This is a genomic window from Mesorhizobium sp. M2E.F.Ca.ET.209.01.1.1, assembly GCF_004010375.2.
GTDB lineage: Bacteria > Pseudomonadota > Alphaproteobacteria > Rhizobiales > Rhizobiaceae > Mesorhizobium.
The window spans coordinates 1-56,588 of the sequence record NZ_SADP02000024.1 but is presented as its reverse complement, the minus strand read 5'-3'; the positions used below and the strand labels follow the sequence as shown (position 1 = coordinate 56,588).

Here is a 56,588-nt window from a genome sequence, read left to right as displayed (position 1 = left end):
CGCAGCGCTCGTCACCGCGCTTATCCTGCTCGTGGCAGCATTTGACTATCTGGTGTTCACCAACACCGACGTGCTGGCGAAGCGAATGAAGCCGGCCAGTATGATCGTCTCGGAAGTCGTCTTCGGCATTCTCCTGACCGCGGTTGCTGTCCAACTGGTGGTCAGCGGATTGGTCAGTCTCGGGATCATCACCGCGAGCGGCGCACACTGATTTCGTGCTGGCCTACTAAAAAGCCGCCAGCCGTCCAGATGGCTGCGTCGATGGGAAAAGTCGCCGCCATCATCTGGGCGCGGCCCTAAGGCCCCCCTGAGCAGCACCGATTTCGACCTTTTGCAGTTCCCGGACGGTTGCCGGCGGGACAGCAAGCCGTCCCAGCAGGTTCTGAGAGTTTTGCCAGTGAGTTGGAGCACGAGTCAGTTCGTCGTCGCATCTCCCTTCAGTATCGTCTCCAGGTCGTCAGGCGGCGGTTTGCTCGTTTTCCCCTCGACTGTCGCAATTGGCGCGCTGACCGTTGTTGCCGCGGCGCTGCCGATCGTGTCTACCGTGCCGGCAACGACCAAGCCCAGTTGGTCGCCAAGGCTTGCCCTCGAGTCCGTCAGGGTTTGGCCGGAAGCCAGCTGTGCCCCGAGCAGTTGGACAATTTCAGGACTTTCCGCAAACTTGCTATGGTTCAAGCGATCTTCTGTCTGCACGTCGGTCAAATCGAGAACCGTTATACCGGCTGCCTGCAACTTCGATTTGTAAGGCTCCTTTGAGGGATCGACCTGCCCCACTCTGTCGACATTGCCAGCAACCAGACGCGAAACGGCAAGTGCCCGATCGTCCCGCGAGACGGTGATGGTGAACTTCGGCTTTTTGGGTCCAAGCTCGGTCCACTGCCGACCAAAGACATCCACATCGAGATCGGGAGATGCCAGGATGACATTCCTGATCTTGGGCGAAACCCGCCCATCCTCAAGCGCCATCTGCCTCAACGATTCCATCGCGAGCCAGGTGCCCATCGAGTGTGCCATGACGGTGACGTCCGTCACGTCGCGGTCATCGGCCAAGGCCTTCAACGTCCGCTCGAATGCGGTGCGCGAGAAATTGGTGCTCTCCTTGTCGTAGTTGTAGCCGAGCACACTGGCGCGCGACGGCCATGTAAAGAGGATCGGCACGACCTTCGCCCGCGAGTCATGGATGAACTGCGCGAAGCGAAAGACCGAGTCCTCATACCGGTTGTTGAAGCCATGCACGAAGACCAGAACGCGGCCATTCGAATTGTGAGCATGCAGCCATTTGTGAGCTTCCGGAATCGACAGGTTTTTCGCAGCAAGGACGGCAAAGTCCTTCCGGGGATCGGGCGGCAGCTTTTTCGGCCATTCGACCGTGCCGGGCTTGCGGTTCGGCGGGATTGAGATCGTCAGGTCGGTCAAGGACAGTGCCGGACTGCGCTCGCCGGTGAACAACGTCGCCGGGTCGCCGGAAGGCTTGCGGCTGGTCGCCACCAACATCGTGACATCGGAGGCTGAAGGCGAAACTAGGTTCGCGGGGATGGGCGCCAGAACGCCTTCGGGTCCCGTTGCGCATCCATCCAGCACAAGCAGGAACAGAGCTAATATAGCCCCGTTGATCTGTAGATGCAGCGAGTTAGAGCGCACTTTTATTTCTCTTTACTCATCGCCTCGGACCCGCGCATGAGATGTTGGTGGCCAATCGTACGGTCAAGCCCGTCGGGCGGGACGCGTGACCGCAATGGCGATTGTCGAAACAGCCACGATAAGGCCAATTGCAATCTCTTAGCCACCTGCCTGCGCAATTGTCCTTACGTACAATATCCCATTTACAAGTCAGATCAGTAATTTGCTGCTAGCTCATCCAGAGAAGGAATGCGGCGAACGATTGTCGTTGATCGCCAGTGATCGTTTGCTCGTGGGTGCTCGACCTGCCGAATGAGGCGGTTCGGCCGCCGAAGTGCCGGTCTCGTTAGCGGCTAACCGGGGAGCAGTTCTTTGTTGAAACAAAGCGATGGAATGGGGACTGCACCTGTCAACCGAAAATTGCCGGAGTGCCCGATGAGCAATGGGCTGTACACTCGAATTGGTGTTTTGCTGTCGGCCGTCGTTCCGATTTTCTTTTGGGTGCTCCTTGGAACTTCCTGGGCTCAGGCCCAGCAGCATGCGGTCGACCTGCCGCCCGAGAAGGCGAGGCAGTTCCTTCAGCTGCTGGGCGACCCGGAGGTCAAGGTATGGCTCGAAGGAAAGATACCGCCAGCCGCCGAGGCCCCCCCTGCCTCTTCGCCGATCGACGCGATATCGAGCTGGCAGGAAGCCGTTCGCGCGCGTCTCGTCGCGCTCACCGACGCCATTCCTCGCATCCCGCAGGAGCTAGCTAACGCCGCCGGCGTAGTCTCGCGCGACGTGAACTCAGGCAGGCCCGGCCTGGTGATCCTGATCCTGGCAGTGCTGATTACCGTAGGCTTTGGCGCCGAGTGGCTGGTCCGCCGGGCTTTGGCGCTGGGCGGTTCAGATCGAAAAGTTGATCCAGGACAAGCGGCCCTTTCCAAGGTCGCTGCCTTGCTGACATTTACTATGGCCGGCATCGGCTCCTTCCTCGCGTTCGAATGGCCGCCTTTGCTGCGCCGCGTCGTGCTGACCTTGCTGCTCGCCTTCATCGCCGTTCGTGTCGTTCGCGCAAGTGCCAGGTTGCTGTTTGGGCTTGCCGGTGCGGACAGCAGAACGTCGGGTGAGACGCAGACGACAATCCCTGTCGCAAGCGGGACTGCGCAGCGTTTCTGGCTTCGGCGCGTGAGTCTCATCGCCGGCTTTCTGCTGTTTGGCTGGGCCGTGGTCAGCCTCATGCCCAGCATCGGTTTCTCAATCGACGTTGCGCGGGTGGTTGCCCTGTCTTGCGGCCTGGGCATGCTGGCCGTCGCCATCGGAATCGTCTGGCGGCGGCCGGGCGGGACAGCTTCCGCTGTCAGGCAATCGCTGCTGACGATCTATCTGATCGCGCTTTGGCTGGCCTGGGTGGCAGGACTGCTCGGCGTGCTATGGCTCGGCCTCTATGCGCTGCTGTTGCCAGCGGCGGTGCGAGGGGTTGGCAACGTCGCACAGGCCTTCGCCGGCAGAGCGCAGCGCAGTGGCGCCCTCGGCATCATGCTGAACGTGCTGATCGTCAGGGGTGCCAGGGCAGCGGTTATTGGCGCTGCGGTCGCATGGCTCGCCTATATCTGGCGCATAAGGGCTGCAGCCCTTGCCGGCAGTGAAGCCGGCGCGCTCGTGATTTCGGGCCTGCTCAACAGCATCATCGTCCTCCTGGTTGCGGATCTTCTTTGGCAGCTGGCGAAAGCGTTGATCGCTTATCGGATGGAGCTCCCACCAAAGGAAGGATCCTCTGCCGACGAGCTTGCCCGCAGCGGCCGGCTGCGTACGCTGCTGCCGATATTCCGCAACGTGCTCGCCGTCTTCATCGCGACCGTCGTCTTGCTGACAATCCTTTCCGGACTCGGCGTTCAGATCGCACCTTTGATCGCCGGCGCGGGCATTTTTGGCGTGGCCATCGGCTTTGGTTCGCAGACACTTGTCAAGGACGTGCTGAGCGGCGTTTTTTACATGCTGGACGATGCCTTCCGTGTCGGCGAGTACATCCAGAGCGGCAGCTACAAGGGCACTGTCGAATCGTTCAGCCTGCGGTCAGTCAGGCTGAGGCATCACCGCGGCCCAGTTTACACCGTGCCGTTCGGAGAGCTCGGCGCCATCCAGAACATGAGCCGTGACTGGGTGATGGACAAAATGGCTCTCAGCATCACCTATGATTCTGACGTCGACCTCGCCCGCAGGCTCATCAAGAAGATCGGTCAGGAGCTGGCTGCGGATCCCGAGTTCGCCGCCGATACGATCGAGCCGCTCAAAATGCAAGGGGTCGACAGCTTTGGCGACTCCGGGATCGACCTCAGGATGAAGCTGATGACCAAGCCGGGAGGTCAGTTCGGCATCAAGCGGCGAGCGTTCATGATGATCAAGAAGGCATTCGACGAGAACGGCATTAAGCTCGCCGTTCCCACCGTGCATGTGGCAGGTGGCGGCGACAACGCGGCCGCCGCGCAGCAACTACTCAAGATGAAGCAGGTTGCGAGCTAACGTCAAACCCGGCGCGTTGACGGCCCCCAGTTAGTTCCGCGGCCCGACTCCGTGGAGAGCCATTGGCGATTGAATGGTACCTGCGACAGACACAGGGCGCGGATCAGCACGAGCTGCACTGCCAATATTACGGCGGTTTGGCAAGGGAAACTCCGGCCAGAGCCTAACTCTGATTTAGTCGAATTTAAGTAAGCTAGCGACGGAAGGACTAGATCAATGCCTCAAGCTCGGGCCGGTACAACAGGGCAAATGGTAGGCATGAGCGACAGCGATGAACGGCCAAAGTTGCACCAGTATGCCGGTGGCGCCACAATCATCCATGATAAACAAGATTTCTCTCTGGTTCTCGGCGGCCCGCTTTTCCAACTTCTGTGGCGCGCGCACTTGTCTGACGGCGGACTTGGTCTCCTCCGCCGCCGCGTCCTGTTTCTGTCGCTTGGATCGTGGCTCCCACTCCTGCTGCTGACGGCGCTGGAGGGCAATCTAGTCGGATCAGCTGTTGCGGTGCCGTTCTGGAAAGACCTTGCGGTTCACGTACGTTTTCTCGTCGCCATCCCCCTTCTCGTCCTGGCGGAGCTTGTGGTCCATCAGCGGCTGGTTGGCATTGGGCGGACGTTTGTGGATCGCAACCTCATTCAGGAACTTGACCTTCCGCGATTCTTCGGGGCGATTTCTTCGGCATTTCGCCTGCGCAATTCGGTTCTCGCAGAATGTCTGCTCTTGGTGCTGGTTTACGGCTTCGGAGTCTTCTTTGTTTGGCACCGATACACGACACTCAATGCCCCGACTTGGTATGCGGTTCCGACAGACGGGAGCTCTCGCCTATTCGTAGCGGGCTACTGGTATCGCTATATTAGTCTTCCGATCTTTCAATTCCTGTTGATCCGGTGGTACTTCCGTCTGTTCATCTGGGGACGATTTCTTTGGCAAGTCTCCGATATCCATCTGGACCTTATTCCGACTCACCCTGATCGTGTCGGTGGCCTGGGCTTCTTGTCGAATACCGTTTATGCGTTCACTTTACTAGTGGTGGCGCATGGAGCACTGCTGTCGGGACAGATAGCTGATCACATCTTCTTCTCCGCAGATTCGCTGCTCGATTTCAAGCTGGAGATTGCTATAGTCGGCGGCTTTCTTGTCTGCGTGATCTTTGGCCCGCTTCTCACATTTTTGAATCAGTTGGCTGCTGCCAAACGGACTGGCCTCAGCGAATATGCAACGCTCGCGCGGCTATATGTAAGCGAATTCGACAGAAAATGGTTGCGTGGCGGCGCGCGATCCGATGAGCCTTTGTTGGGGAGCGCCGATATACAGTCACTTGCAGATCTTGGGAACAGTTTCGAGGTGGTGAAGGGTATGCGTTCGGTGCCAATCACCAAAGACGCAATTCTGCAGTTGGGAGTTGCATTTCTGTTACCCCTCACGCCTTTAGCGCTGACCATAATGCCTCTTGACCAGTTGCTCAAACAACTGGTCGGACTGTTGCTGTAGTGGGACCGATTTCTTGATGATAAGACCGTAGCTCGCGGTCTTGTGCTGAACGCACGGAGTGGTGAGCTTTTCGGAGGATGCGAAATGCCAAGACCTAGCTTGAGATTCACCGGCGCTGCCGGGATTGCCGTTGCCTTGATGTTTGCAGGGCTCGTCGAGACCGTCACGCCCTTCGCTCCTTTGGTCAGCGATGCGCAGGCGCGAGTCGGTCGTCCGCTCACGCCCGGGAGCGTCGCGGGGGTTGCGAGGCGCACCACGCGCCGAACGATCCGCCGTTCGACCGTCTACGTGACCCGGCCTCCGACGGCGTGTGTGAAGACTTCGATCAATGGGACCGTACTGTGGCACTGTGGCAGCACCTCTTATCAGTCCTATGGCGGACGGTACGTGGTTGTGCACGTACATTGAGGAGTTCGACAGTTCGGGAGCTGCACTTGATGGCGCTTCCCATCGCTGCTGCGCAGTTAGAGGAATACGCGAGTGGGTGCGGCCGGCCCGTCCGGCCCTGATGAATATAGTCCTCGGAGACAGGCGGACATCATAACATCAGACGCGCGCATATCTCGATGACCCTCCAGCGCATTATGCTGCATCGAAAGTCGTGACGTCCGCTTCAGAAAATCGCCAAGCCGGTCCTTGCTTGGCTTGTGGCCCAGAAGGCAGGATCGTCCCCATTCCGGGCACCACCAAGGCTGAGCGATTGCAGTAGAATATCACGGCGGCTCTTACGGAGCTGAGCTCCGAGATAGATCGACGATGCCTTGGATCACGTCGAAGTTCGGGGCGAGAGCTATCTGCCACAGACACCACTCGCCTCACTTTTGGCGCAGTGCGAACGGCGCGAAGGGTCGCCCCAGCCGCGCAACACGACGGATTCCCGGTTGGCGCTGCGGATCGTGAGGCAATGGCTGCTTTCGGGAGACGACAGAGTTTACTGCAGGGGCTGGAATGGGGCGCAAACCGGCCGCTCGCTCGCTACGGCGCTGTTTAGGGCGCGCTCGCGAGCGGCTACTCGCGGATCTATTCTGAATGACTGCTGTTCGCTTTGACTGTTTCCGGCTCCATTCCTAGGCGTTGGTATGCGCCCAAGAACACTTCCGAAGCATCAGCGCCGTTCAATGGCATCTATCTAGCGGGCGATCAGACCGGAGCGCCTGCCAATTCCTCCGGATTTATGGGCCGCCGATTTAGGGCTTGCCGCTCGTCTTAGAGCCTAGACCAGCTTCGACAAGTCGGCGGAAAGCCTCGGATCTGGTGGGAAGATCGGTCTGATTTCGGCGCCATTCGTCAACGCGGGCAAGCAAGTCACTCGTAAGGCGCAGTTCGAAGCGCTCAGTTTTGTTATCAATAGCATCGGGCGTGTTTGACAATGACTATGTCCGTAATGTACGGTATGTACGTAAATTGTGGTTGCGCTTTGCGGCCGAACAACGTGCACGAACACGTCGCTCGGCCTGACCACAACCCAAGCTGTTTGGAGCTCGGATCATGGTTGATTCCGACAATACCACGACTTTGCCTTTCGTCATCGGCCAGCAACGCGATGAGCTTGAGAGGCCAGAGCCCCAGGCCACAGATTCCGCTTTGAGACTATGGAGCGAGTGGCAACGAGCTCGGTATGCCTCATTGCTGCTGTGCCGAATTCAGCAGCGGATGGAGGCGCGAATGATCGCCAATACCGGAATTCAGGTATTGACCGCGGTCGAGCGGACGCCGTGGCAACTACCAGTGTCTGCTGCGGGTTTAGCCTCTAATCATCTCATAGCTTGCGAAGCCGAGGTCTTTGCGATGACCGAAGCTCTTAATGTTCAGGATTCTGTCCCTGACATTGCTGCTACGTCGCTCATCGGCGTCATCGCCAAGTTAGAAATGATCGTCGGCGCTGATCGAGATATTGGTGACCCAACCGACTTCCCGTGGCCGCACATAGCTTCAGTGCTGCGTGACCTAAAGGCGATCGCGGGAGATTTGCCGGCTGGTAGCCGGACCCGGGAAAGGACGCGGAGTGATGTCGCGAGGCATTGGAAGTCCGCGGTCAAGCTGGTCACGGCGCTGAAAGAGGAAGGCGCGGCCGAGTACCGTGGCGATTTAGCGGTCTTCTGAAACGCCGAAAGCGCACGGCGCAAGCCATTGCACGCCACGGCCCTACCACATGAACTTCGTGCTTCCCTTCGCCGTCTGGAGGACTCTGATGGCGGGTCGATCCACCATTGGGAGCGACCGCGATGCCAGAAGAAACAAGGACTGGGCCGCAGGCTCTGATTCCGGCGAACGACAACGGCGACCTTCTCGGCCGCGAGGGGCGCCCTGAAAACGGGCCAGCTGCCAGGCTGGATCGAGTGGTGCTGGACATCGCCCGCCTGATCGGCCGACAACTGGCGCGGCAGACATTCGAGGCGGGGCAGGTGGCTAACGACAATCGGTCGGGCCACCGGGAGGGAGAGGTCAGGGAGCCGGATGGCAAAGCCCCTCGGAACAAGAAAGAGGATCTACCGCCATGACCCGTGTCGCGCTCTATGCCCGCTATTCTTCCGACAGCCAGCGGGATTCCTCCATCGAGGACCAGTTGAGGCTCTGCCGCGAGCAGGCGGCGCGTGAGGGCTGGAGTGTGGCAGGATCGTATGAGGATGCGGCGATCTCCGGCGCCAGCACCGTGCTGCGGCCGGGTATCCAGCAACTGGTGCGCGATGCCCAGCGCGGCCGCTTCGAGGTGGTTCTGGCCGAGGCACTCGACCGCATCAGCCGCGACCAGGCTGATGTCGCCACCCTCTTCAAGCATCTCAAGTTCGCCAGCGTTGCCATCGTCACTCTAGCCGAGGGCGAGATCAGCGAACTGCATGTTGGCCTCAAGGGCACGATGAATGCCCTGTTCAAGGACCTTGCCCTTAAGACCCATCGCGGCCTGCGGGGGAGGGTGGAGAAGGGTAAGGCCGGGGGCGGGCTGTGCTACGGCTACCGGGTGGTGAAGAAGCTCGACGAAGGCGAACCCGTCCGGGGTGAACGCGAGATCGTGCCGGAGGAAGCGACCATCGTGCGCCGCATCTTCCGCGAGTTCGCCGCCGGCAAGAGCCCGAAGGCGATCGCCGTCGACCTCAACAAGGAAGGCGTTCCAGGCCCGCTTGGCCGACACTGGGGAGATACCAGCGTGCGCGGGCATGTCATCCGAGGGACCGGCGTCATCAACAATGAGCTCTATACCGGTGTGCTGGTCTGGAACCGCCTGCACTTCGTCAAGGATCCTGCCACCGGCAAGCGAGTCTCCAGGGCCAACCCGCCAGCCAAATGGATCCGCGCCGAGGTGCCGCATCTCAGGATCGTTGAGGACGAATTGTGGCAGGCCGTGAAGGAGAGACAGAAATCGATCGCCAGTCAGTTCGAGGCGGTGGCGATCGCCACCCGCATGGCCCGGGCCAGGAAGCTGCACACTATGAAGCGGCCGGTCTCCCTCCTATCCGGCCTGCTCATCTGCGGCTGCTGTGGCGGACGCTACGGGCTGTTCACACGCGAGCGTTATGCCTGCCTCAATCACCAGCGCCGGGGCATCTGCGACAATGGCCGCACCATCACCCGCGAGAAGATCGAACGGCGGGTCCTCGCAGGCCTGAAGGAAAGGCTCGTCTCGGCCGATGCCGTGGCCGAAGCGATCAGAGCCTACGCCCAGGAGACCAACCGCCTCAATCAGGAGCATCGCGCGCAAGGCGAACAGGACCGCAAGGCGCTCGACAAGATCGAGCGCGCGATCGCCGGTATCATGGCCGCGATCGAGGATGGCCTCTACCAACCTTCGATGAAAGCGAGAATGGAAGACCTGGAAAGGCAGAAGGCGGATGTCACCGCGCGTCTGGCGGTGGCGCCCGCTGACGTGCCCGACCTGCATCCCAACATCGCCACTCTCTACCGCAAGCGCGTCGAGCAACTCACGCAAACGCTCGACGACCACGAGGACGGTCGCCAAGCTGCAGGGGCATTGCGATCATTGATCGGAGAGATTGTCCTCGTTCCCGGCGACAAGCGCGGCGAGGTTCATGCCGAGCTACGCGGCGAGCTGTTCGGCATCCTCGAACTCGCCAAACCCGATCCAAATGACCAGCCCGTAGATGTTATGACAAAAGGGGTTGCGGGTCCCCGCAACCAAATTAAAACGCCCGCCTCGCGCGGGCGTTTGCATATCCGCCTGACGCGCCGGGTTCGCCGGCCTCAAACGCTCTCGAGATAAGTCTCGATCTCGAAGTCGCTGACATTCAGCGCGAAAGTGTTCAGCTCCTGGCGCTTGCAGGCGACAAAGGCGTCGCGCAGCATGTCCGGGAAGATCTCGGCCACGCGGGGACCGGCCTCGAAAGCGGCAATGGCCGAGGCCCAGTCCGGCGGCAGCTTGGCGAGCGTCAGCCCCTGGCCTTCGCCGCCGGTTGGCTCGCCGGGCGAGAGCTGGCGCTCGATGCCGATCAACGCCGCGCCAAGGATCGCCGCCAGCACCAGATAGGGATTGGCATCGGCGCCGGAGACGCGATGCTCGATGCGGCGCGCGGCCGACGGGCCGCCCGGAATGCGGATCGCCACCATGCGGTTCTCGTAACCCCAGGCGACGGCGGTCGGCGCATAGGATCTCGGCCGCAGCCGGCGGTAGGAGTTGAAGTGCGGAGCGAACACCAGGGTGCTTTGCGCCATCGCGGCAAGCAGGCCGCCGACAGCGTGGCGCATGGTGTCGGAGCCCTGGTCGGAGCCGTCGTCGAAAATGTTGCGGCCGTCCTTGTCGAGCACGCTGAAATGGACATGAAAACCGTTGCCGGCGCGCTCGCCGTAGGGCTTGGCCATGAAGCAGGCGGCGAAGCCATGCTTGCGGGCGATGCCCTTGACGGTGCGCTTGAACAGCACCGCGTCGTCGGCGGCGCGCAAGGCGTCGGGCACATGGTTCAAATTGATCTCGAATTGGCCGACGCCGTTCTCGGCGATCGCGGTGTCGACCGGAATGTCCTGCATGCGGCAGGCTTCGTAGATGTCGTGGATGAAGGCCTCGAAATCGTCGACCTCATCGATCGAGAGCGCCGCGTCGGAATCGAGCCGCCTGCCGGTGACCGGCGAGACGGGGCCGACAGGCCGCTGCGAGGTCGGATCGACGAGGTAGAATTCGAGCTCGGTCGCGGTAACGGGCGTCAGGCCAAGGGCCGCGTAGCGGTCGAGGATGCGGGCCAGCGCGCGGCGCGGATCGCCGAGATAGGGGGAGCCGCTGTCGTCGGCCAGCCAGAGCGGCAGAAGCGCGGTCGGGTGGGCCGTCCAGTTGACCGGCAATATGCCGCGCCCGGTCCAGTGGCAAAGCCCGTCGGCGTCGCCGGTCGAGAACACTTGGGCGTTGCCTTCGATGTCCTCCCCCCAGATGTCGAGGCCGATGGCCGAATAGGGCATGCGCAGCTTGCCTTCGAGCGCCTTGCGCGCCTGCTCGACCGGAATGCGCTTGCCGCGCATGATGCCGTTCAGGTCGCACACCGCCGCCCTCAGGCTCTGGATGTCCTTCCTGCTTTCAAGCCAGTTCAAAACGTCCGTGATTGCATCGCTCAATTTCCAGCCCCTTTTTAGGTGCTGTAGCCCTTGCCAGGCTACGATATCCAATTTTCAGCTTGTGAGTTTATGAAGGCCATATCGGCTGACGCCGAATGGCTTTTCTTCATTTTTTCAATTTACTAGCTGGGATATCGGGCGGCAATTTCAGGTCCGTTTTCGCGATCTGCGATCGCAACATAGCGATACAGCCAGCGAAAGCCAAGCCGGATTCGGCGTGCGTTGGCTAGTGGCGCATCTCCGGAAACTTCACCTGGCCGAGGATGTGCTTGGCGCCCTCGTCGATGTCGCGCACGATCGCCCGACGCGCCCGCTCGCCGTCGCCGGCCTCGATCGCCGCCACGACCTCCTCATGGTAGTCGATGCCCAGAATGCCGGCGAGATCATCCTCGAAGCCAATATGCAGGTTCCGCAGGAAAGGCCCAACCTGCATCCAGACCGTCTCGATGAGGAAGATCATCTGTTCGTTGCCGCAATGGCGATAGATCGAGAATTTGAAGTCGTGGTTCTTGCGCAGATAGTTCTCGATTCCGCCATTGCGGGCGGCCTCAGTGAGCTCGGCGCAGTGGCGCCGGATCGCGCGCAGATTGTTGCCGTTGATGCGTTTTGTCGCGAGCTCGGTCGCGGTGCCCTCCAGGATGGTGCGCACCGCGGTCAATTGCGCAAACCGATCGGCGGATATCAGAGGCACCTCGACGCTGCCGTTCGGCATCGGGCTCAGCGCCCGCAGCGCCTGCAGCCGGGTGAACGCGCTGCGCACCGGCATGTCGCTGGTGCCGAGCTCCTTGGCGAGCTTGCGCGAGGTCAGCTTCTGGCCGGGCTGCAACTGTCCCGACATAAGGGCCCGAACGAGCTCCAGATAGACTTTCTCATGCAGTGGAACGGTATCGACGGCGGTCAGTCCGATTCGCGATTTGTCGGCCATTGGCTCTGCGTTGCTTCGTCGTCCTGAAAGCTGCCTCGTCGCTCTATCCGCCGCGGGGACAGGTTCCGATGGCATTGGGGCGCACGATAGACGGTTAACGCGCGCCGCCGCAAGGGAGCGCGCGTTCGCCTCCCCAACCGCGTCATTGCGACTGAGGCTTATCGAACCCCGATGCCCGCCAAAAGACCGCCGTCTATCCTGTAGTCCGCCCCGGTGCAAAAGCTTGCCTTGGACGAGCACAGGAACGCGATCAGCTCCGCCACTTCTTCCGGCTCGCCGATGCGGCCGAGCGGATGCGCTTCGCCGAAGCGTTTGAAGGCCGCCTCGACATCCGCATCGGGATCGTCGGCGCGGGCGGCGCGTTCGAGGATCGGGGTGCGGACGGACCCCGGGCTGACGGAGTTCACGCGGATGCCTTTTCGGGCGTAGTCGAGCGCCAGCGAGCGCGTTAGCGTGTGGATCGCGCCCTTGGTGGTGGCGTAGGCGGCGACATTCTCCTGGCAGGCACTGCCTTGCACCGAGGCAACGTTGACGATGGCGCCGCCGCCGCGCTTGATCATTTCGGGGATGCCGAAACGGGCGGTGAGGTAGATCGACCCGACATTGACCGACATTGCCCGATTCCAGGTCTCGAAATCCGTCGTCGTGGCCGTGCCGTAAGGATGCACGGCCGCCGAATTGACGATGACGTCCAGCCCGCCGAATTTTTCGACGCCCTCGGCGATTGCCTTCTCGACCTGGTCGGGCACCGCAACGTCCGTGGCCAGCACGAGCGCGGCCGCACCCGCGCGGTTGAGCTCGGCCTGCAGCATCGCATTGGCGGCCTGGTCGATGCCGAGCGCGATGATCGCGGCGCCGCCCTCGGCAAGACGGCGCGCGGTTGCCTCGGCGATGCCGGTTGTTCCCGTCACCAGGGCGACCTTGCCGTCGAAATCGTTCATGGACAAAACTCCTGCAATGACGGACGAAAGTGCCAGTCTGTGGTTCGTCGCAAGGGGACGAAATCCACTGATTTGACGGCCATTGTCATCCGACAATATGGTCGATCGCAACCGCGCTGAAATAGGATCGGTCCGCGCGGCTTTACGTCTTTGTTTTGATGCATGGCGGCCATTCAGAACCGACATGATCAAAACGCATGCTTTGAGAGGAAGTCATGGAACAATGCTGGCGCTGGTATGGCCCGAACGACCCGGTCACGCTTGACCACATCAAGCAGGCCGGGGCGACGGGCATCGTGACGGCGCTGCACAACATCTATGACGGCAGCGCCTGGCCGCTCGACGCCATCCTTGAACGCAAGCGCTTCATCGAGGCGGCGGGCCTGACCTGGTCAGTGGTGGAGAGCATCCCCGTCCACAACTCGATCAAGACCGGAACGCCGGAACGGGAGCGCTACGCCGGCTGGTACAGGGACACGATCCGGGCGCTGGCCAAGGCCGGCATCTCGACGATCTGCTACAATTTTATGCCGGTGGTTGACTGGACGCGCACCGATCTCATGTACCGGCTGCCGACCACGGGCTACGCCTTGCGTTTCGATGCGCTCGACTTCGCCGCCTACGACGTCTTCGTGCTGAAGCGGCCGAATGCCGAGGCGAGCTACAGCCCGGCGCGGCTCCAGGAAGCGCAAGCGCGGCTGAAGACGCTAAGCTCCGAAGATATCGACAGAATAGAACGCAACCTGATCGCCGGCCTGCCAGCCACCGAACGCACCTATAATCGCGAGACGATGCGCGACGCGCTCGCCGACTACGCGGTGATCGGCCCGACCGAACTGCGCGCCAACCTCGCCTGGTTCCTGAAGGAGATCATCCCGGCCGCCGAAGAAGTCGGCGCACGCATGTGCATCCATCCCGACGATCCGCCCTTCTCGCTCTACGGCCTGCCACGCGTCGTCTCCACCGCCGATGACGCCCGCTTCATCGCAGGAACGGTCGACAGCCTGTCGAACGGGCTGACCTTCTGCACCGGCTCCTACGGTGTGCGCGCCGACAACGACCTCGTCGCGATGATCGAGGAGTTCGGACCGAAGATCCATTTCGCGCATCTGCGCAACGTTACCCGCGAGGCGGATGGCTCGTTCTACGAGGCCGAGCATCTGGAGGGTTCGACCGACATGGCCGCGGTCATCCTGGCGCTGATGAAGGAAGAGGCGCGGCGGCGCAAGGAAGGGCGCTCCGACTGGCGCATCCCGATGCGGCCGGACCATGGCCATCTGCTCGCCGACGATATCGGCAAGACCAGGATCAATCCCGGTTATTCACTGATCGGCAGGCTGAAAGGCCTTGCCGAGCTGCGCGGCATCATGCGCGCCGTGGAGCGGTTCGAGTTGGCCTGAGAGGCGGACGCCGAAGCGTTTGGCGTGGCAGCCTGACCCGACGAGGTCGCCGCTGAACCGGGCCGCCGCTCAGTTGGAGGGAACGCTCTCCAATCGGCGTTGAATCTCGTTCGTCCTGGCGATGTAGCTGCGCCAGCCGCCATAGGCCGAGATGTCCGTCGCCGCCGCCAGGCCGGCGGTCTCGGCCAGGAAACCCTTCGCCGAGGTGCCGTCGTCGAGTTCGATGGTGCCGATGCCGAGCGGCGGCGGGATGGCGGCCACGAAACGGCCGAAGGCGTCGGCGCCAAGGCGCCAGACCTCGATCTCGATGGCCGCGCCGCCGGGGCCGACCCGCACGAGTCCGGGCTTGGGCGGGGTCTGGCCCGCAAGCTCATAGAGCTTGTAGGACGGCGTCGTTCGCGCCGATCTGCAGAAACGGGCGCCGGCCTCCTTCAATTGGCCGTTGAGCGGCATTCCCGAAAGATGCGCGCCGACCACCACCAGCTCGATCATGCCATCCTCGGCCGATGCGTCGACGGCCTGCGCGCCCGATTGCCGCCATCCGGTCGCACCGAGAGTGAGGCCGCTCGCGGCATGGAGATCGCGCGCCACCGCCGCGACGAGGCCGTCGCGTCCTGCGGCGGCAAGCAGGGTAACGCTCATCGGCAGGCCGTCGTCGCGCGTCCCTGTCGGCACGGCGATGCCGCACATGTCGAGCAGATTGACGAAATTGGTGTAGGTGCCCAGCCGGCTGTTGGTGACGATCGGATCGGCAAGCACGGCATCGACGCTGTAGTGCGTCGGCGCCGTCGGCAGGCAGAAGAGGTCGACGGAGGCGATGACCGGGGCAAGCCGCGCCTTGTAGGCCTGCAAGGCATAGAACCCGCGGAAAGCGTCGGCGGCCGACAGGTTCCTGGCGCCGCCGATGATCTTGCGCGTCACCGGATGGAGGGCCGCTTCATTCGCTTCGAAGAAATCGCGGATCGCCGCATAGCGCTCCGCCACCCAGGCGCCTTCATAGAGAAGGTCGGCGGTGGCGTAGAAGTCGCCGAACGGTATCTCGACAAGCCTGGCGCCGAGCGCCTCCAAGGCGGCGAGAGCAGCCTCGAAGCCGGCCAGCATCGAAGCGTCGCCGAAGAACTTCAGGTCGGCCTTTGCCGGGATCCCGATGGTCAGCACCGGTGGACGGGCGGCGAGCGGCTGGACAGCGACGACGCGCGAATAGGGATCGGCGGCATCCTGCGCCGCAGCGGCCGAGAACACGGCATAGGCATCGTCGACCGTGAGGGCGAACACCGAGACGCAGTCGAGCGTCCGGCAGGCCGGCACGACGCCGGTCGTGGACAGCGCGCCGACCGTCGGCTTCAGCCCGACAATGTTGTTGAGGCCGGCCGGGATGCGCCCCGAGCCGGCGGTGTCGGTGCCGAGCGCAAAGGAGACAATGCCGCGCGCCGTCGCGGCGGCCGAGCCCGACGAAGAGCCGCCCGGGACGAGCTTGGAATCGATCGCATTTCTTGGGATCGGCCAGGGTGTGCGCACGCCGACAAGGCCGGTGGCGAACTGGTCGAGATTGGTCTTGCCGACGACAAAAGCGCCCGCGGCCTTGAGCTTCGCCACGACGGTAGCGTCTTTGTCCGGCGTGTAGGCATATTCGGCGCAGGCCGCCGTGGTCGGCATGTCAGCGACGTCGATATTGTCCTTGACGGCGAAAGGGATGCCCCAGAGCGGCTTCGCCACAGGGTCAAACGAGCCGAGCGCCTCGGCCTCGGCTAGCATCTCGGCCCTGGTCGCAAGGTGGATGAAGATGCCGGGGTCGCCGGCCGCCTCGATGCGGGCAAGAACCGTATCGATCACCTCGGCGATGCCAAGCCCGCTTTGGTAAGCCGTATGCAGGCTGGCGATGTCGAAGCGGATGTCGTTCATTTCGTCTCCCCCAGAATGATCACCGGCAGGTCCCACTGGATCAGCACCACGCAGCCGTCCTTCGTCCACACCGAATGCTCGGTGCCGACCGGATTGAGGATGACGCTGCCCGTAGGATAGTCGCCGTTCTCGTCGCTCTGGGTGCCGTCCAGCACGACGATGGTTTCCAGCCCGGCATGGCGGTGGCGCGGCACGCCGGCGCCCGGCTGATATTTGAGGACAGCGACCGACGGTTCGACCGGGCCGCCCTTGAGCAGCCAGTGCGCGGTGACTCCGTCGCGGAAAGGCTCGAACGCCAGATCGCGCCAGCCGCCGTCGACGAGGCCGGCAAAGGCAAGATTAGGCATTCGCAATTCCCTCGAGCACCTGATCGGTCGTCGCCGTCCAGCCGACGATCGCGCCCTGCGCCCTGATCATGGCGAGCGCGGCCGCCTTGAATTCGGGAAAGTAGCTTTCCGTCGCATCCTCGGCGACCAGGCATTCGTAGCCGCGGTCGTTGGCCTCGCGCATCGTCGTCTGCACACAGACCTCGGTCGTCACGCCGGCAAAGACCAGTTGCCGGGCCCCGAGCCGCTTGAGGTCGTCGCCGAGGCCGGTCGCGTAGAAGGCGCCCTTGCCGGGCTTCTCGATGACGATCTCGCCCGGCAAGGGCGCGAGCTCGTCAAGGATCGCGGTGCCGGGTTCGCCGGCGATCAGCACACGGCCCATCGGACCGGCGTCGCCGATGCGGATCGACGGGTTGCCGCGATCGCGTTTGGCGGGGGGCAGGTCCGAAAGGTCGGGCCTGTGGCACTCCATGGTATGGATCACCGGCAGGCCCGCGGCGCGGAATCCCTCGATCAGCCGCTTCACCGTCGGCACGATCGCCGTGACCCGGCTGACGTCGTTGCCGAGGCTGGCGCCGAAGCCGCCGGGCTCGGCGAAGTCCCGCTGCATGTCGATGACGATGAGCGCCGTCGTCTCGGGCTTGAACGCAAAGGCGAAAGGCTGCGCTGCGATTTCCGCCATCAGTGATGCCCCGCCATGTGCTCGCCGATGGTCTGCACGCTGGCCTGCGCGATCGGCGTCTCATAGACCAGCGCGCCGTCGGACATGACGAGGATGCGGTCGGAGAGCTCCAGCAGTTCGTCGAGGTCTTCGGACATTAGGAGCACCGCGGCCCCCGCATTGCGCGCCTTCATGATGCGGGCGCGGATTTCGGCGACGGCGGAAAAATCGAGGCCGAAGCAGGGGTTGGAGACGATCAAAAGGTCGACCTCGCCCGTCAGTTCGCGGGCGAGCACGGCGCGCTGCACGTTGCCGCCCGACAGCGAGGCGATCGGCGAGGAGAGCGATGCCGTCTTGACCTTGAATTGCTCGACCAGGCGGGCGCTGAAGGATTTGATGGCGCCGGCGCTGATCCAACTCACCGGCTTGCCGTTGCCGTCCACGTCGAAGGTGCGGAAGGCGATGTTCTCGGCGACCGTCATCTGCGGCGCGCAGGCATTCTTCAGCGGCTCCTCCGGGATCAGGCGGACATTCAACGCGCGCGCCTCGGCACGCGTCGCCGCATAGGCGGCGCCGCGCACCACGACTTCCCCCTGATCACGGGCGCGCTGGCCGGCCAGCACCTCCAGGAACTCCTTCTGGCCGTTGCCGGAGATGCCGGCGATGCCGACGATCTCGCCTGAGCGGACGCCGAGATCGGCGATGTCGATCGATTTGAGGCCGGTGCGGTCCGGCGCCTTCAGCGCCTTCACCTTGAGCACGATCTCGGCGTCCGGCTTCGGCGCCGCGCGGCTGTCGAGCGCTGCGATCGGCTGGTCGCCGATCATCATCGCGGCCATGGCCTTGTGGGTGAGATCGGAGACCTTGCCGGTTCCGGTGAGCCTGCCCTTGCGCAGCACCGTGATGTCGTCGGCGAATGCGGTGACCTCGTGGAACTTGTGCGAGATCATCAGCACCGTGAGGTCGCCGGCCTTGGTCATGCCGCGCACCAGGCCAAGCACTTCCTGCGCCTCGCCCGGGGTGAGCACGGATGTCGGCTCGTCCAGCACCAGGAAATTGCGGCCGAGATAAAGCTGCTTGATGATCTCCAGCTTCTGCTTCTCGCCAGCGGCGAGCTCAGCCACCTTGACGTCGAGCGGCACTTTGAACGGCATGCCGCTCATGAAGGCGGCAAGCTCGCCGCGTTCCTTGCGCCAGTCGATAACGCCCGGCACTTTTTCGCGCGAGATGACCAGGTTCTCGGCGCCCGTCAGCGAAGGTACCAGCGTGAAATGCTGGTAGACCATGCCGAGGCCGAGCGCCGAGGCATCCCTGGGGCTGGCGATCGCGACCTGGCGTCCATCGACAAGTATGTCGCCCGATGTCGGGTGGTAGAAACCCATCATGCATTTGACCAGCGTCGACTTGCCGGCGCCGTTCTCACCGAGCAGGGCATGGAAGGAGCCTGCCGGCACCTTGATGGAGACGTCGTCCAGTGCCGTGAAGGCGCCGAAGCGCATGGTCATGCCGATGGTCTCGACGCCGATCGCCTTTCTATGCGTTCCGCTCATCGCCGCTCCCTCACGGCAGCTGCGCGACGAGCGCGGCCGAATTCGACACCGCGCCGAACACGCCGCCCTGCATCTTGATCATCTTGATCGCCGCCAGGTGGTTGCCGTAGTCGGTCGCCCCGCAGCAATCCTCCAGCATCACGCATTCGAAGCCGCGGTCGTTGGCCTCGCGCATGGTGGTGTGCACGCAGACATCGGTGGTGATGCCGGTGAGCACGATGTTTTCGATGCCGCGCTGGTTGAGGATCAGCTCCAGGTCGGTGGCGCAGAAGGAACCCTTGCCCGGCTTGTCGATGATCGGCTCGCCCGCGGCCGGATAGAGGTCGGGGATGATGTCCCAGCCCGGCTCGCCGCGCACCAGTATGCGCCCGCACGGGCCGGGATCGCCGATGCCGGCATTGATGCGGCGCGAGCGCCAGCGCTTGTTGGCCGGCAGGTCGGCAAGGTCGGGGCGATGGCCCTCGCGGGTGTGGATGATGGTGTAGCCCTTGGCCCGCATGGCTGACAGGACCGCCTTGATCGGCTCGATCGGCGCGCGGACCAGCGACAGGTCATAGCCCATATGGTCGACATAGCCGCCAGGTCCGCAGAAATCCGTCTGCATGTCGATGATGATCAGCGCCGTGTTGTCGGGCCTCAGATCGCCGTTGTAGGGCCAGGGATAGGGATCGGCGTCGATGTAGCGCTGGGTGATCTCGGCTCTGGCGTTCATGGCGAAAACTCCGGTCTTTCGAGCGGTTTGTGGTGCGCGGTTATTTGGTGATCGACAGTTCGCCGGGCGCGCCGGCGAGCGTGCGGCTCGGCGACGAGGTGGCGATCATGATGATGAGGGTGAGGATGTAGGGCGCGGCGTAGAAGAGGTAGTAGCCTTGCGTGACGCCGACCGACTGCAGCGCCGGGCCGAGCGCGCCGGCGCCGCCGAACAGGAGTGCCGCCGCAAAACAGCCGAGCGGATTCCAGCGCGCGAAGATGACCAGCGCCACCGCCATCAGCCCCTGGCCTGACGAGATGCGTTCGGTCCAGCTGCCTGGATAGTAGAGCGACAGGTAGGCGCCGCCGATGCCCGCAAGCGCGCCGCCGACGCCGGTGGCGAGCAGCCGCACCGTGTTGGGGTTTAGACCCATCGCGCGCGCCGCGTCGGCGCTGTCGCCGACCACGCGCACGATCAGGCCGACGCGCGTGTTGCGGAAGGCCCACCAGAGGAAGACGGCAAGTGCGGCACCGATCAGGAACAGCACGTTGACGTTGAGCGCCGCCTGCACCTGCGGGATGTCGGACCAGGCACCGAAGGGGATCGCCGGCAGGTCGGGCGCGGATGGCTGGATGAAGGGCTTGCCGAAGAAGAAGGCGAGGCCGGTGCCGAACAGCATCAGGGCGATGCCGATGGCGATGTCGTTGACCTTCGGGAACTTGCAGATCCAGCCGTGGAAGAGGCCGAAGCAGAGGCCGGCGAGCGCCGCGGCCAGAAGGCCGAGCCATGGCGAGCCGGTCATCACAGCCACCGCGTAGGCGCTCATGGCGCCGAACACCAGCGTGCCTTCGAGGCCGAGATTGATGCGGCCGGAGCGCTCGGTGATGGCTTCGCCGAGTGAGACGAAGATGAAGGGTGTGGAGACACGGATGGCGCCGCCCAGCATGGCGAGCGGCACGCCCCACAGGCCGATGTCGGTCGTTTCCATCAGGTGCTCCTCTGCCAGAGGTCCGGGTTGAAGAGCTTGAAGCGGCCGTAGAAGGTCTCGCTGAACAGGATGACGATGAAAAGCATGCCTTGCAGCACGAGCACGGTCGCGTCGGGCAGGTCCATGCGGCGCTGGATCAGGCCGCCGGATGCATCGATGCCGCCGAGCAGGATGGCGACGGGAATGATGGCAAGCGGGTTGTGGCGGGCGAGGAAAGCGACGAGGATGCCGGTATAGCCATAGCCCGCGGCGAGCGAGCCGTTGGCGCTGCCCTGCACGGCCCCAACCTCGATCATGCCGGCAAGGCCGGCGAAACCGCCCGCCAGCGCGGTGAAGCCGACGATCAGCGGTCCGACGGCCAATCCCTGGACTTGCGCGGCCCTGACATTGCCGCCAGCGATGCGGGCGGCAAAGCCCCAGCGGGTCTTCTCGATCAGCAGCCAGGAGAGCACGCAGGCGAGAATGCCGACCACCAGGCCCCAATGTACCTCCATGCCCGGGATGTTGCCGATGCGGTAGATGTCGGCCAGCGGCTGCGTCGAGGGTTTGTTCAGCGAGGCCGGGTCACGCAGCGGCCCTTCCACGAGATGGTTCATCAGGGCGATGGCGATATAGGCCATCAGCAGGCTGGAGATGGTCTCGTTGACGGCCCGATAATGGCGCAGCGCGCCGACGACACCTATCCAGATGCCGCCGGCGGCTGCGCCCCCCACGCCCATGAGAAGGATAACGAGAAAAGACGGAGCGCCGTTCAGCGCCACGCCGATGGCCGCCGCTGCGACGCCGCCCAGCACGATCGCGCCTTCGCCGCCGATGACGACCAGGCCAAGGCGCGCCGGCAGCGCCACGCAGAGCGCCGCAAGCAGGAGCGGCGCGCCGCGCGACAGCGAGTTCTGGATCGAGAACCAGGAGCCGAAGCCGCCCCGCCACATCGTCTCGTAGAGCTGCACCGGCGACTTGCCGACGGCCAGGATGAACACGCTGAACAGCACCATGCCGACGACGAGCGCCGCGAGCGGAATGACGAAGGCCTCCGCCCGCCTGGCGATCCATTCGAGCGCCGCCCGGTATCCCCTGGCATCGAGGATGGTCCGCACGTCCGGGCTGCTCACAGTGTCCGCCATATCCCCGTCTCTCCTCGGCTCGCGCTTGAAGCGTGCTTCAAGCTCTTGTTCGGATGCGTGTCGTCATCCCAAAACCGCTGCGCAGTTTTGGGCGACACGCAATGCCTCAAGCCGTCGAGCCGACGACGCCCTCGACGAGATAGTCCATGCTTTCGAGCTCGATGGCGGTCTCGACGAAGGCTTGGCCCTCGGTTGCGACGACGGCGCCCTTGTTGCTCTTCAACGGTCCCTTGATGACGGAGAAGCCGCCCTTCATCATTTCGGCCAGCGTGGCGTCGAACTGCTTGCGTGCCGCTTCGCCGACGGCGGGGCCGAGCGGGCTCATCTTGACGAAGCCGTCGGCCAGTCCGCCGCGCGTGAAATTGGGCAGTGGCTTGCCGGCGATGAGGTCGTCGACGAACATCTTGTAGACCTTGGCCCAGTTCCATTCCGCGCCGGTCAGGTATTTTTCCGGCGCCAGCGGGCTCTGGTTGGCGTGGTAGCCGCAGATGAAGGCGCCGCGTCCGGCGGCCGTCTCGACCACCACCTTGGGGCTGTCGACATGGCAGGTGACGACATCGGCGCCCTGGTCGATCAGCGCATTGGTGGCCTCGGCCTCCTTCACCGCCAGCGACCATTCGCCGGTGAAGATCACCTGGCAAGTGATCGCCGGATCGACCGACCGCGCGCCGAGCAGGAAGGAGTTGATGTTGAGCAGAACCTGCGGGATCGGCTTGGCGGCGACGAAGCCGAGCTTCTTCGACTTGGTGGTGTGGCCGGCGACGACGCCGTTCAGGTACTGGCCCATGCCGATATAGCCGAAATAGGAGCCGGCGTTCATCGGATGCTTGTCCTTGTTCCACATGCCGCCGCAATGGCGGAACTGCACGTCGGGGAACTTGGCGCACATGGCCAGCATATGCGGATCGAAATAGCCGAAGGAGGTCGGGAAGATCAGCGAGGCGCCGTCGAGATTGATCATCGATTCCATCGTCTTCTGGACGTCGACCGTCTCGGGGACGTTCTCTTCCTCGACGATGGAGATGCCCTCGACGCCCTTCAGCGCCGCAGCTCCCTCGGCATGCGCCTGGTTGTAGCCGTAGTCGTCCTTCGGGCCGACATAGATGAAGCCGACGGTCGCGGCGGCGGCGCGCGCCGCGCGGATCGGAAAGGCCGCCGAGGCCAGACCGAACGCCGCTCCGGCAGCGGAGGTCTTGAGCAGGTCGCGGCGGCTAAGCATGAATTTCCCGGTCATATCGAATGCTCCCCTTTCTTGGACCCTGGCGGGGTCGGTTAACGCCTCGTCAAGAAAGTGCATGCAATCGCTGTGCCAGTTCCTTTTTCAGATTTTCTGTAATAAAATCAATGGATGAATTTAGAAAGCCTGCATAAACCGCAGGCAAGTGCATGCACTTTTTGCCTGAAAAACGATCAATTTGACATTGAGGTCAAAATCTAGGCATACAGGGATGCGGCCTTGAGTCGAAACAGCCCGTGGGCCGTCCACCTTGCGGGCCGTCCGCAATAAACTGGGCGGGAGGAGACGTGTCGGGAAAGCGCGGCTTGGTCAGGTCGGGCACGACCGTGGATCAGATGGTGAGGGCGATCGCGGACCGCATCGTCACCGGCTATCTGCGTCCCGGCGAAAAGCTCGACGAGGGCTCGCTCGCCGCCCGCTTCGACGTCTCGCGCACGCCGGTCCGGGAGGCGCTCGGCCAGTTGAGCGCCATTGGACTGGTCGAGAGGCGGCCCAACCGGGGCGCCATCGTCGCCGTGGTCACGCAGGAGCATCTGGCCTCGATGTTCGAGAGCATGGCCGAGCTGGAGGCGATCTGCGCGCGCTTCTCGGCCGAGCGCATGACCGGCGCCGAGCGCCGCTCGCTGGAGATGGAGCATCAGGCGTCGGCACGCATGGTGCAGCTCGGCGCCGAGGAGGACTACGAGTATTTCAACACCGAATTCCACAGCAGGCTTTATCGCGGCGCCCACAACACGCATATCCACGATCTGACGGTGGCGACCCGCAGCCGGCTGGCGCCGTTCCGGCGCGCGCAATTCATGCTGCCGGGCCGGCTGGCCAAGTCCTGGCAGGAGCATGATGTGATCGTCACCGCGATCATGCGTGGCGACGCAGCGGCCGCGGGCAAGGCGGCGCGGGACCACGTTTCGATCGTCAGCGAGGCAAGTGCGGTGTTCGCGACCGTCGATCCGATGGAGTCGAGGCTCAGCCGATCCGCGCGTCGATGATCTCGACGAAGCGCGCGAAGAGACCCGCCTGCGACTTGATCTTCAGCTTGCGATAGATGGACGCGCCGGCGCCACTTGCGCCGGACGCGACGATCGGTCAAACCATAGGCCAGGTTCCTCGATGAGGCTTGTCATGCAGGTTGCAAAAACGCTCTTCCGCACCCGGCCGGGTTCCATTCCGGCCGCGAGGAAGCGCGTCTCGACAGGCTGTCACTGATCATGCGCTGCTGCCGCCACGAGAACCTGCAGCGCGCGGAGGAGACCAAGGTCGGCTCGCATGTCGTTCGCGACGGCTGGACCGAAGGGGTGCAGGACGCGCTGACCCCGGCCCATCGGCCGGCCATCAGGCGGGCGTCCGTCCTCGGATAACGCAGCTTAGATAACGCCCTATCGGAACGGACATGCCCGCCGAAGCGATCTCTCCTTCGTACGGACATGACCAATGCCTGACAATCTGAACATCTCATTCCCCGGCGCGGACACACAAAGCTGGCTGAAGACGCACGCGATCAACGAAGTCGAATGCTTCGTGCCGGACGTCAACGGCGTGCTGCGCGGCAAGACCTTGCCGGTAGCCAAATTCCTCAAGTCGCTCGACGATCGCGCGCTCTATTTGCCGAGCAGCGCCTTCCTGGTGGCGATCGACGGCCGCTATTCCGGCTCCATCGACGAGGGCTTTGCCTATTCCGATCCGGACATGCGCATGGTGCCGGATGTTTCCAGCCTGTGCCTTGCGCCCGGCAGCGCCGGCAGAGCCTATGTTTTCGCCGACACGTTCCACATGGACGACCGGCCGTGGATGGCCTCGCCGCGCCATGTGCTGAGGGCGGTGCTCGACCTCTATGAGCAGCGCGGCTGGCGCGCGGTGGTGGCGCCGGAACTCGAATTCTATCTCACGGCGCCGAATCCCGATCCGGATCGTCCGATCACCGCGCCGGTGGGGCGCAACGGCCGGCCGGAAAGCGTGCAGCATCCTTACGACATGCAGGCGATGGAGGAATTTGAACCGGTGATCCAGCGCATCTACGCGCATTCGGCGGCCGCGGGCCTGCCGCTGGAGACGCTGATCCATGAATCCGGCACGGCGCAGCTCGAGATCAACTTCCTGCATGGCGATCCGCTGGCGCTCGCCGATAAGGTACTGCTGTTCAAGCGCCTGGCGCGGCAGGCGGCGCAGGCGAACGGCATGCACGCCACTTTCATGGCCAAGCCGATCGCCGCGCAGGCCGGCAGCTCGATGCATCTGCACATGTCGATCGTCGACCGGAAGGGCGAGCCCCTTTTTGCCGGCCAGGACGGCGAGGACAGCGAGATGTTCGCGCATTTCATCGGCGGGCTGCAGAAATACATCCCCGAAATCATGCCGCTGTTTGCGCCCAACGTGAATTCCTATCGGCGCATCCGGCCGAACCACAGCGCGCCGGCCAATATCGAATGGTCGCATGACAACCGCTCCTGCGGCCTGCGCGTCCCGCTGGGCGGGCGCGCCGCCCGCCGCATCGAAAACCGGCTGCCCGGCGCTGACGCCAATCCCTACCTTGCCATGGCCGGCTCGCTGATCGCCGGCTATCTCGGCATCGAGGAGAAGCTGGCTCGCTCGCCGGAAGCCTTCGGCAATGCCTATAAAAGCAAGAGCACCCTGCCGAAGACGATGGAGGAAGCGCTCGATCGTTTCGCCGCCTGCGAGCCCGTGCGGGCGCTGCTCGGCGAGGATTTCTTCCAGACCTATCTGCGCGTGAAGAGCGTTGAGCTAGACCTGTTCCAGAGCGTCGTGACGTCCTGGGAACGCGACCACCTGCTGCTCAAGGTGTGATCATGGCCTCGCGTTCAACGGGTTTCAATTCCGGTCTCGATATCGGCAAATCCTACTATGTCGCCACCGCCAATCCGGCACCCGACCATCCGGCACTTGCCGGCGATGTCGAGGCCGATCTGGTGGTGGTGGGCGGCGGCTGCACCGGTCTTTCGGCGGCGCTGCATGCGGCCGAGCGCGGCCTGAAGGTGGCGCTGCTCGAAGGCGGCAAGATCGGCTGGGGCGCCTCGGGCCGCAATGGCGGCCAGATGATCCCGGGTTTGCGCAAGGGCGCCAAGGGCCTGGTCAAGTCCTTCGGGCCGGAGCGGGCCAAGGCTCTGTTCGACCTCGCCTTCGAGGCGCGCGGCCTGGTGCTCGACATCATCGAGCGCCACGGCATCGAATGCGATTTGCGCCTGAACGGTCACCTGGTCGGCGCCGTCAACGGCTCCGACATGCGCGACTTCGAGGAGGAGGCCGAATGCCTCGCCAAGGTGATGAAGTTCACCGATGTCGAGATTCTGTCGGCGGCCGAGGCGCGGCAGATGGTCGACACGCCATATCAGGGTGCGGTCTACGAAAGGCTCGGCGGCCACATGCATCCGCTCAACTACACGCTGGGGCTTGCGCGCGCGGCTGTCGCCTCGGGTGTCGTCATCCATGAGAACTCGGTCGCGGTGCGGCTGGAGCGCGAGCCGTTCATCCGGGTGTTCACCGACAAGGGATCGGTGCGCGCCAGGCATGTGGTGCTGGCCGGCGATGCGTTGCTGAAAGGATTGGAGCCGCGCGTCAACAGCCGCATCATGCCTGTCGGCAACTACATCGTCGCCACCGAGCCATTGGGCGAGCGCAACGTCATCCCGGCCAATGTCGCGGTCTCGGACACGCTGTTCGTGGTCAACTACTACCGCATGTCGGCCGACGGCCGTCTGCTGTTCGGCGGCGGCGAGCGCTACACGCCGTCGCCGCCGGCCGACATTGCCGGCTTCGTGCGGCCGCATATGGAAAAGACCTTTCCGCAAATCAAGGGCTGCCGCATCGACCACGCCTGGGGCGGGCTGGTGTCGGTGACCACGTCGCGCCTGCCGCATGTCGGGCACTATGGCGAGGTCTATTTCGCGCATGGCTATTCCGGCAAGGGCGTCATCCTGTCGACGCTCTCGGGTAAGCTCCTGGCGGAAGCGATCACGGGCGATGCCTCGCGGCTCGACCTGTTCTCGACACTGACGCCGCTGCCGTTTCCCGGCGGCACGGCGCTGCGCGGCCCGCTCTATGTGCTCGGCATGCTGTGGTATGCGATGCGCGATCGGCTCAGACACTGAGGGGCTATTGATATTCAGGTGAGGCCGGCCTGCAAATGGCGGTCTTCTGCGCTTCCGGTGCTCACCTGAATCCCACAGACCCCGGGCTGGCTTTCCTGCCTCTGCCGTGGCTAATGTTTGGCGGCGCCGGGGCCGAGTCTTCGGTGTTGCAGCTAGGGAAGACCGATGAACATCGAGCCGGGCCGACTGACCAAGAAAGAGCGCCATGAGCTGATCCTGTCGGAGGTCCGGCGCTCCGCCTCGATCCGCATCTCGAAGCTTGCACGGCGTATCGGCGTGGCCGGCGAGACCATCCGTCGAGATCTGATAGAGCTCGGCGAGGCGGGGCTCATCAACCGCACCTATGGCGGCGCCACAATTTCGCTGGTGACCTCGGAACCGGTGATCGCCGAACGCGGCCTCATCTTGGTCGAGGAGCGGGCCCGCATCGGGCGTGGCGCGGCCGGACTGATCGAGAAAGGCTCGATCGTGATGATCGACGGCGGGTCGACCACCTACGAGGTGGCGCGAAGCCTCTCGCAGCACGGCCGGGACCTGACGATCATCACGAACTCCATCGGCGTCGCCTCTGTGGCCGGCGCCAATCCCGGCTTCCGCGTCATCCTTTGTCCCGGCACCTATGACAGCCGCGAGGCGGCCGTGCTCGGCGAGGACACGGTCGAATTCGTGCGCCGCTACAATGCCGACGTCGCCATCATCGGCGCTTCGGCGCTGAACGCCGAAGGGCCGAGCGACATGATCTCGGGCGCGGCGGCGGTGAAGCGGACGATGATGAGGCGGTCGCTGTCGACGATGCTGGTCGTCACCAACGACAAGTTCGGCCGCAGCGGCCTGGAGCGCGTCTGCGCGCTGAGCGAGATCTCGGACATCGTCACCGACAGCGAGCCGGCAGCCGAACTGCGCGCCGCGATCGACGAGGCAGGCGGCGAGCTTCACGTCTTTGCCGAATAGGTAATCGACTAAGCATCCCGATTGGTGAGCGCGATGTGGCAGCAGCCGGAGCCGTGGCCCGGCGTCCAGGTGGTGTTGGCGAAACCCACGCCGGTGGCCTCGAACAGGCCGCGGTCGAAGGCGCCGGCGATGCGGCAGAGCGTGGCGAGTTTCTCCTCGCCGACACCGGCCTCGACCCAGGCGTCCTTCAGCGGGCAACGCTTGACCTTGAAGGCGATATGGTCCGGCCCGCGCTCGACATGGGTCGGATACATGCGGCCGCCGTCCGGGCTGACCGCCAGGAACGCCTCGCCGATCGCCGGCGCGTCGTTGGGGCCGAAACCGGCGAAGGCAGCCGCCGCGACTTCCCGGCCGCGCTTTTCGATAGTGCGCACCATCACAGCTTCGGCCTTCGCGGCGCCGAGCTCGGCGGTCAGTTCGTCGAGGAAGAGGCGGTAGAGGTCGGCCCGGTTGCGGAAGGCGGAATCGAGCTCTCGCGACAGTTTTTCGGCTCGGGCAGCTTCGGGATCGGTCATGGTGCGTCCTGATTTTGTTGTTTGACCATAATCTCGACCGCAAATCGGTTGCCATTTTGCGGGATCATGCTCGGTTCCTGATCAGTCTTGGCGTCGCCGCAACCAGCGCCTTGCCGATCGCTGATTGCGGGTTGGCGATGACGGCGCGGGCATCGCCGCTTTCGGCGATCCGGCCGGCATCGAGGAGGACGACGCGGTGGGCGACGGCGCGGATGACGCCTAGGTCGTGGGAAATGAACAGGTAAGCGATCCGTTCCTGCCTTTGCAGGTCGATCAGCAGTTCGAGGATCTGACCGCGCACCGAAACATCGAGCGCCGACACGGCTTCGTCGAGCACGATCAGCGACGGTTTTGTTGCGATGGCGCGGGCGATCGCCACGCGTTGGCGCTGTCCGCCGGAAATCTCGTGGATGGCGCGCGCGGCAAGGCCGGCGTTGAGGCCGACGCGCTCCAGCAGCGCCGCGATACGCCGCGGACGCTCGGCGCGCGAAGCGATGTTATGGATGCGCAAAGGGTCGTCGAGCACGCGCGCCACGGTGGCGCGCGGATTGAAGGCGGCGAGCGGATCCTGGAACACCATCTGCAGGCGGGCGCGGCGGGCGCGCAGCGCGGCGCCCGACAGCGCGAGGAAGTCGGCGCCTCCGAAGCCGATGCGGCCGGCGTCGGGCTCGATCAGCCTGAGCACCAGCCTTGCGATCGTCGACTTGCCGCTGCCGGAGGGGCCGGCGAGCGCCAGCGTCTCCGCCGGGTTGATTTCGAAGGATACGTCATCGACCGCCGCGAAAGGCTTGCCGCCGCGATGGTAGCGTTTGGTGAGATTGGAGACGGTAAGCAAGCTCATGCCGAAACGCCTTGCCGGTCAAGCAATGGCTCGGCGTCGAGGCCGAGATGAGCGTCGAGCAGGGAGCGCGTATAGGCATGGCGCGGTGCGTTGAGGATCTGGTCAGTCTCGCCAAGCTCGATCAATTCGCCATGGCGCAGCACCGCGATGCGATCGGCAAGCGTGGCGGCAAGCGCGATGTCATGGCTGATGACGATGAGCGTCATGCCGTCCTCGGCCACCAGCCGGCGGATCAGGGCGACGATCTCGGCCTGAACGATGGTGTCGAGCGCGCTGGTCGCTTCGTCGGCGATCAGAAGTTTTGGTGCGGCGGCGATTGCGGCGGCGATGGCCACGCGCTGCTTCTGGCCGCCGGAGAGCTGGTGCGGGTAGGCGTGGAGGGCGGCGTCCGGGTCGGGCAGGCGGACGCGTTCGAGAAGGGTTTTGGCTTTGGCGTAGGCTTCGCGCCAAGTGAGGCGGAGATGGGTGTGCGCGACCTCCGCTATCTGCCTGCCGACAGGCATCACGGGGTCGAGGCTGGAGGAGGGGTCCTGGAAGACGAAGCCGATGTCGCGGCCGAGGCGGGGGATGGTATCGCGAGGACGAGAAGGTTGGCGTTCTACGGCGCCCCCCTCTGTCCTGCCGGACATCTCCCCCACTTGGGGGGAGATAAGCAGTTCCGCTGTCGGATCTCCCCCTGCAACGTTGGAGATCGGCGAAGGCGGCGATGAGGGCTCAATCTCCCCCCTTGTGGGGGAGATGTCCGGCAGGACAGAGGGGGGCGCGAAGGAATGAGACGTTTGCGATTTCGCTATCGACCAATCGATGGTCCCCCCAATCTCCACACCCCTCGTCAGCAACCCCGCAACCGCCAGTGCCAAGGTGCTCTTGCCGGAACCGCTTTCGCCGATGATCGCCAGGCGCTCTCCAGCCTCCACATCCAGGCCGACGCCCTTGAGTGCCTGCACCGCGACGCCGTCCCGCCGATATCGCACCGACAAATCCCGGATCGAAAGCAGCGCCGTCACGACAGGCTCCTGCGTACGGCAGTGCTCTCCACCACGCCCTCCCCGGCGAGGTAGACGCCGAGAACGGTCAGCACGAGCGACACCCCAGGAATGATCGATAGAAACGGCGCGGTGCGTAGCACCGTGCGTCCCTCGGCGATCATGCCGCCCCAGGTAACGCGGTTGGGGTCGCCGAGGCCGAGGAAGGAAAGCGCTGCCTCGGTCAGGATTGCCGCCGCGACGATCACGGAAGACAGCGCCAGCACTGGTGGCAGTGCATTGGGCAGCACCTCGCGAAAAGCGATCTCCAGCGGATGCATGCCGATGACGCGGGCGCCGGCAACGTAGTCGCGCTCGCGGATCGATAGCACTTCCGCGCGGGCGACGCGCGCCGGGCCGGTCCAGGCGCTGAGCGCGATCGCCGCGACGACGATGCCGAGCGAGGGGCCGACGATGCTGACGAAGGCGAGCGCCAGTAGGAAGCTCGGCACGGTCTGGAAGGCGTCGGTGACGCGCATCAGCACTTCGTCGATAAGGCCGCCGGCGAAGCTGGCCAGAGTACCGATAACGGCACCGATCAAGAGCGCCGCGGCGGCGGCTGCCAGCCCGACGGCAAGCGAGGTGCGGGCGCCGTGGAATAGCTCGGCCAGCACGTCGCGGCCGAGCCGGTCGGTGCCGAGCGGCAGCGACCAGTCCTGGAAGGGCGGCAGCAGCGCCGGGCCGGCGATCGCTTGCGGGTCGCCGGGAAAGAGCAGCGGCGCGGCAAGCGCCATCGCAATCAGCAAGGCAAGGATCGTTGCGCCGGCAATCGCCTCCGGTGTACGGAAGAAGCGACGTAGGCAGTTCATGCGTTCGCCTCGCCGGCGCCCACGCGCGGATCGAGGAAAGCGTAGGCGAGATCGACCAGAAGGTTGATGACGATGACCAGGACGGCGCTGATCAGGATGATGCCGAGCAGCAGCGGCGTGTCGCGTCCGGCGACGGCTTCCTGCGCCAGACGGCCGAGACCGGGCACGGCGAAGACGCTTTCGATGACGACGCTGCCGCCCAGCATCTGCGCCGACTGCAAGCCGAGCATGGTGACCAGAGGCAGAAGCGCGTTGCGGGCGACATGGGCGAGCACGATGCGGCGGCGCGGCAGGCCCCTGGCGCGGGCGGCCAGGACAAAATCCTGCCGCCAGGCCTCGGCCATGCCGGCGCGCATCATGCGCAGATAGAGCGCGAGATAGATGAAGCCGAGCGCCGACACCGGCAGCACGAGATGGGTGGTGATATCGGCGGCGCGGGCCAACCCGGTTCTGCCGGAGGCGATGGTCTCGATGCCGCCGATCGGCAGCCAGCGCAAATCGACGGCGAAGACGACGATGAGTACGAGGCCGAGCCAGAAGCCAGGCACGGCATAGAGCGCTAGCGAGCCGATCGACAGGAAGCGGTCGCGGAAGCTGCCGGGCCTTGCGCCGGCATAGATGCCGAGCGCCGAGCCGAGGCCGAAGGAAAGCGCGGTGGCGCTGCCCATCAGGATCAGCGTGGTCGGCAGGCGTTCAAGGATGATTTCGCGGATCGGCCGCGAGAAGGTGACCGACTGGCCGAGATCGAGATGCAGCAATGCCCAGAGGTAATTGGCGAGGCGGGTGAGCTCCGACTGGTCGAGGCCCCAGCGATGGCGCAGCAATTCGATCATGCCGGCATCGCCGCCGGTCGAGACGATATAGGAGTCGACCGCATCGCCGGGCGCGGCCTCGAGAAGGAGGAAGCTGCCGATGACGACGATGAGGAGCACGAAGACGCTGCCGACGAGGCGGCGGCGCAGGAGGCGGAGGGCGCGGGTCATACGCGCCTCGGTGGGTTGGCCGTAGGCTGGCTATAGGAAAAGCCGAGCCCAGGACGGAACGCGACCTTCGGCCAAATTCCGATTTCTTCGCGAATTTTCATCCGCGCGAATGTGTCACGATTCCAAATAAGTGTCCGCCCAGTTCGACACCGCCCAGCGCGGGTTGTTGGCGATGTTGCCGACGGTATCGCGCGCGACCGAAATGAAACTCCATTCGGCAACGTTGATCAGCGGCAGGTCGGCCGCGACCTTTTTCTGGAACTCCTTGTACAGCTCTGTGCGAGCGGCGGTGTCGAGCGTCTCCGAGGCCTTGGCGATCAGGGCGTCGAGCTCGGCGTTCTTGTAGCCGCCCTGGTTGGAGAAGGGCACGCCATCGGGAATGCCGCTCTGCACCAGGATGGTGGTCGAGATCGCCGGGTCGCCGCGGAACACCGGCGGGCCGACGGCGAGGTCGAAGGCATGGTCGGTGTAGACGGCCTTGATGTGGGCCGCCGAGTCGTTGTTGACGATTTCGGCGTCAATGCCGATCGCCGCCAGCGCCTGGCGCAGATAATCGCCGAACTGCTTCGTTTCGTTGAAATAGGGCGCCGGCAAAAGCTTCAGCGCAAAGCGCTTGCCGTCGTCGGCGCGCTTGTAGCCGGCTTCATCCAGCAGCGCGTTGGCCTTGGCGACGTCGAAAGGATAGGTCGGCACGTCGGCGGTGTAGAATTGCGGGTCGTTCTTCGGCACCGGGCCGGTGGCGGTCGCGGCATAGCCAAGGAAGACCGTCTTGACGACGAAATCCTTGTCGATGGCATGGGCGATCGCCTGCCGCACTTTCAGATCGGCCAGTTCCTTGCGACGGTGGTTGATCTCGACGACGAGCTGATAGGTCAGCCCCTCGTAACCCTTGGTGATGACCTTCAGTCCCGGCACCTTGGAGATCCGGTCGAGATCGGCGAGCGGCACGGCGGAGAAGGCGGCGAGCTGGATCTCTTCCGCCTCCAACGCAGCCGCGGCGGACGTGCGGTCCGGCAGCACCTGGTAGACGATCTCGTCCAGACAAGGCTCGTCCTTGCCCCAGTAGGCGTCGTTCCTCGTCAGCCGGTAATATTGCCCGGCCTTGTATTCCGCGAATTTGAACGGACCGGTGCCGACCGGCGCGTTGTTGGCCGGGTTGTCCTCGATCTTGCCCACCTCATAAAGGTGTTTCGGCACGACGCTCGACAGCGCCGGCAGCGCATTGCGGATCAGCTGGAACGGCGTCGGCTTGGCGAATTTGAAGATTGCCGTCAGCTCGTCCGGCGTGTCGACGGCGAAAAGGTCCTTGAATACGGTGCGGCCGAGATTCTGCAGCGGTTTCCAGATCTGCAGCGCCGAGAAGGCGACGTCGGCGGAGGTGAAGGGCTTGCCGTCGTGCCATTTGACGCCGTCGCGCAATTTGAAGGTCACCGACAGGCCGTCGGCAGCACCCTCCCAGGAAAGCGCGAGCCGCGGCTGAAGCCCGTCCTTGCCGTCGAAGGAGGCTTCGGCCAGCGTCTCGACGATCTTGCTGGAGATGAAGAAGACGCCGTTGGAGGCGACGATCGCCGGGTTGAGGTTGCGCGGTTCGGAATCGGCGGCCAGCACCAGGCGGCCACCCTTCTTCGGCGTCTGCGCAAAGCCGATGGTCGGCAACGCCGTCGAAGCCAGCAGCAGCGCCGAGCCGGCCAGCAGGCCGCGGCGTGAAATCGTCAATTCGGGCATCGTTCAAACTCCCCTCTTCGCACCGTGGCAGGTGCGCCAATGCGGTGATTATGGTCCTTGGCAAAGGTTTCGCCAGAGACGGATTTGGCGCATCATGGCTTGGCTTTGAAATTTCCGTCCGCTGGACCATCCGGGCAGAAGGCGTTCCGATCCCCTAATCTGGTAGGACCAGATTGTAGTGAAGCGGGATCGGGATTTGGGACATAAACCGCCTTTAGCGCGAAAGTGATCGATTCTGGCTGGACCAGAGCCGCCAAAATGATGCAGATTTGACTGAAAGCCATAAATCATAATGTTCGGCGCTTCTGCGGCCGATGAAAACAGGGAGAGGCAGATGAACATCGCTCCGGGCAAGACCGAGGTCAGCAGCATTCCATTCGATCAGGCGCGGGTGGACCGGCTGATGGAAGAGGCCGGCATCGATGTGCTGTTCGCCACCTCCAAGCACAACACGCAATATCTTCTCGGCGGCTACAAATTCATCTTCTTCGCGGCGATGGATGCGATCGGCCACAGCCGCTATCTGCCGATCGTGCTTTACGAGAAGGGCGGACCGGAGCATGCGGCCTATATCGGCAACAAGATGGAAGGCGGCGAGCACCAGAACCATCCGTTCTGGACGCGGACCTTGCACGCCGCCTGCTGGGGTACGCTCGATGCCGCCAATCTGGCGGTCGAGCATCTGCGCCAGATCGGCAAGTCGGCGGCGCGCATCGGCATCGAGCCGGGCTTCCTGCCGTCGGATGCCTATGCGCTGGTCCGCAAGGCGTTGCCGGACGCCAAGCTGATCGATGCGACCGGCATGCTTGAGAGCATGCGCGCCATCAAGACCGAGGCGGAGCTGGAACAGCTGCGCATCGCCTCCGAACTGATCACCGACTCGATGCTGGCGACGATCGCTTGGGCGCGCGAAGGAACAACAAAGACCGATATCATCGAGCGGCTCAGGCGCGAGGAGACCAATCGCGGCGCGCATTTCGAATATTGCCTGCTGACGCTGGGCTCCAGCCACAACCGCGCTTCGTCCAGCCAGGCGTGGAAGAAGGGCGAGGTGCTCTCGATCGATTCCGGCGGCAATTATCACGGCTATATCGGCGACCTTTGCCGCATGGGCGTGCTCGGCGAGCCCGATGCCGAGCTGGAGGATCTTTTGGCCGAGGTCGAGGCGGTGCAGCAGGCTGCCTTTTCCAAGGTCAAGGCAGGCATCCTCGGCGGCGACATGATCGCGCATGCGGAGAGCGTGCTGAAGGCCTCGAAGGTTTCGGCCTACACGGATTTCTTCGCCCACGGCATGGGGCTGATCACGCATGAGGCGCCGTTCCTGATGACCAACCACCCGGTCGCGTATGAAGGCACCTATGCCGCCAAGCCGCTGGAAAAGAACATGGTGCTTTCGGTCGAGACGACCATGCTCCACCCGACGCGCGGCTTCATCAAGCTGGAGGACACGGTCGCGGTGACGGACAGCGGCTATGTGATGTTCGGCGATCGCGGGCGCGGATGGAACAGGGGTGGGGCGGCAGCTTAGTCTCAACGGCGCTCCCCCTCACCCGGGTTGCCAGCCGAATTGCGAAAGGCAATTCGGGGCAATCCGACCTCTCCCCGAGGGGAGAGGAGATGGTCGGCGCCCACCTCTTCTCCCCTCGGGGAGAAGGTGGCCGCGAAGCGGCCGGATGAGGGGGCTGCGACGCTGAAGATTATTTACCCGCCGGCAGCAGCCTGAAATCCGGCAGGTCGCGCAGCGCTCGTTCCGGGCCGGCGGGCGAATAGACGACGAAGAGCTGCATAGGCTGGTCGCCGGTGTTGAGCGTCGAGTGGAAGCGGCTTTCCGGCACGTAGATGGTGCAGCCGGGGCCGACCTTGGCCACCACCGGATTGCCCTTCTCGTCCTCCACCATCTGCTCGCCATGGCCGGAGATGACGAAAATGATCTCCTCGGCGCCGGGATGATTGTGGCGGGTGTGGCCCTGGCCGGGCGGCAGATCGACGACGCCGCCGGAAAAGCGCTCAGCGCCGTTCACTTCCGGCGCGACGGTCAGCGACAGTCTGCCCCAATCGAAGCCGAAGGCGCTGACATCCTTCGGGTAGACGAACACTTTGCTCTTGTCGGCCATTGCCTCATCCCTTCGTTTTCACTTTCATCGGGGCATCGGATTTTCCCAGAACCGGCTTCCATTTTTAGGTCCGATGCCCTAGCGCGACCGTCTTGAAATCCGCCGTCTGCCTGGCGATTGCCGCTTCGGCCGGCAGCCGCTCCATCGAGCTTGCGCCATAGAAACCGTGCAGACCCTCGCAGCGCTCGAGGATGTAGCGGGCGTCATCGGGCATCGAGATCGGCCCGCCATGGCAAAGCAAGATGACGTCCTTGCGCACCGAGCGCGCGGCATCGGCGATGGCGTCGATCTCCTTCACGCAGGCGTCGAGCGTCTTCGCCGAGGTGGCGCCGATCGAGCCGCCGGTGGTGACGCCCATATGGGCGACGACGATATCGGCGCCGGCCCTGGTCATGGCGCGCGCCTCGTCCGGATTGAAGACGTAGGGCGTGGTGAGCAGATCAAGCTTGTGCGCCTCGGCGATCATATCGACCTCGAGCCCAAAACCCATGCCGGTCTCCTCGAAGCTTTGGCGCATGGTGCCGTCGAACAGGCCGACGGTCGGAAAGTTCTGCACGCCGGAAAAGCCCATCGTCTTCAGTTCGGAAAGCAGCAGCGGCATGATGACGAAGGGGTCGGTGCCGTTGACGCCGGCCAGCACCGGCGTCTTCTTCACCACCGGCAGCACCTCATAGGCCATTTCCTTGACGATCTCGTTGGCGTTGCCGTAGGCAAGCAGGCCGGCAGCCGAGCCGCGCCCGGCCATGCGGTAGCGGCCGGAATTGTAGATGATGATCAGGTCGATGCCGCCGGCTTCCTCGGCCTTGGCCGACAGGCCGGTGCCGGCGCCGCCGCCGACGATCGGCACGCCGTCGGCGATCATCTTGCGGAATTTTTCGAGGATCTTTTTGCGCGGAATGGCGGCCATGCCTTTTGTCTCACTTGCTGGCGATGTCGAGAAAAGCCTCGGCCGCGGCCGTGGCGAAGGCGGGATCGTTGATGTGCAGCGGCAGGCGCGTCACGGTGCGGTCCTTCGTCGGCTCGATCGTGCGCTCGATGGCCTCGAACAGCGCTTGATCGGCCTCAGCGTCGAAGAAAGCGCCGCCCTCTATGTCGAGCGCCGAGACGCCCTTTTCCGGGATCAGGAAACGGACCGGGCCGTCGCAGCGGGCGAGGCGGCCGCCGATCCATTCACCGATCCGGCGGCATTCGTCGGCGGCGGTGCGCATCAGCGTGACATTGGGATTGTGCTCGTAGAACAGCCGTCCGCGGTAGCGCTCCGGAATGGTCGGCGGCGCCCAAAAGTTCACCATGTCGAGCGCGCCGACCGAGCCGACATAGGGCAGTTTCGTGCGGGCGATGGCGCCGAAGCGGTCCTCCGTTGCCGGCAGCACGCCGCCGAACAGGAAATCGCAGACCTCGGTCGTGGTGATGTCGAGGACGCCAGCCAGCAGGCCGGAATCGGCGAGCTTTTCCATCGAGCGGCCGCCGGTGCCGGTGGCGTGAAAAACCATGCAGTCGTGGTCGTCGCGCAATCGCCCGACGATCGCGGTCACGCAAGGGGTCGTGACGCCGAACATGGTCAGCCCGAGCGCCGGCTTGCTGGCGGCGGCTGACGCTGGCTTCGCCGCCATGCCGGCGATCGCCTGGGCGGCATTGTGCAGCACGACGCGCGAGAGCCTGTTCAGGCCCGCCATGTCGGTCACCGACGGCATCATGATAATGTCGGAGACGTCGACATAAGGCGCGGTGTCACCGGAGGCCAGCGTCGAGACCATGAGCTTTGGCAGGCCAAGCGGCAGCGCGCGCATGCCGGCGGTGACGATCGAGGTGCCGCCGCCGCCGCCGATGCCGATCACCCCGGCAATGTCGTCGCGCGACTGGATGAAACTTGCAAAAGCGGCCCCCATGCCGGCAACGGCGGCGCCGCGGTCATCGAGGCCGAGAACGGCGTGGACTCCCTTGGGATGATGCGCGGCGACCTCGCTGGCCGGGATATCCACCGGGACGGTAGCGCCGCGCGTGCCGATATCGACACGCACGACCGCGCCGCCGGCAGCAGTGATTGCATCGGCGAGAAAGGCAAGCTCCTCACCTTTGGTGTCGGCGGTGCCGACCACATAGATGCGCTTCATGCGCGTTTCCCCGTCGTTCGGCATGGTCGGCTTTGCCGCCGCCTGCCTTTTTTGCACCACGCTCAAGCTCCTCGGCAAAAGCCTCGTCGCTGGTGGGGACCGTTTCTTTCTTGCCCCACCCTTAAGCTTCTCGGCAAAAAAGCCTTGTCGCTGGTGGAGACCCCATTATTGCCTAGCGTTGCGCCATTGCAAATTTTTGAGACGCGCGTATCGTATTGATATGGATGTCTCACGTCAACAAGCCGTCGCCAAGGATGAGGCCGCCCAGGCGCCGGTCGTCGAGAAGGGGGCGCGCGCCCGCACCAGGCGGCTGATGCTGGAAACGGCGACAAGGTTGATGCAGTCCGGCATGACGCCCTCGGTCAGCGAGGTTGCGGAGGCGGCGGAGGTGTCACGCGCAACCGCCTACCGGTATTTCCCGAGCCAGGCGGCGCTGGTGCAGGCCGTGGTCGATGAAGGGCTCGGTCCGATCCTCACCTGGAAGTCCACGTCGAATGATGCCGAGCGGCGCGTGGCGGATCTGTTCGCCACCGCAATGCCGCGCATCGAAACCTTCGAGGCAACGTTCAAGGCGGCGCTGAAGCTGTCCCTCGACCAATGGGCGCGGCGCCAGGCCGGCACGCTCGGATCGGAACCCGCCTTCACGCGCGGCCATCGCGTCGACCTGCTGAAGGACGCGATCGCGCCGCTCAAGGGCCGCCTGAAGCCGCGCCAGTTCAGGCGCCTGGCGCAGGCGCTGTCGCTGGTGTTCGGCGTCGAAGTCGTCACGGTGCTGAAGGACATCTGGGGGCTGGACAGCGCCGAGATGATGTCGGTGGCGCAATGGGCGGCGGGGGCGCTGGTGCGCGCCGCGATGGCGGAATCAGGAGCGAAATGAGCAGGAATGTCTGCAGCGTCAAGGGTGACAGCCGCTTAAATCTGGTTCGACCAGATTGCGAAGCCAGTTTCGAATGTTAGTTGTGGTGGGCGGCCCGTGACAAGGGCGCCACATATCGCAGAGTAGGAAAAACAAGGGAAAACAGGCAGATATCGCGACGGTCCGCTTGTTCGGCTGCTATCGGACGCTTAAGAAAGCGCTTGACGCCAAGCTGAAATTGGTAATACCAGATTAGGACCGACAGCGCGGATCAAAAGTGAAGGCTGCGATCCATTTCCGGCAGGGCGAGGAGGGTCCGGAACCGGGGAGGCGCATCACAGGAGGAACTACCAGGGTCGGCCTCACCGCCGGCTCGCATGACACGGTGGAGTGCGCACAAGGGAGGAAAACTATGCGCAAGATAATGACCAGCGTGATCGCTGGTATCGGGTTGGCACTTGCCTGCGGGACATCCGTCCGCGCGCAGGACAAGGAACTTACCATCTTCTGGGCGGAATGGGATCCGGCGAACTACCTGCAGGAACTCGTCAACGACTACACGGCCGAGACCGGCGTGAAGGTCACTGTGCAGACCACGCCGTGGCCCGATTTCCAGACCAAGGCTTTCACCGAATTCAACGCGCATGGCGATGCCTACGATATGGTCGTCGGCGACTCGCAATGGCTGGGCGCCGGTTCGACGCAAGGCCACTATGTCGACCTGACCGACTTCTTCAACCAGCATAAGCTCAACGACGTGATGGCGCCCGCGACCATCAAATACTATGCCGAATACCCCGGCGGGTCCGGCAAGTACTGGGCGATCCCGCTGGAAGGCGACGCGATCGGCTGGTCCTACCGCAAGGACTGGTTCGAGGACCCGAAGGAGAAGGAAGCCTTCAAGGCGAAGTATGGCTACGATCTCGCGGTGCCGACGACCTATGCGCAGCTGCGCGACATCGCCGAGTTCTTCCACCGTCCGGACCAGAAGCGTTACGGCGTCGCCATCTACACCGACAATTCCTATGACGCGATGGCGATGGGCGTCGAAAGCGCCATCTTCAGCTATGGCGGCGATCTCGGCGACTACGCAACCTACAAGGTCGACGGCATCACCAATTCGAAAGAGGCCGCCGCCGGCCTCGACATGTACAAGGAACTCTACAAGTTCACCCCTCCCGGCTGGGGCAAGACCTTCTTCGTGGAAGACAATCAGGCGATCACTGGCGGCCTCGCCGCGATGAGCATGAACTTCTTCGCCTTCTTCCCGCCGCTGGTGAACAAGGCCACCAATCCCTATGCCGACGCCACCGGCTTCTTCGCCAATCCGGCCGGTCCGGACGGCAAGCGCTTCGCCGCTCTCGGCGGCCAGGGAATCTCGGTCGTCTCGTACTCGAAGAACAAGGACGAGGCGATGAAGTTCCTGGAGTGGTTCATCAAGGACGAGACCCAGAAGAAATGGGCCGAGCTCGGCGGCTACACCTGCAGCCAGGCCGTGCTGAAGTCGGATGCCTTCCAGAACGCGACGCCCTACAACAAGGCGTTCTACGACACGATGTTCATGGTCAAGGACTTCTGGGCAACGCCTGAATACGCCGAAGTGCTCGATCAGCTGAACCAGAACATCTATCCGTTCGTGGTCGGCGGCAAGGGCACCGCCCAGGAGGCGCTCGACAAGACCGCCGCCGACTGGAAGGCGACCTTCACCAAGTACAACCGCTACAAGTAAGCACCACAGTCAGAATGCCGGAGGAGGGTTTCCCCTCCGGCATTCCTGTTTTCAGGGAGACATTCGTTGGCTTCGGTAGCCCTCACCAATCTTGATCCGGCCTCCAGGGCCGCCGCGCGCGGCTGGTCGGATCTGACCATCCGTAACCTGTTCATCATCCCGACGCTGGTTTTCCTGATCGTCTTCAACATTTTCCCGCTGATCTATTCGCTCGGCTATTCCTTCACGAACTTCGCCGCGAACCGCAGCGAGCCATGGCAGTTCGTCGGCCTGCAGAATTATCGCGAGCTGCTGAGCGACGACCACATCTGGTCCAACTTCGTCATCACGGCGAAATACGTCATCGTTTCGGTGGCGGGTCAGATGGTCGTCGGCTTCGGCCTTGCGCTTCTGCTCAACCGCTCCTTTCCGATGAAGGGCCTGATCACCACGCTGCTTTTGTTGCCGATGATGATGTCGGCGGCGGTCGTCGGCCTTTTCTGGCAGTTGCTCTACAGCCCGTCCTGGGGCCCGATCAACTATGTCTTCGGGCTTGGCGACTTCGCCTGGCTCTCCAATCCCGACAGCGCGCTCTATGCGGTCGCGATCACCGACATCTGGATGTGGTCGCCCTTCGTGATGCTGCTTTCGCTCGCCGGCCTGTCGGCGGTGCCGCAGCATCTCTACGAGGCCGCCGCGATCGACCGCGCCGGATGGTGGTATACCTTCACCCGCATCACCTTGCCGCTGGTCTCGCCGATCCTTCTGATCGCGCTGATCTTCCGCACCATGGAAGCCTTCAAGACCTTCGACATCGCCTACACGATGACTACCCAGCCAACCGCCGAGCTGATCGCGATCCGGCTCTATAAACAGGCCTTCCAGCAGTGGGACACGGGCAAGTCCTGCGCGCTGGCCTACATCGTGCTGATCATGGTGCTGGCCATCACCAACCTCTACGTGAAGTATCTCAACAAGGTGAAGGAGCGCTGACATGGCCGCCGTCCGCACTTCTTCCGAGGTCGCCTTCAACCGCATTGCCATTGCCGCGGTGCTGGTCGCGACGCTGATCTTCCTGGCGCCGATCTACTGGATCGCCTCGACGGCCTTCAAGCCGAAGGAGCTCGCCGTCAGCGTGCCGCCAACCGTGCTGTTCGAGCCGGAAGTGACGCCGTTCATCCGCCTGTTCACCAAGCGCGTGCAGATGCAGAAGCCCGTCGACCCGCAAGTCTACGAGGCCGCGCCATGGTGGGAAAAACGCATCTATGACGGCGGCGAGCGGGTGCTGAAGGTCGGCAAGGATGTGCAGCTCTCGCAATATCCCGACCGGTTCATGAACAGCCTGATCGTGGCGGTGATCAGCACGGTGCTGGCGGTCGGCATGGGAACCTTCACCGCCTATGGCTTCTCCCGCTTCAAGATCGCCGGCGAGGCGGATCTTTTGTTCTTCATCCTGTCGACGCGCATGCTGCCGCCGGTCGTGGTCGCCATCCCGATGTTCCTGATGTACCGGATGGTCGGCCTCAACGACTCGCATATCGGGCTGATCATCCTCTACGTCGCCTTCAACCTGTCCTTCTCGGTCTGGCTAATGAAGGGCTTCATGGACGAGATTCCGAAGGAATATGAGGAAGCAGCGCTCGTCGACGGCTACACGCGCATGCAGGCCTTCTTCAAGATCGTGCTGCCGGAAGCGGCGACGGGCATCGCGGCGACAGCCGTGTTCTGCTTCATCACCGCCTGGAACGAATATGCCTTCGCGCTGATCATGACCAACCGGCGCGCGCAGACGGCGCCGCCCTTCATCCCGTCGCAGATCGGCTCCGGCCTGCCGGACTGGACCACGATCGCAGCCGGCACCTTCCTGTTCCTGCTGCCGGTCGCGATCTTCACCTTCCTGCTGCGCAACCATCTGCTTCGCGGCGTGACGTTCGGAGCGATCCGCAAATGAATTTTCGAGCCGCCAACGAGAAATACCTTTTGCCGGCCTCGCAGATCCTGATGGTGCTCGGCATCGTCGCGCTCTGCCAGCCATGGAGCCTCAACCTGCATTCCTATGGCGTGACGATCATCCTGATCGGGCTGATCGGCTTCAACATCACGTCCAAGATCGCCCCGGAGCAGAGCGAGGAAACCGGCGCCGCGACGCAAGAGGGAGCCCGGCAGTGACGCAGATCGAACTTCGCGGCATCGAGAAATTCTTCGGTGCCGTCCAGGTCATCCACAATTTGAACCTCGCCATCGCCGACAACGAGTTCATCGTGCTGCTCGGCCAGTCCGGCTGCGGCAAGACCACGACGCTGCGCGCGGTCGCGGGGCTGGAGACGATCGACAGGGGTGACATCCTGATCGACGGCAAGCCGGTGCAGCACCTCAAGGCCGCCGACCGCGATATCGCCATGGTGTTCCAGTCCTTCTCGCTCTACCCGCATATGACGGTGTTCGAGAACGTCGCCTTTCCGCTGCGCGCCACGCGCATGAGCAGCGGCGAGGTCGACAAGTCCGTGCGCGAGGTCGCCCGGGTCCTGCGTATCACCGACCTGCTCGACAAGCGGCCGTCGGCGCTTTCGGGCGGCGACATGCAGCGCGTGGCGATCGGCCGGGCGCTGGTGCGGCGGCCGAAGGCGATGCTGATGGACGAGCCGATCGGCGCGCTGGACGCCAAGCTGCGCGAGGAGATGCGGGCCGAGATCAAGCGCCTGCACGTGAAGCAGGGATCGACAACGATCTACGTCACCCACGACCAGATCGAGGCGATGAGCCTCGCCGACCGCATCGTCATCATGCATGAGGGCTTCATCCAGCAGGTCGGCACGCCGGACGAGGTCTATTCGCACCCGGCTAATCTGTTCGTGGCGCAGTTCGTCGGCAGCCCGGTGATGAACATCGCCGACGCCCGCGTCGCGGATCAGTCCGGCGCCGCTTCCGTGACGGTTGGCGAGGCGCGGGCGGGCTTCGAGTTCCCCCACCAGCTCCTGTCCAAGCTCAATGGGCATTCCAACGGTGGCCTGACGCTTGGCATCCGGCCGGAGGGCGTGCTCGTCCGGCACGATGCGGCGCCCGGCTACATGCCGGTCGAGGCGAGCATCATCGAGCCGTTGGGATCCTTCGACATCGTCGACCTCAAGGTCGGCTCCACGATGCTGCGCGCGCGCACCAAGGCCGGTTACGTCTCGGGTCCCGGCGAGAGGGTTCATGTCCGCATCGATCCGGAACAGGCGCATTTCTTCGACACGGCAAGCGGCAAGTCACTCGGAGTAAGGCTGTAATGGCCCATATCGAACTCAAGAACATCACCAAAAAATTCGGCGGCCACACCGCGCTGACCGGCCTCAACCTCGACATTGCCGACGGCGAGTTCTTCGTGCTGCTCGGCGAAACCGGCGCCGGCAAAACGACGACGCTGCGCCTGATCGCCGGACTCGACAAGCCGACCGAGGGCCAGGTTCTCATCGACGGCGTCGACGTTGCCGGGTGGGGTGCGGCCGAACGCGACGTCGCGCTGGTGCTGCAGCAATATTCGCTTTATCCGCGCTACACGGTGCGCGAGAACCTCGAATTCCCGCTGAAGCCGAAGATCCGCCGGCTGCCGGATGCCGAGATCAAGGACCGTGTCGCGCGCGCCGCTCGCACGCTCAGGATCGAGCATCTTCTCGACCGCAAGACCGACCGGCTTTCCGGTGGCGAGATGCAGCGCGTCTCGATCGGCCGCGCCATCGTGCGCAAGCCGCGCGTCTTCCTGATGGACGAGCCGCTGTCGGCACTCGACGCCAAGCTGCGCGAGGCGCTGCGCACGGAGCTGAAGAACCTGCAGATGCAGCTTGGCGCCACGTTCCTGTTCGTCACGCACGACCAGATCGAGGCGATGTCGATGGGCGACAAGGTCGGCGTGCTCAACCATGGCCGCATTGTCCAGACCGGCACGCCGCAGGAGATCTACAACAATCCGCGCGACACCTATGTCGCGAGCTTCGTCGGCTCGCCGCCGATGAACCTGATCGACGGCAAACTGGTCAACGACCGCGCGGTGATGGCGCCGATGAATTTCGAACTGCCGCTTGCAACTGGGGGCAAGACTTTTGGCGGGGGCAGGACGAGTGGCGCGACCGATGGTCGGCCACTCGTCTTCGGTATCCGTCCGGAGGACGTGTATCTGGAAAGCGGCGCTCCGGTAGAGGCCCAGGTCCACGACGTCGAGAACCACGGCGTCGAGAAGATCGTGACGCTCAGGGTCGGCGATACGATGCTGCGGGCGACTGTGCCGGCCAGGACTGCTGTAGCGATCGAGCAGCCGGTGCGCTTCGCCTGGAACCCCGACAAGGTGGTGATGTTCGACAAGGGCAGCGGGGTGAGCCTGCGACACGCCGGATAGCGGCTTCGCCTGCCGCCTTATTTCGCCGCGCCCGACCAGGCCGAGAGCGCCGGCGGGCAGCCTGGCTGACAGGTCAACCGACCATGTCAGCCATCCAGCATCATGTCATGACCGAAGCCGCCGGCCTCCTTGGCGAAAAAGGCAGGGCCGGCCCATATCCGAAGCGCATCACGACATCCGGCCTGCGTGTCTCGCCGACAATCGCCGCCAGGTCGGCGCGCAGGCGGGCGACCTCGACAGGCTGATTGATGAAGGCGAGCTTAAGTCCCAGGCTCGTCGCCGCCAAAGCGAAGCGCTGGCATGCCTGGCCGACCCTGATCCAGTGATCGTGGTCCGGCCGCTCGCCGAAGAAGATCGCCACCCCTGCTGATGAGTCGATCTGACGGGCGTATTTCTCATTCTCCTGGGCGACGCTGAACAGCCGGTCCAGGGCGATTCGGCCCAGGCTGGTCGGCAGCACCGGGCTGCCGCTCGCGGCTGAGAAGAGCCCGTCGCCGCTTGCTGTCGCGCTGCGCGGGTTGAAGCGTATCCACTGCTTCAGCTCATGCATGAATGCGGGGTCGTTCATCTGGTCTTCATTGCCCGCAACGACAAGATTCCGCACCTGCTTCATCCGCGCCCGATCCGTGACAAGCGCCAGGCTCACACCCTGTATCGCGGCTGCGCGCTCAAGTTCGGCGAGATCCGCGGCAGGGGTGGCGCGGCCATCATATTCGGCACGCGTCGATTGGCGTTTCGGAATGGCGTCGGTCAGCGGATCCGCTTTCGCCGCGCCCATGAGGTAATCGTAACGGATCCCGTTGTCGTCGGCCGTAAGCGAAGCCTCGCCGGTGCGGCCGGTCGCCGCCGCAGCGAGCATGAGATTGGCCGCAGCGCATCCCAGGCTGACATAGAGATGATGATCGTCAGGGTCGACGACCGGGGTTCGCCTCTGAAGGTCAGGCCGGATCTCGATTGCATGCGCTTCAAGCTGAAACCGCCAGGGCTGCGTATTATGGCTATTGGCCGCCAAGGTTGCGTAACGGACGACGGCCTCAAGATCGGGCGTCAGGCGGTCACGCAAGCTGGCGGCGAAGGCCTCATATTGGGTCATGGATCCGACCGCCGATCGCCAGGCGGCGGCGCCTGAGCCGGCCGCGACAAGCGCGGCGCCTGGGCCAACGAGCATCGTTCGCCTGTTCATCGCGCCCTCTCGAATAAGCTCGCAGGCAAGATAGCGGCGGATCGGGAATAGCCCTTGATCTCAATCAAGGCCTTTTGATCGACCGGGGCACGCCTAAGCGGCGCGACCGTCGAAGCCGAAGACCTCCACCACGGCAAGATCGATGTCCTCGAGACAGTTGATGTTGATATAGGCCGTGCGCTCGCCGCTTTCGCCGACATCCTCGGCGAAAGGGTGGATGCCGCAGGTCCGGCAGAAACGATGCGCGATCGAGCCCTTGCCAAAAGTGTATTTGCCGAGGTCATCGCCCCAGGCGACCAGGCGCAGGCTGCCATGCGGCACCGCCCACAGCAGCGCGCCCTTGCGCGCGCAGATCGAGCAGTTGCAGCGCACCGCGCCGCCGATCTCACCCTTGACCTCGAATGCCACCTTGCCGCAGTGGCAGCTGCCTTTGTACAGCATCAGCATCTTCCCGTCGCTGGCAGGGTGCAAAGGCACTCTTGCCGGGTTATCTCTTTGCCGGCCCAACATCGGGCCGCGCGCCTAAAAGACGTTGCAACTTTGCAAGGCCCGACATCGAAAATGCAATCCGTCCGCGATCGTCTCGAAACCATCCTGTCACGTCTTGCCAATCGCGCGGCCGACGAGCGGGTCTACACGAAGCTCTATGCCGAGGCCGCTCGGGCAGCCGCCGATGCGTCCGACGCTCGCCGCAAAGCCGGCGTCAGCCTTGGCCCGCTCGACGGGCGCATCATCTCGATCAAGGACCTGTTCGACGTCGCTGGCGAGCCGACAGCGGCCGGGTCGCTGATCCGCGCCGAAGCCGCACCTGCCGCGCGAGATGCGGTGATCGTGCGGAGGCTGCGCCAGGCGGGCGCGGTCATCCTCGGCAAGACCAACATGACCGAGTTCGCCTTCACCGCGATCGGCGACAATCTGCGTTACGGCACACCCGGCAATGCGGCTAATGCAAGCCTTATCCCGGGCGGGTCTTCATCCGGCGCGGGCGTCTCGGTCGGCGAGGGCACGAGCGACATCTCCATCGGTTCGGACACCGGCGGCTCGGTGCGTATTCCGGCCTCGCTCAACGGTGTCGTCGGCTACAAGCCGACGGCGAAGCGCGTGCCCGTGGCCGGCGCCTTTCCGCTGTCGATGACGCTGGATTCGATCGGTCCGCTCGCCCGCAGCGTCGCCGATTGCGCGCTCACCGATGCGGTCATGGCGGGGGAAGAGCCGGCGGCGCTTCAACCAGTCCCGCTCGCGACCTTGCGCATCGGCATCCCGCGCGGCGTGCTGTTCGGCGAGACGCAAGCCGAGGTCGCCGGAGCTTTCGAGAGCTGCCTCGACAGGATCGCACAGGCTGGCGCCCGCGTCGGCGATGTGTCCATCGACGATCTCGTCGCCGAGATGCGCGCTGCCACCAGACGCGGCACGATCGCGTCGATGGAAGGCGCCGAAGTGCATGCTGACTGGCTGGCGAGCGGTATCTCCGTGCCGGTCGATCCGCATGTCACCGGGCCATTGTCGCGCGCGCTGGCCGTTCCCGCCTCGGCCTATATCCGCACGATCCGCCGTCGCGGCGAGCTCGTGGCGGCGATGGCGGAACGGCTGGAGACGGTCGACGTGCTGGCCTTGCCGACCGTGCCGATGGTCGCGGCGTCCATCGCCGCCATGGCCGGGGACGAGGCGCTGCGCGACAGGACCGAAGGCCTGCTCTTGCGCAACACGCAGGTCGCCAACCAGTTCGACCTTTGCGCGATCTCGCTGCCGATGCCGGGCACCAAACTGCCGGCCGGGTTGATGTTGGTGGGGAGGCACGGGGAAGATCGGCGGCTTCTGTCCATCGCGGCAGCCGTTGAGGCTTTGCTCGGCCGTTGATGAGGATGCCGCGAGCCGAGGCAAAATTGGCGTCAGGGAAATTTGCCGTCGCGTTCCTTCGCGCCCGCCTCTGGCCTGCCGGCATCTCCCCCACAAGGGGGGAGATTGGCAGTTTCAGCGCCGCGCTCGATCCTGCAGCGTCGGAGATTGGCGAAAGCCGGCATGACGTCTGATCTCCCCCCTTGTGGGGGAGATGTCCGGCAGGACAGAGGGGGCGCTGTCCCGCCAGCATCTCATATCTGCACCGTCACGATCCGCACCGATGGTCTAATCGCCAGCTGGAAACCGCCGCCGGTAGTGCTCGATGACTTCCGGATTGCGCAGGTTGATCGGTAGCTTGCCGGCCAGCACCAGCAGCGCCTCGCCCGCCGCGCCGACACCCATGCGCATCATCGATTCCTCGGTGATGCCGGCCATGTGCGGGGTGACGATGACATTGTCGAAGCCGAAATACGGGTGGTTGGGCGGCAGCGGCTGTGTGGAAAAGACATCGAGCGCGGCGCCCCCGATGCGGTCTTCTCGCAAGGCTTCGATCAGCGCCTCGTCATCGACCACCGGACCACGCGAGACATTGATCAGCAGCGCATTGGGCTTCATGCGGGCGATGCGCTCGCGGCTGATCAGGCCGCGCGTTTCCTCCGTCAAAGGGCAGCAGAGCACGATGATGTCGCTCTGCTCGACGAGCGCGTCGATCGACAGGAAGCCGACGCGCTCGGGCGCCGGGCGCAGGCTGCGCGTCGTCGCCACGACATTGAGGTCGAAGCCATGGGCGGCGATATGGCCGACGGCCTGGCCGACCGCGCCGAGGCCGACGATGCCGATCGTCTTGCCGGCCAGCTCGCTGGTCGAATTGGCGTGCTCGCGCCCGGCAAGCCAGCCCTTGGCGCGCAGGTCGCGGTCCGTCACGCGGAAGCGCCGCAGCAAAGCGAGTGCCACGAACATCACATGCTCGGCGACCGAGCGGGCATTGACGGCGGGCACGTTCGCGACCAGCACGCCGGCGGCGGTCGCCGCCTCGACCGGGATCATGTCCAGCCCGGCGCCGTGGCGGATCGCGGCGCGCAAATTCACCGCGCCTTGAAACAGCTCAGGCGGCAGCGGCGCGCGGACGATGACGATATCGGCGTCGAGCGCCTCGCTGGTCAGCGTCTTGGGATCGAGCGCGGAAGCGATCGCGAGCCGCCCGGCGCCGGCCAGCATGGCCGTGGCGCGAGGGTGCAGCGGGTGCGTCGACAGGATCTTGCGCATGGGGGTTCCATTTCCGCATTTGTGCGACGCCAAGCTAAACGCTTGGCTGCAAAATGCTCAACGGCATTTCTCCGTTTCATGGAAACGGCGAACTGCCATGTCTCTTTGTTTCACGCAATTCCGGACGGAAAACCGTTCACACTTTTCCTGCAAAATGCTCAAGCTTTCTCGAGCGCCGCGCTTTTCGGCTCCGTTCCGTGGCCTTCGATGATCCCCTTCCAGTAGCTCTCGGCGCCCTGCAAATGGGCGTTCATCAGGGCCTGGGCGAGATTGCCGTCGCGGCGCAGCAGCGCTTCGTAGATCTGGATGTGCTCGGCGTGCGAGCGCACTGAGCGTTCGGGATCGTTAAAATAGATCGGCAGGCGCTGCTCGCCCATCAGGTAATAGACGCTGCAGATGTTGTGGAAGACGCTGTTCTTGGTCGCGCGCACGATCTCGAGGTGGAACTCGCGGTCCTCCTTGGCGAGGCCCTCGCCGGCCCCGATGCGCTCTTCGGAGGCTTTCAGGATCTCGCGCAGGCGTTCGAAGTTCTCCTCGGTGGCGCGCGAGCAGGCAAGCTCGGCCGCCTTGATCTCGTGGATCTTGCGCAACTCGACGGTTTCGTAGATCTGCACCGGATCGAGCGGCAGGCCGGCGCGGGCGAACAGCGCCAGCGCTTCCACGCTTGCCTGCTTGGTGTCGATATAGATGCCGGACTTGGCGCGCCGCTCGACGATGCGCATGGCTTCGAGTATGGCGAGCGCCTCGCGGATCTGGCCGCGGCTGACGCCGAAATGTTCCGCCAGCTCGCGCTCCGACGGCGTGCGGCCGGACTCCTTGTCCGAATTGGAGAAGAGATAGGCGGCAAGTTCCGCGAGAAGGTTCTTTTCTTTCATCGTCAAATACGTTGCGCGTGCGCCTCCAGGAACCGCTCGGAGATGGTGAATCCCAATCCAGGCATTTCAGGGATCGCTATCATACCGTCCTTCGCTTCGACAGTCTCTTCGACCAGCTCGTGGATCATCGGATTGGCGCCGAGCGAATATTCGATGATGAAGCTGGCGGGCGAGGCGGCGCAGACATGCAGCCCGGCGAAGAAGCAGGGCGCGCCAGCCCACAGATGCGGCGCGAAGCGCAGATTGAAGGCGCTGGCGATGGTACCGATCCTCATCGCCTCGCTGATGCCGCCGCAAAACGCCGGATCGGGTTGGAAGATGTCGGCCGACTTCAGCACCGCCAGGTCGCGGAAGGCGTAGCGCGTCGCCTCGCTCTCGCCTGTCGCGATCGGCGTCGAGCCCGAGGCGCGCACCTCGGCCATGCCCGGCTTGTCGTCGGCGATCACCGGTTCCTCGAACCAGGCGAGGTCGAGATCGGCGGTGAGGCTGATGAAGCGCTTGGCCTCGGCCACGGTGTAGGTGCCGTGCGCGTCGACCATCAGATCGACGTCCGGCCCGATCGCCTGCCTTGCGGCGCGCACGCGCGCGGCCGAAAGATGCGGGGAACCGTCCATGGCGCCGACGCGCATCTTCAGCGCCTTGAAGCCGCCCTTGGCGATGTAGGATTGCAATTGCTCGCCGATGGCGTCGGGGGAGGCCCAGCCGCCCGAGGCGTAGGCCTGCATGCGCTCGACCTTGCGGCCGCCGAGCAGCCGCCATACCGGCTGCCCGAGCGACTTGCCGAGGATGTCCCAGAGCGCGATGTCGACGGCGCTGATCGCCGCCACGCTCATGCCGCGCCGCGCCAGCTGCGGCATGGCATGGCCGGCATGCGCCGCCGTCTCGTGCCGCACGCCGTTGTAGAGCATCTCCCAGATGATGCCGATATCGGCCGGGTCGCGGCCGATGAGCTGAGGGCCGATCTCGTGGTTGAGCATATGGACGAGCGCGCCATAGCTGCCGGCGCTGCCGGCGGCGTTCTTGCCCTCGCCCCAGCCGACCAGGCCGTCATCGGTCTCGATGCGCAAAATGGCGGCGTCGAATGTCGTCACCTGGCCGAAGTCGCTGCGATGCTGCTTCGCGGCTTCGATCGGGACACGGACCCACCAGGCCTGGACGCTTTTGATGCGCATGTTTTCCCTTCGGCCCCTCCGCCCGCCAGGCGGAAGGACAAGCTTTGATCGGAGGTCTACTTGATCAGCGGCAGCAGCGTTTCGGCGGTGATGCGCATCTGGTCGGTGTAGAATTTCTCCGTAAGCACGCTGGAGCCGTGGTCCTGGATGAATTTGAGCTGCTCGGGCGAGATGTCGACCGGATTGCGCTCGACCATCTCCGGATAGGGCGCGGCCGGCGTGCGGTCGACGGGCGCGACGAATTCATTGGTCAGCGCGCCGTCATAGCCGACTTCCTTCAGCGTGCGCACGATCTTGGGCCAGTCGATCTGTCCGAGGCCGGCGGCGAAGCGGTTGTTGTCGGCGACATGGAAGTCAAACAGGCGCTTTCCGACCTGGCGGATCGCGTCGTAGACGTTAAATTCCTCCATGTGGATGTGGTAGGCGTCGAGGCAGACGCCGCATTCGGGGCTCACCGCGTCGGCGAGCGCCAGCGCCTGGGCGCCGCGGTTGAAGAGATAGGTCTCGAAGCGGTTCAGCGGCTCGATGGCGATCCGGACGCCGACCTTCTTGGCATGGGTGAAGCATTCACGCGTGGCGTCGACCACCCAGCCCCATTCCTCCGCCTCGGTGCCGTCCGGCACGACCTTGCCGACGGTGGCGGGCACCAGCGTGATGATCTCGCCGTCGAGCTCGCTCACCATGGTGAGCACGTCCTTGACATATTGGACCGACCGCTCGCGCTGGCCCTGGTTCTTGGCGGCGAGGTTGCGTTCGCCCAGCATCAGCGTCACCGAACCCCAGCAGCGGATGCCATGCTCCTTCAGGAGCGCGCGCGTCTCCTTGGTCTTGTACTGCTCGGGCTCGCCGGAAATCTCGATGGATTCGTAGCCGAACTTCTTGATGCGCTTCAGCGTCACCTCCAGCGGCTCCGCCCGCATCCAATTGTGCGTCGAAAGATGCATGGTCTATCCTTCCCAGAATTCGCCTGTCACTTTTTACCCCGCGACGCCTCAAGAGGCGGCCGCACGCTTCCTCCCCAAGGCGTTGCCAGCATTTTCCTCGAAACTGGTTCGACCAATTGGGCCTGTCATGACCTCTACAGCAAATTTTAATATACGGCAAGGAGCGGGCAGTTGGCACTGATCGCCCTGATCAATACTATGATTTTACGAGAAAATTTTGCCCATTTGACAGCAAGGTTGGCGCTCGTTTGAGGCTTTCAGGCGCTTGACCGAATTACGAGATTTGGTAATACCAGAATGGCATGGCGTTTAGATGCCGTCAGGACTGACCAAACAGGCTGGCCCTCGCTCAAATCGGCGCTATGCTTTGGTCGCGAAAACAAGAGAGGGAGGATGCCGATGCCGACGACGATGAAGGGTCCCGGGCTGTTTCTGGCGCAGTTCGCGGGCGACGCCGCACCGTTCAATTCACTGGCCTCGATCACCAAATGGGCGGCCGGCCTCGGCTACAAGGGCGTGCAGATCCCGACCTGGGACGCACGCCTGTTCGACCTCGAGAAGGCGGCGTCGTCGAAGGCCTATTGCGACGAGGTGAAAGGCATCTGCGCCGACGCCGGCGTCAAGATCACCGAATTGTCGACGCACCTGCAGGGCCAATTGGTGGCGGTGCATCCCGCCTATGACGCGCAGATGGACGGCTTCGCGCCGCCATCGGTGCACAACAATCCCAAGGCGCGGCAGCAATGGGCCGTCGAACAAATGAAGTTCGGCGCCAAGGCATCGCGCAATCTCGGGCTGAACGCTTCGGTGTCGTTCACCGGCTCGCTGGCTTTCCCTTACCTCTACCCCTTCCCGCAGCGGCCGGCGGGGCTGATCGAGGAAGCCTTTGGCGAGCTCGGCAAGCGCTGGAAGCCGATCCTCGATGTCTATGAGGACAATGGCGTCGATGTCGGCTACGAGATCCACCCTTCAGAGGACGTGTTCGACGGCGCGACCTTCGAGATGTTCCTAGACGCGGTCGGCGGCCACAAGCGCTGCAACATCAATTACGACCCGTCGCATTTCCTGCTGCAGCAGCTCGACTATCTCGAATTCATCGACATCTACCACGAGCGGATCAAGGCGTTCCACGTCAAGGATGCCGAGTTCAACCCGACCGGACGGCAGGGCGTCTATTCCGGCTATCAGGGCTGGGTGAACCGGGCGGGCCGCTTCCGTTCGCTTGGCGACGGGCAAGTGGATTTCGGCGGCATCTTCTCAAAACTCACCCAATACAATTACGATTCCTGGGCGGTGCTGGAGTGGGAATGCTGCCTCAAGCATCCCGAGGACGGGGCGGCCGAAGGCGCGCCCTTCATCCAGCATCACATCATCCGGGTGACCGAGAAAGCCTTCGATGATTTCGCCGCCGGCACGACCGACAAGAAGCTGCTGCGCGCGATGATGGGGATTTGACCGCGAATTCTTTGAGAAGATTCGACTGCGGGTCCGGGTGGGATTGAATTCCAGGCCGCGGCGGACCCTGATACCCGCCCGACGCTGCGCGTCGGTCCCTCTTCGCAAGGGGGAGGGTGAGGAGCCTAGAGGAGAGGACGAAAATGGTCGGCGCATCGAAGTCGGAAACGGGAGGCGGCCCGATCCGCTACGGCATGGTTGGCGGCGGGCAGGGCGCCTTCATCGGCGCGGTGCATCGCATCGCGGCGCGCATGGACAACGACTTCGTGCTGGTGGCCGGCGCGCTGTCGTCGAACCCGGAACGGGCAAAGGCCTCGGCCGAGGAACTCGGGCTCGATCCGGCACGCAGCTACGGCTCCTATGCCGAGATGGCAAAGGCCGAAGCCAAGCGTCCCGACGGCATCGAGGCGGTGGCCATCGTCACGCCCAACAACGTGCATGTGCCGGCGGCCAAGGCCTTCCTCGAGGCCGGTATCCACGTTATCTGCGACAAGCCGCTGGCGACTTCGCTGGCCGAGGCGAAGAAGCTTGCCGCCCTGGTCGAGAAGGCCGGCAAGGTGTTCGTGCTTACCCACAATTACACCGCCTATCCGATGATCCGCCAGGCGCGCGAGATGGTGGCCAAGGGCCAGCTCGGCGACATCCGCATCGTGCAGTCGGAATATCCGCAGGACTGGCTGACCGAGGACCTCGCCGCCACCGGCCAGAAGCAGGCCTCGTGGCGCTCCGATCCGAAGCAGGCCGGCGCCGGCGGCGCGCTGGGCGACATCGGCACGCATGCCTATAACCTTGCCCGCTTCGTCTCGGGGCTCGAGCTGGATTCGCTGTCGGCCGATCTCGACGCCTTCGTGCCGGGCCGCCAGCTCGACGACAATGTCAATGTCATGCTGCGCTTCAAGCCGGTCGGCAACAAGCATCCGGCCAAGGGCATGATCTGGGCAAGCCAGGTGGCGCCCGGCCATGAGAACGGGCTGAAGCTGCGCATCTATGGCTCGAAGGGCGGGTTGGAATGGGTGCAGGCCGACCCGAACTATCTCTGGTACACGCCGTTCGGCCAGCCGAAGCAGCTGCTCACTCGGGCTGGCGCCGGCGCGATGCCGGTGGCCGCGCGTGTGACCCGCGTGCCGTCCGGCCATCCGGAAGGCTATCTCGAAGGCTTTGCCAACATCTATCAGGAGGCCGCCCGCGCCATCCGCGCGGCGCGCAGGAAGGGTGGCAAGCCGGGGAAGGATGTGGTCTTCCCGACGATCGCGGACGGCGTCGAAGGCATGGCCTTCATCGAGGCCTGCGTGAAGTCGTCGAAGAAGAATGGGGCGTGGACGAAACTGTAGTCAGCGGCGGCGCCCCCTCACCCGGATTGCCAACCGAATTGCGAAGGGCAATTCGGGGCAATCCGACCTCTCCCCGAGGGGAGAGGAGCAGGTAAGCGCCGGCGCCGACCTCTTCTCCCCCTCGGGGAGAAGGTGGCCGCGAAGCGGCCGGATGAGGTGGCCCGCCAACGCAAGCGGCTGGCCGCAAGGTGGGGAGGGGGTGTCGATGAAAATCGGCATGTGCATGTTCTTGTGGACCACCAGCGTCTCGAAGAAGCACGAGCCGCTGTTGAAGGACATCAAGGCGACCGGTTTCGACGGCGTCGAGATACCGGTCTTTGCGGGCTCGCCGGACGACTACAAGAAACTCGGCGAAATGCTCGACCGCATCGGCCTGGAGCGCACCGCGGTCTCGGCGATGGGCGATCCGGCGATGAACCTGATCTCGCCGGATGCCGCGACGCGCAAGGCCGGCATCGACTACATGAAATGGGCAATCGACTGCAGCACTGCCCTTGGCGCCAACACGCTGAGCGGGCCGCTGCATTCGACGCTCGGCGCCTTTTCCGGCAGCGGGCCGACGGCTGCCGAGAAGAAGCGCTCGATCGCCTCGCAGCGCGCCATCGGCGACCATGCCGGCAAGAAGGGCGTGACCATCGGGCTCGAAGCGCTCAACCGCTTCGAATGCTATCTGGTCAACACCATGGCCGACCTGTCGGAGCACATCGACGCGATCGACCGGCCGCACATCAAGGCGATGTACGACACTTTCCATGCCAATATCGAGGAGGCCGATCCGATCGGCGCCTATACGAAGCATCGCCGGAATATCGTTCATATACACATTTCGGAGAACGACCGCGGCGTGCCGGGGCGCGGCAACATTCCGTGGAAGGAGACTTTCTCCGCCATCCGCAAGAGTGGCTATGACGATTGGCTGACGATCGAGTCGTTTGGCCGCTCGCTGAAGGACTTGGCTGCGGCGACCAAGGTGTGGCGCGATTTCGCGGAGAGCCCGGAGGCGGTTTACCGCGAGGGGTACAGGCATATCAGGGACGGGTGGAAGGCTGCCGCGTAGGCGCCTCTCCGTTCGTCATCCACGGGCGGAGCGGGAGCGAAGCGGACGCGGAGACCCGAGGATCCATTCCGTGACGTCGACGCTCCGCGACGATGCAGAATTCTGCACCGCTGCATTCTCCGGGTCAGGGAACGGAATGGCAACTGTGTTCACGCGAATGCGGTTTTGTCGCGAATGATCGCGTTGAGGACGACCAGGAGCTTCCTTGCGACGGCGATGATGGCCAGTTTCTTGGACCCCGAGCGGGCAGCAAGCGCTGTGTAGAATGTCTTGAAGCGCTCACAGGTTCTGATGGCGGTGAGGGCTGCCATGTAGAGGGCGCGGCGCACGCGTGATTGCCCGCCCTGGATCTGGCTCCTGCGGTTGAGCTTGCCGCTCTTGTTGTCGAACGGGGCAAGGCCGACGAGCGCGGCGATCGCCTTGGGTGAGCGCTGGCCGA

General features: G+C 64.0%; 53 protein-coding genes (1 of these 53 running past the window's edge). 25 read left to right on the top strand and 28 right to left on the bottom strand.

Annotated features, from left to right (window positions below; translation table 11 throughout):
* On the top strand, positions 1–211 hold the 3' end of the coding sequence (locus tag EN852_RS29990) for a MarC family protein (protein ID WP_127879456.1). It extends 437 nt beyond the left edge of the window; the window shows 211 of its 648 coding nt (coding positions 438–648); the start codon falls outside the window, past its left edge; its stop codon occupies positions 209–211.
* A 203-nt stretch (positions 212–414) separates the two neighbouring features.
* Here the strand turns inward: EN852_RS29990 and EN852_RS29985 are convergent, their stop codons facing one another.
* A complete protein-coding gene (locus EN852_RS29985; RefSeq protein ID WP_246694448.1) occupies positions 415–1,641 on the bottom strand; it encodes an alpha/beta hydrolase in 1,227 nt (408 codons plus the stop codon).
* Positions 1,642–2,055: 414 nt separating this feature from the next.
* On the opposite strand from EN852_RS29985, the gene EN852_RS29980 reads away from it, so the two are divergent.
* From EN852_RS29980 to EN852_RS29955, 6 genes are all read left to right on the top strand, one after another.
* The gene (locus tag EN852_RS29980) at positions 2,056–4,122 is read left to right on the top strand and encodes a mechanosensitive ion channel family protein (RefSeq protein WP_189546265.1); all 2,067 of its coding nucleotides are present in this window, start codon (positions 2,056–2,058) and stop codon (positions 4,120–4,122) included.
* Between the two features lie 258 nt (positions 4,123–4,380).
* On the top strand, positions 4,381–5,613 hold the full coding sequence (locus tag EN852_RS29975; RefSeq protein WP_127879454.1) for a hypothetical protein: 1,233 nt from the start codon (positions 4,381–4,383) through the stop codon (positions 5,611–5,613).
* Between the two features lie 138 nt (positions 5,614–5,751).
* Positions 5,752–6,021, top strand: coding sequence for a hypothetical protein (locus tag EN852_RS42595; protein WP_246694452.1), 270 nt, complete (start codon positions 5,752–5,754; stop codon positions 6,019–6,021).
* A 1,080-nt stretch (positions 6,022–7,101) separates the two neighbouring features.
* The gene (locus tag EN852_RS29965; protein WP_246694447.1) at positions 7,102–7,716 is read left to right on the top strand and encodes a hypothetical protein; all 615 of its coding nucleotides are present in this window, start codon (positions 7,102–7,104) and stop codon (positions 7,714–7,716) included.
* Between the two features lie 122 nt (positions 7,717–7,838).
* A complete protein-coding gene (locus EN852_RS29960; protein ID WP_127879452.1) occupies positions 7,839–8,114 on the top strand; it encodes a hypothetical protein in 276 nt (91 codons plus the stop codon).
* Positions 8,111–9,829 carry a recombinase family protein gene (locus tag EN852_RS29955; RefSeq protein WP_127879450.1) on the top strand — a complete coding sequence of 573 codons (1,719 nt, stop codon included), beginning with the start codon at positions 8,111–8,113 and terminating at the stop codon, positions 9,827–9,829. The genes EN852_RS29960 and EN852_RS29955 overlap by 4 nt, the downstream gene beginning before the upstream one ends.
* On the opposite strand, the gene EN852_RS29950 is transcribed toward EN852_RS29955, so the two are convergent.
* The 3 genes from EN852_RS29950 to EN852_RS29940 form a co-directional block, all read right to left on the bottom strand.
* Positions 9,811–11,166, bottom strand: a complete 1,356-nt coding sequence (locus tag EN852_RS29950; protein ID WP_127879448.1) for a glutamine synthetase family protein — start codon at positions 11,164–11,166, stop codon at positions 9,811–9,813. The two genes, EN852_RS29955 and EN852_RS29950, sit on opposite strands and share 19 nt — an antisense overlap.
* 226 nt (positions 11,167–11,392) lie before the next feature.
* Entirely contained in the window at positions 11,393–12,091 is a 699-nt protein-coding gene (locus tag EN852_RS29945; RefSeq protein ID WP_127879446.1) for a GntR family transcriptional regulator, read from the bottom strand.
* Between the two features lie 158 nt (positions 12,092–12,249).
* Entirely contained in the window at positions 12,250–13,032 is a 783-nt protein-coding gene (locus EN852_RS29940) for an SDR family oxidoreductase (protein ID WP_127879444.1), read from the bottom strand.
* A 215-nt stretch (positions 13,033–13,247) separates the two neighbouring features.
* Between EN852_RS29940 and uxuA the strand changes: the two genes are divergently transcribed.
* Entirely contained in the window at positions 13,248–14,432 is a 1,185-nt protein-coding gene (gene uxuA, locus EN852_RS29935; RefSeq protein ID WP_127879442.1) for a mannonate dehydratase, read from the top strand.
* Positions 14,433–14,501: 69 nt separating this feature from the next.
* Here uxuA and atzF read toward each other — a convergent pair whose 3' ends face one another.
* The 8 genes from atzF to EN852_RS29895 all read right to left on the bottom strand — a co-directional run bounded on the left by atzF (position 14,502) and on the right by EN852_RS29895 (position 22,908).
* The gene (atzF, locus tag EN852_RS29930) at positions 14,502–16,334 is read right to left on the bottom strand and encodes an allophanate hydrolase (RefSeq protein ID WP_127879440.1); all 1,833 of its coding nucleotides are present in this window, start codon (positions 16,332–16,334) and stop codon (positions 14,502–14,504) included.
* Complete coding sequence (locus EN852_RS29925; protein WP_127879438.1) at positions 16,331–16,681, bottom strand: cupin domain-containing protein; 351 nt, start codon at positions 16,679–16,681, stop codon at positions 16,331–16,333. The genes atzF and EN852_RS29925 overlap by 4 nt, the downstream gene beginning before the upstream one ends.
* Positions 16,674–17,342, bottom strand: coding sequence for an isochorismatase family cysteine hydrolase (locus EN852_RS29920; protein ID WP_127879436.1), 669 nt, complete (start codon positions 17,340–17,342; stop codon positions 16,674–16,676). Before EN852_RS29920 ends, EN852_RS29925 begins: the two co-directional genes overlap by 8 nt.
* Positions 17,342–18,871, bottom strand: coding sequence for an ABC transporter ATP-binding protein (locus tag EN852_RS29915; protein WP_127879434.1), 1,530 nt, complete (start codon positions 18,869–18,871; stop codon positions 17,342–17,344). Before EN852_RS29915 ends, EN852_RS29920 begins: the two co-directional genes overlap by 1 nt.
* A 10-nt stretch (positions 18,872–18,881) precedes the next feature.
* Entirely contained in the window at positions 18,882–19,583 is a 702-nt protein-coding gene (locus EN852_RS29910) for an isochorismatase family cysteine hydrolase (protein ID WP_127879432.1), read from the bottom strand.
* Between the two features lie 40 nt (positions 19,584–19,623).
* On the bottom strand, positions 19,624–20,550 hold the full coding sequence (locus EN852_RS29905; protein ID WP_127868291.1) for an ABC transporter permease: 927 nt from the start codon (positions 20,548–20,550) through the stop codon (positions 19,624–19,626).
* The gene (locus tag EN852_RS29900; protein ID WP_127879430.1) at positions 20,550–21,674 is read right to left on the bottom strand and encodes an ABC transporter permease; all 1,125 of its coding nucleotides are present in this window, start codon (positions 21,672–21,674) and stop codon (positions 20,550–20,552) included. Before EN852_RS29900 ends, EN852_RS29905 begins: the two co-directional genes overlap by 1 nt.
* A gap of 106 nt (positions 21,675–21,780) precedes the next feature.
* A complete protein-coding gene (locus EN852_RS29895) occupies positions 21,781–22,908 on the bottom strand; it encodes a BMP family ABC transporter substrate-binding protein (protein WP_127868293.1) in 1,128 nt (375 codons plus the stop codon).
* A 338-nt stretch (positions 22,909–23,246) separates the two neighbouring features.
* On the opposite strand from EN852_RS29895, the gene EN852_RS29890 reads away from it, so the two are divergent.
* The 5 genes from EN852_RS29890 (at position 23,247) to EN852_RS29870 (ending at position 27,965) form a co-directional block, all read left to right on the top strand.
* Positions 23,247–23,900 carry a GntR family transcriptional regulator gene (locus tag EN852_RS29890; protein WP_245519540.1) on the top strand — a complete coding sequence of 218 codons (654 nt, stop codon included), beginning with the start codon at positions 23,247–23,249 and terminating at the stop codon, positions 23,898–23,900.
* Between the two features lie 219 nt (positions 23,901–24,119).
* Complete coding sequence (locus EN852_RS41060; RefSeq protein ID WP_189401030.1) at positions 24,120–24,269, top strand: hypothetical protein; 150 nt, start codon at positions 24,120–24,122, stop codon at positions 24,267–24,269.
* Between the two features lie 73 nt (positions 24,270–24,342).
* A complete protein-coding gene (locus EN852_RS29880) occupies positions 24,343–25,713 on the top strand; it encodes a glutamine synthetase family protein (RefSeq protein ID WP_127879428.1) in 1,371 nt (456 codons plus the stop codon).
* A gap of 2 nt (positions 25,714–25,715) precedes the next feature.
* Positions 25,716–27,014, top strand: a complete 1,299-nt coding sequence (locus EN852_RS29875) for an FAD-binding oxidoreductase (RefSeq protein ID WP_127879426.1) — start codon at positions 25,716–25,718, stop codon at positions 27,012–27,014.
* 165 nt (positions 27,015–27,179) lie between these two features.
* Complete coding sequence (locus EN852_RS29870; RefSeq protein ID WP_246694446.1) at positions 27,180–27,965, top strand: DeoR/GlpR family DNA-binding transcription regulator; 786 nt, start codon at positions 27,180–27,182, stop codon at positions 27,963–27,965.
* 8 nt (positions 27,966–27,973) lie between these two features.
* Here the strand turns inward: EN852_RS29870 and EN852_RS29865 are convergent, their stop codons facing one another.
* The 6 genes from EN852_RS29865 to EN852_RS29840 form a co-directional block, all read right to left on the bottom strand.
* The gene (locus EN852_RS29865) at positions 27,974–28,480 is read right to left on the bottom strand and encodes an L-2-amino-thiazoline-4-carboxylic acid hydrolase (RefSeq protein ID WP_127879424.1); all 507 of its coding nucleotides are present in this window, start codon (positions 28,478–28,480) and stop codon (positions 27,974–27,976) included.
* Positions 28,481–28,544: 64 nt separating this feature from the next.
* Entirely contained in the window at positions 28,545–29,321 is a 777-nt protein-coding gene (locus EN852_RS29860; RefSeq protein WP_127879422.1) for an ATP-binding cassette domain-containing protein, read from the bottom strand.
* Positions 29,318–30,328 (bottom strand): ABC transporter ATP-binding protein, encoded by a 1,011-nt coding sequence (locus EN852_RS29855; RefSeq protein ID WP_189546262.1) that lies wholly within the window; start codon positions 30,326–30,328, stop codon positions 29,318–29,320. Before EN852_RS29855 ends, EN852_RS29860 begins: the two co-directional genes overlap by 4 nt.
* On the bottom strand, positions 30,325–31,155 hold the full coding sequence (locus EN852_RS29850) for an ABC transporter permease (protein ID WP_127879420.1): 831 nt from the start codon (positions 31,153–31,155) through the stop codon (positions 30,325–30,327). Before EN852_RS29850 ends, EN852_RS29855 begins: the two co-directional genes overlap by 4 nt.
* Positions 31,152–32,138, bottom strand: a complete 987-nt coding sequence (locus EN852_RS29845; RefSeq protein ID WP_127879418.1) for an ABC transporter permease — start codon at positions 32,136–32,138, stop codon at positions 31,152–31,154. Before EN852_RS29845 ends, EN852_RS29850 begins: the two co-directional genes overlap by 4 nt.
* Positions 32,139–32,252: 114 nt before the next feature.
* Positions 32,253–33,863 carry an ABC transporter substrate-binding protein gene (locus EN852_RS29840; RefSeq protein ID WP_127879416.1) on the bottom strand — a complete coding sequence of 537 codons (1,611 nt, stop codon included), beginning with the start codon at positions 33,861–33,863 and terminating at the stop codon, positions 32,253–32,255.
* Positions 33,864–34,197: 334 nt separating this feature from the next.
* Here EN852_RS29840 and EN852_RS29835 point away from each other — a divergent pair, with 334 nt between their 5' ends.
* Complete coding sequence (locus EN852_RS29835) at positions 34,198–35,391, top strand: Xaa-Pro peptidase family protein (RefSeq protein ID WP_127879414.1); 1,194 nt, start codon at positions 34,198–34,200, stop codon at positions 35,389–35,391.
* A gap of 169 nt (positions 35,392–35,560) precedes the next feature.
* On the opposite strand, the gene EN852_RS29830 is transcribed toward EN852_RS29835, so the two are convergent.
* From EN852_RS29830 to EN852_RS29820, 3 genes are all read right to left on the bottom strand, one after another.
* Complete coding sequence (locus tag EN852_RS29830) at positions 35,561–35,977, bottom strand: cupin domain-containing protein (RefSeq protein ID WP_127879412.1); 417 nt, start codon at positions 35,975–35,977, stop codon at positions 35,561–35,563.
* Between the two features lie 64 nt (positions 35,978–36,041).
* Positions 36,042–36,884 (bottom strand): phosphoenolpyruvate hydrolase family protein, encoded by an 843-nt coding sequence (locus EN852_RS29825; RefSeq protein WP_127879410.1) that lies wholly within the window; start codon positions 36,882–36,884, stop codon positions 36,042–36,044.
* Positions 36,885–36,894: 10 nt separating this feature from the next.
* Complete coding sequence (locus EN852_RS29820; protein ID WP_127879494.1) at positions 36,895–38,091, bottom strand: Tm-1-like ATP-binding domain-containing protein; 1,197 nt, start codon at positions 38,089–38,091, stop codon at positions 36,895–36,897.
* A gap of 220 nt (positions 38,092–38,311) precedes the next feature.
* Between EN852_RS29820 and EN852_RS29815 the strand changes: the two genes are divergently transcribed.
* From EN852_RS29815 to EN852_RS29785, 7 genes are all read left to right on the top strand, one after another.
* Positions 38,312–38,968, top strand: a complete 657-nt coding sequence (locus tag EN852_RS29815) for a TetR/AcrR family transcriptional regulator (protein ID WP_127868305.1) — start codon at positions 38,312–38,314, stop codon at positions 38,966–38,968.
* Between the two features lie 391 nt (positions 38,969–39,359).
* Entirely contained in the window at positions 39,360–40,676 is a 1,317-nt protein-coding gene (locus EN852_RS29810) for an extracellular solute-binding protein (protein WP_127879408.1), read from the top strand.
* Between the two features lie 66 nt (positions 40,677–40,742).
* Positions 40,743–41,648 (top strand): sugar ABC transporter permease, encoded by a 906-nt coding sequence (locus EN852_RS29805; protein ID WP_042640683.1) that lies wholly within the window; start codon positions 40,743–40,745, stop codon positions 41,646–41,648.
* Position 41,649: 1 nt separating this feature from the next.
* On the top strand, positions 41,650–42,606 hold the full coding sequence (locus EN852_RS29800) for a carbohydrate ABC transporter permease (protein WP_127879406.1): 957 nt from the start codon (positions 41,650–41,652) through the stop codon (positions 42,604–42,606).
* A complete protein-coding gene (locus EN852_RS29795) occupies positions 42,603–42,824 on the top strand; it encodes a hypothetical protein (RefSeq protein WP_127879404.1) in 222 nt (73 codons plus the stop codon). The genes EN852_RS29800 and EN852_RS29795 overlap by 4 nt, the downstream gene beginning before the upstream one ends.
* Positions 42,821–43,924 (top strand): ABC transporter ATP-binding protein, encoded by a 1,104-nt coding sequence (locus tag EN852_RS29790; RefSeq protein WP_127879402.1) that lies wholly within the window; start codon positions 42,821–42,823, stop codon positions 43,922–43,924. The genes EN852_RS29795 and EN852_RS29790 overlap by 4 nt, the downstream gene beginning before the upstream one ends.
* Positions 43,924–45,027, top strand: coding sequence for an ABC transporter ATP-binding protein (locus EN852_RS29785; protein WP_127879400.1), 1,104 nt, complete (start codon positions 43,924–43,926; stop codon positions 45,025–45,027). The genes EN852_RS29790 and EN852_RS29785 overlap by 1 nt, the downstream gene beginning before the upstream one ends.
* A 100-nt stretch (positions 45,028–45,127) precedes the next feature.
* Here EN852_RS29785 and EN852_RS29780 read toward each other — a convergent pair whose 3' ends face one another.
* Both EN852_RS29780 and EN852_RS29775 read right to left on the bottom strand, forming a co-directional pair.
* Positions 45,128–46,210 (bottom strand): nitroreductase family protein, encoded by a 1,083-nt coding sequence (locus EN852_RS29780; RefSeq protein WP_127879398.1) that lies wholly within the window; start codon positions 46,208–46,210, stop codon positions 45,128–45,130.
* A gap of 93 nt (positions 46,211–46,303) precedes the next feature.
* Entirely contained in the window at positions 46,304–46,651 is a 348-nt protein-coding gene (locus EN852_RS29775; protein ID WP_127868311.1) for a GFA family protein, read from the bottom strand.
* Positions 46,652–46,771: 120 nt separating this feature from the next.
* On the opposite strand from EN852_RS29775, the gene EN852_RS29770 reads away from it, so the two are divergent.
* Positions 46,772–48,067 (top strand): amidase, encoded by a 1,296-nt coding sequence (locus EN852_RS29770; protein WP_127879396.1) that lies wholly within the window; start codon positions 46,772–46,774, stop codon positions 48,065–48,067.
* A 267-nt stretch (positions 48,068–48,334) separates the two neighbouring features.
* On the opposite strand, the gene EN852_RS29765 is transcribed toward EN852_RS29770, so the two are convergent.
* The 4 genes from EN852_RS29765 to EN852_RS29750 all read right to left on the bottom strand — a co-directional run bounded on the left by EN852_RS29765 (position 48,335) and on the right by EN852_RS29750 (position 52,306).
* Positions 48,335–49,315: a hydroxyacid dehydrogenase gene (locus EN852_RS29765; protein ID WP_127879394.1), complete on the bottom strand. Its 981-nt coding sequence runs from the start codon at positions 49,313–49,315 to the stop codon at positions 48,335–48,337.
* A 158-nt stretch (positions 49,316–49,473) separates the two neighbouring features.
* Entirely contained in the window at positions 49,474–50,190 is a 717-nt protein-coding gene (locus EN852_RS29760; RefSeq protein WP_127879392.1) for a FadR/GntR family transcriptional regulator, read from the bottom strand.
* A 2-nt stretch (positions 50,191–50,192) separates the two neighbouring features.
* Entirely contained in the window at positions 50,193–51,362 is a 1,170-nt protein-coding gene (locus EN852_RS29755; RefSeq protein WP_127879390.1) for a mandelate racemase/muconate lactonizing enzyme family protein, read from the bottom strand.
* A 56-nt stretch (positions 51,363–51,418) separates the two neighbouring features.
* Positions 51,419–52,306: a sugar phosphate isomerase/epimerase gene (locus tag EN852_RS29750; protein WP_112126308.1), complete on the bottom strand. Its 888-nt coding sequence runs from the start codon at positions 52,304–52,306 to the stop codon at positions 51,419–51,421.
* A gap of 399 nt (positions 52,307–52,705) precedes the next feature.
* Between EN852_RS29750 and EN852_RS29745 the strand changes: the two genes are divergently transcribed.
* The 3 genes from EN852_RS29745 to EN852_RS29735 all read left to right on the top strand — a co-directional run bounded on the left by EN852_RS29745 (position 52,706) and on the right by EN852_RS29735 (position 56,149).
* Positions 52,706–53,761 (top strand): sugar phosphate isomerase/epimerase, encoded by a 1,056-nt coding sequence (locus tag EN852_RS29745; RefSeq protein ID WP_127879388.1) that lies wholly within the window; start codon positions 52,706–52,708, stop codon positions 53,759–53,761.
* Positions 53,762–53,904: 143 nt separating this feature from the next.
* The gene (locus EN852_RS29740; protein ID WP_127868319.1) at positions 53,905–55,092 is read left to right on the top strand and encodes a Gfo/Idh/MocA family oxidoreductase; all 1,188 of its coding nucleotides are present in this window, start codon (positions 53,905–53,907) and stop codon (positions 55,090–55,092) included.
* Between the two features lie 205 nt (positions 55,093–55,297).
* On the top strand, positions 55,298–56,149 hold the full coding sequence (locus EN852_RS29735; protein WP_127868320.1) for a sugar phosphate isomerase/epimerase: 852 nt from the start codon (positions 55,298–55,300) through the stop codon (positions 56,147–56,149).
* Positions 56,150–56,298: 149 nt separating this feature from the next.
* On the opposite strand, the gene EN852_RS29730 is transcribed toward EN852_RS29735, so the two are convergent.
* Positions 56,299–56,588: transposase (locus tag EN852_RS29730; protein WP_135879550.1), on the bottom strand; the 290-nt coding region annotated here is incomplete at its 5' end.

What these genes read in the sequence shown, in the direction of transcription:
- EN852_RS29960 (WP_127879452.1), top strand. Translation starts at nt 7,839, where the DNA reads ATGCCAGAAGAAACAAGGACTGGGCCGCAGGCTCTGATTCCGGCGAAC.
- EN852_RS29905 (WP_127868291.1), bottom strand. Translation starts at nt 20,550, where the DNA reads ATGGAAACGACCGACATCGGCCTGTGGGGCGTGCCGCTCGCCATGCTG.
- EN852_RS29865 (WP_127879424.1), bottom strand. Translation starts at nt 28,480, where the DNA reads ATGACCGATCCCGAAGCTGCCCGAGCCGAAAAACTGTCGCGAGAGCTC.
- EN852_RS29910 (WP_127879432.1), bottom strand. Translation starts at nt 19,583, where the DNA reads ATGAACGCCAGAGCCGAGATCACCCAGCGCTACATCGACGCCGATCCC.
- EN852_RS29735 (WP_127868320.1), top strand. Translation starts at nt 55,298, where the DNA reads ATGAAAATCGGCATGTGCATGTTCTTGTGGACCACCAGCGTCTCGAAG.
- EN852_RS29755 (WP_127879390.1), bottom strand. Translation starts at nt 51,362, where the DNA reads ATGCGCATCAAAAGCGTCCAGGCCTGGTGGGTCCGTGTCCCGATCGAA.
- EN852_RS29770 (WP_127879396.1), top strand. Translation starts at nt 46,772, where the DNA reads ATGCAATCCGTCCGCGATCGTCTCGAAACCATCCTGTCACGTCTTGCC.
- EN852_RS29870 (WP_246694446.1), top strand. Translation starts at nt 27,180, where the DNA reads ATGAACATCGAGCCGGGCCGACTGACCAAGAAAGAGCGCCATGAGCTG.
- EN852_RS29775 (WP_127868311.1), bottom strand. Translation starts at nt 46,651, where the DNA reads ATGCTGTACAAAGGCAGCTGCCACTGCGGCAAGGTGGCATTCGAGGTC.
- EN852_RS29840 (WP_127879416.1), bottom strand. Translation starts at nt 33,863, where the DNA reads ATGCCCGAATTGACGATTTCACGCCGCGGCCTGCTGGCCGGCTCGGCG.
- EN852_RS29810 (WP_127879408.1), top strand. Translation starts at nt 39,360, where the DNA reads ATGCGCAAGATAATGACCAGCGTGATCGCTGGTATCGGGTTGGCACTT.
- EN852_RS29800 (WP_127879406.1), top strand. Translation starts at nt 41,650, where the DNA reads ATGGCCGCCGTCCGCACTTCTTCCGAGGTCGCCTTCAACCGCATTGCC.
- EN852_RS29955 (WP_127879450.1), top strand. Translation starts at nt 8,111, where the DNA reads ATGACCCGTGTCGCGCTCTATGCCCGCTATTCTTCCGACAGCCAGCGG.
- EN852_RS29920 (WP_127879436.1), bottom strand. Translation starts at nt 17,342, where the DNA reads ATGGCGGAAATCGCAGCGCAGCCTTTCGCCTTTGCGTTCAAGCCCGAG.
- EN852_RS29965 (WP_246694447.1), top strand. Translation starts at nt 7,102, where the DNA reads ATGGTTGATTCCGACAATACCACGACTTTGCCTTTCGTCATCGGCCAG.
- EN852_RS29830 (WP_127879412.1), bottom strand. Translation starts at nt 35,977, where the DNA reads ATGGCCGACAAGAGCAAAGTGTTCGTCTACCCGAAGGATGTCAGCGCC.
- EN852_RS29860 (WP_127879422.1), bottom strand. Translation starts at nt 29,321, where the DNA reads ATGAGCTTGCTTACCGTCTCCAATCTCACCAAACGCTACCATCGCGGC.
- EN852_RS29915 (WP_127879434.1), bottom strand. Translation starts at nt 18,871, where the DNA reads ATGAGCGGAACGCATAGAAAGGCGATCGGCGTCGAGACCATCGGCATG.
- EN852_RS29945 (WP_127879446.1), bottom strand. Translation starts at nt 12,091, where the DNA reads ATGGCCGACAAATCGCGAATCGGACTGACCGCCGTCGATACCGTTCCA.
- EN852_RS29845 (WP_127879418.1), bottom strand. Translation starts at nt 32,138, where the DNA reads ATGACCCGCGCCCTCCGCCTCCTGCGCCGCCGCCTCGTCGGCAGCGTC.
- EN852_RS29785 (WP_127879400.1), top strand. Translation starts at nt 43,924, where the DNA reads ATGGCCCATATCGAACTCAAGAACATCACCAAAAAATTCGGCGGCCAC.
- EN852_RS29745 (WP_127879388.1), top strand. Translation starts at nt 52,706, where the DNA reads ATGCCGACGACGATGAAGGGTCCCGGGCTGTTTCTGGCGCAGTTCGCG.
- EN852_RS29875 (WP_127879426.1), top strand. Translation starts at nt 25,716, where the DNA reads ATGGCCTCGCGTTCAACGGGTTTCAATTCCGGTCTCGATATCGGCAAA.
- EN852_RS29765 (WP_127879394.1), bottom strand. Translation starts at nt 49,315, where the DNA reads ATGCGCAAGATCCTGTCGACGCACCCGCTGCACCCTCGCGCCACGGCC.
- EN852_RS41060 (WP_189401030.1), top strand. Translation starts at nt 24,120, where the DNA reads ATGCGCTGCTGCCGCCACGAGAACCTGCAGCGCGCGGAGGAGACCAAG.
- atzF (WP_127879440.1), bottom strand. Translation starts at nt 16,334, where the DNA reads ATGAACGACATCCGCTTCGACATCGCCAGCCTGCATACGGCTTACCAA.
- EN852_RS29940 (WP_127879444.1), bottom strand. Translation starts at nt 13,032, where the DNA reads ATGAACGATTTCGACGGCAAGGTCGCCCTGGTGACGGGAACAACCGGC.
- EN852_RS29815 (WP_127868305.1), top strand. Translation starts at nt 38,312, where the DNA reads ATGGATGTCTCACGTCAACAAGCCGTCGCCAAGGATGAGGCCGCCCAG.
- EN852_RS29925 (WP_127879438.1), bottom strand. Translation starts at nt 16,681, where the DNA reads ATGCCTAATCTTGCCTTTGCCGGCCTCGTCGACGGCGGCTGGCGCGAT.
- EN852_RS29820 (WP_127879494.1), bottom strand. Translation starts at nt 38,091, where the DNA reads ATGAAGCGCATCTATGTGGTCGGCACCGCCGACACCAAAGGTGAGGAG.
- EN852_RS29890 (WP_245519540.1), top strand. Translation starts at nt 23,247, where the DNA reads ATGGTGAGGGCGATCGCGGACCGCATCGTCACCGGCTATCTGCGTCCC.
- EN852_RS29850 (WP_127879420.1), bottom strand. Translation starts at nt 31,155, where the DNA reads ATGAACTGCCTACGTCGCTTCTTCCGTACACCGGAGGCGATTGCCGGC.
- EN852_RS29795 (WP_127879404.1), top strand. Translation starts at nt 42,603, where the DNA reads ATGAATTTTCGAGCCGCCAACGAGAAATACCTTTTGCCGGCCTCGCAG.
- EN852_RS29980 (WP_189546265.1), top strand. Translation starts at nt 2,056, where the DNA reads ATGAGCAATGGGCTGTACACTCGAATTGGTGTTTTGCTGTCGGCCGTC.
- EN852_RS29895 (WP_127868293.1), bottom strand. Translation starts at nt 22,908, where the DNA reads ATGACCGGGAAATTCATGCTTAGCCGCCGCGACCTGCTCAAGACCTCC.
- EN852_RS29740 (WP_127868319.1), top strand. Translation starts at nt 53,905, where the DNA reads ATGGTCGGCGCATCGAAGTCGGAAACGGGAGGCGGCCCGATCCGCTAC.
- EN852_RS42595 (WP_246694452.1), top strand. Translation starts at nt 5,752, where the DNA reads ATGTTTGCAGGGCTCGTCGAGACCGTCACGCCCTTCGCTCCTTTGGTC.
- EN852_RS29750 (WP_112126308.1), bottom strand. Translation starts at nt 52,306, where the DNA reads ATGCATCTTTCGACGCACAATTGGATGCGGGCGGAGCCGCTGGAGGTG.
- uxuA (WP_127879442.1), top strand. Translation starts at nt 13,248, where the DNA reads ATGGAACAATGCTGGCGCTGGTATGGCCCGAACGACCCGGTCACGCTT.
- EN852_RS29825 (WP_127879410.1), bottom strand. Translation starts at nt 36,884, where the DNA reads ATGGCCGCCATTCCGCGCAAAAAGATCCTCGAAAAATTCCGCAAGATG.
- EN852_RS29880 (WP_127879428.1), top strand. Translation starts at nt 24,343, where the DNA reads ATGCCTGACAATCTGAACATCTCATTCCCCGGCGCGGACACACAAAGC.
- EN852_RS29835 (WP_127879414.1), top strand. Translation starts at nt 34,198, where the DNA reads ATGAACATCGCTCCGGGCAAGACCGAGGTCAGCAGCATTCCATTCGAT.
- EN852_RS29780 (WP_127879398.1), bottom strand. Translation starts at nt 46,210, where the DNA reads ATGAACAGGCGAACGATGCTCGTTGGCCCAGGCGCCGCGCTTGTCGCG.
- EN852_RS29975 (WP_127879454.1), top strand. Translation starts at nt 4,381, where the DNA reads ATGAGCGACAGCGATGAACGGCCAAAGTTGCACCAGTATGCCGGTGGC.
- EN852_RS29900 (WP_127879430.1), bottom strand. Translation starts at nt 21,674, where the DNA reads ATGGCGGACACTGTGAGCAGCCCGGACGTGCGGACCATCCTCGATGCC.
- EN852_RS29760 (WP_127879392.1), bottom strand. Translation starts at nt 50,190, where the DNA reads ATGAAAGAAAAGAACCTTCTCGCGGAACTTGCCGCCTATCTCTTCTCC.